Origin of the sequence: Anabaena azotica FACHB-119, from assembly GCF_014697625.1 — a bacterium.
Classification (GTDB): Bacteria; Cyanobacteriota; Cyanobacteriia; order Cyanobacteriales; family Nostocaceae; genus Trichormus; species Trichormus azoticus_A.
On record NZ_JACJSG010000057.1, the window covers coordinates 1 to 46,408 of the forward strand.

The window sequence follows — 46,408 nt, forward strand, 5'->3', positions numbered from 1 at the left end:
AACATGGAGGCATGGCTGCGGGGGTGGTTTCTTTCATGAGCTTTTTTTAACGTGAAACCTATGCTAGTTAAACATTATACCCCTTTTTGCTCTCTAGTTTTGTTTAAGTCCCGGTAATGGAATCCTAAATTTAAGCGATAAAAGTTTTTCTACGCTCAAATTGTCCTGTGTTGTGCCTTGCGAAATTGCCTGAATTTGAATCTTATACGTATCTAAACAATATTTTATAAATCGAACTTCAGCTTTATTTTTATAAGGTATAAATCCGATAATACTATCAGGAAAGCACGCAGGAAATTTTAATATCGCAGTATCAGCTATATTAGCTGCAATTGTTATACATAATGTACCTACTGGCCATAATTTACTTTGTGATAATCCTTTTTCATTATATGTTTGGGAATACTCAGTTATGTAAAGATTGCTATGTTTTACATCTCCAGTCTGAATAAATGGATATTTTCCACCATATAAAAATGGATCATTCCTTGGGCGGTGTTTTGATTTCCCTCTCGCAATAGCTCCCACTTCATCTAATTTCTGAAATTGCTTTAAATAATCACTCATAAATCCTCCGCTATTTCACGCAAATTGTGAGCAATAATACCTTCTAACAAATGTACCTCTTGATTTAATTTTTCCAACTCCTCATTTAAACTTAAAATCTCCTCAATAAACTCCTTTTCCGTCTTCCCATCTTCCTCAATCACTACCCCCACATACCGCCCAGGATTGAGCGAATAGTCTTGTTCTTTCACTTCCTCCAGAGTCGCCAACTTACACAACCCTGTCACATCCTCATATTCTGCATTAGGAAAACGTTCCTGTAACCAGCGAACATGAGTAAAAAATAATTCTGCTGATTTTACTTCTTCATGCAGTGTTTCTAAAGTGCGTTTGAGTTCCTTAATTTGTTTATCAATCTGTCCCCGTTTCTTTTCCCCTGCTTCCTTTGCTTTCTCATTTAACGCCGCTTCATGAGCGCGGACAGTCTTATCAAGCTGCTTTAATTCAATGTGAAAATTATCAAAAAATGGTTTAAATGCTGCACTCAGTTCTTGCTGTGCTTGATTTTGAGTATCAATATTTATTTCTGGAGAATTATATTTATCTAAATAACCTTGATACTGAATTTCTAAATCTGTCACCTCATCCCATAAACTGAGGAAATTAACAGTAGCTTCCCTAGCTTTTATATCATTTTCGCCATCATTCAACACCGCCATTAATTGCTGAGAAACAGGCTTTACCTGTGCTTGATTTTCTTTTAACTTCGTCATTCCTTGCTCAAAATAGTGATTAATCAGCTTAATCAACCGATGTCGTTTACCCTGGCGTAAATGGCTAATAACTGCAATATTACTAACTTGTTCTGCTGAAAATGCTCTATGTGACCTATCAACCTGAACAAAAATATTTCGGGCATCAATAAACAGAAACTTATCATCCGTCTTGCCCTTGTCAAAAAACCACAATGTCGCAGGTAGCGTCACCGTGTAAAACATATTTGATGGTAGGGTCAGCATCCCATAAATCAAATTCTCCTCAATTAGCTTTTGGCGAATTTCCGCTTCCGAGTGACGCGCATCAGAAGCTGAGTTAGCCATTACTAACGCCGCCCTACCATTAGGTTTTAATGATGTTGCAAATAAACTAATCCATAGGTAATTGGCATTTGGTACTGTTTGTTTCCCCTCATCTTGCTTTTTAACTTTTGTTTTATTGCGGGGGATACCATAGGTGTTAAATCGTGGATCACTCTCGACCTGTTTGAGATTCACATCATCCACATTAAAAGGCGGGTTAGCTAGAACATAATCAAACTTCCCAAAGCTATTAAACAGGTTTTCATAATATGTATTTGCTTGCTTTACCTCTCCCCTTAACCCGTTAACTGTAATGTTCATTTTCGCCAGTTTTACAGTTTCCAGGGTCTTTTCTTGCCCATAGACAAACAAATCATCAACAACACCCTGATTTAAGTTTTGGTTTTGTGCTTGCTGTTGTTCCTGAATAAATTGAGCCGTCTGTACAAACATTCCCCCAGAACCACAAGTAGGATCAAATACCGTTCCCTGACGAGGTTCAATAATTTCTACCATCAACCGCACCACAGAACGCGGTGTAAAAAACTCACCGCCTCCTTGCCCTTCTGAGAGAGCAAAGTTACCTAGAAAATACTCATAAATCTGCCCGAATATATCCCCAGTGGCATTTTCAGGAATATTCGAGAAATTTTTTAACAGTTGCTTGGGAATACCTTTATCTGTGCGAGTTAGCCGCAAATACTCATCCTTGGGCAATGTGTCCTTAAGTTCTGGCTTATATGATTCAATGGACACCATCGCCGCTTTGATAGCCTTGGCAATATCTTCCTCTTCCGGTAGATTCAGCAAATAGTCATAACGGGCATGGTCTGGAAGATAAAACCCACACTTCTCAATGGCAATTTCTGCTATGTCTTTCTCTCTGCGAGTCCCTTTAAGTGCTTTATACTCTTGTAAAATCTCAGCCTCATACTGACGATATTTATTATCAGCGAACTTGAGAAAAATTAACCCCATTACGGGCGTAGAATACTCACTAGATTTCAGGTCTGAGTTTGCCCGTAGGGTATCCGCACTCTGCCAAAGGTTATCTTCAAGTCGTTTTAGTTCTTCTGGTGTCAAGGCTTTAGATTCTTCAGATGGCTAAATTATATGTTCTAGGTGAACTTTTGAATTATAAGGGGTAGGGTGTTTCTCTGGCAAAAACTATTACGTTTCTTCGGCTGGCTGTTGAAATAATTCTCAATTTTGGCGATCGCTCTTATCCTAGTGTCCAGCCCGTTGTTATCCAAATCATGATCAGCAACTGCATCAAGGTTATCGAGGGAGCCGTCAAGGTACATTTGGATAAAACGAGTCAACGTGGCTGTAGCAGTAGTTCCCTGAGATTGGCAACGAGCGATAAACTGCTGCCACATCTTTTGGTCGCAGTTAAAGGATGCTAGTTTCCTACCCTTGCCCGTATTGCTCATCTCTAGGTCAACAAAAGCCTACTACTAAAAGCTTTTGGGTCATTTACCTTGCTAGCCACCTTGACAATATCATTTCTGCGGGTCAAACTCCAGAATTATCCCCCCTTACCCAAATTTTGTCGTTGTCATAAAACTCCCCACGCTGTTCTAACGCAAACCCACCAAGCAGCAACCCCAGCCACACCTCCACCATCGGCATCTTCAACTTGCGTTGCAGTTTTACCAGGGAAATCTCATCTTTGACTTGCACTAGATATTGAGCGATCGCACCCCTCCACGCATCAACATCCTCATCCCCCGCCAGACGACAGACATCCTCCACAGTCTGAATGTGACATACTCCCCGCACCGCCCTCTAGGACGGCGGGGGCTTCTCAGCGACTCCTGGCAACCCCTCGGACATTAACTGAGCTTTGAAGAAGGACGGGATGCCCCGCCGCCCTATATTTTATATTTCGCGCTGCATTGTGGTCACGGTCGTAACTAGCACCACATTGACAACTGTGCCATCGGTCAGCAAGCACCTTGGGTACTGTCGCGCCACAATCAGAACATTCTTGACTTGTACCGTTGGGATTAACCGCCACAACCAAATACCCAGCACTTGCAGCCTTGGCGTTTAGTATCTGTAGGAATTGACCCCAACCAGCATCAGTTATGGACTTGGCAAGCATGGATTTAGCCAGTCCTTTGATGTTTAAGTTTTCATGTGCAATGACTTGGGATTGATGTAATAACCATATTGCAGTTTTATAATGAAAATCTTTGCGCTGATTTGCAACTTTTAAATGAGCTTTAGCAACACGTTTAATAGATTTCTTACGACGATTTGATCCCTTTTTCTTACGCGACAATTGACGCTGCAACCGCTTTAAACGCCTTTCTGCTTGACGGTAATACTGAGGGATTTTTACCGTTTGATTGTCACTTGTCACCAAGAATGATTTCAGCCCCATGTCAACGCCGAGAGTGTTATCCGGGGTGGGCGTGACATCGGTTTTTAGGCTGGGGACAGTCTTATCCTCTAGGCTCAGACGGTAGGGTCGAGGTGTGCATTACTGCATCACCCCTCCCATCCGAAACCGTGCGTGCGACTTTCACCGCACACGGCTACTCAGTGTGTTGTCCATTTGTCATCTCGGACTTCCTAACCTTTAACCCGTTGAAAAAAGGGATATCATCTATCCATTCCCAATCAAATTTTTCCCAGAATTGAGAAAGTTTTTCTAGGGATTTAGAGTGGTCTTTCTTCCGAATTTCCTTCAGGTCAATTGCGGTCTTTTTGTCATGGCAGTGTCGATGTAATAGTTGAAGGTTTTTGTATTCATCCTTCCCGCCCATAGCTGTGGGGATAATGTGGTCTTCTTCTAAAACATCCCAGTCAAAAAAGCTTAATCCACACCAAGGACATTTACCCTTTTGCTGTTTTAAGAACTTAGCCTTACGATTAGGCATCTCAGGGTGTGTCCCCAGTCTTGTACTCCAGTATACTAGGTCGCCATCGTATGGGCTTTTATCGCCTTTAACTTTCACATAGTCGGTGCTACTACAACTAATTTCTTTATGTGAAAGTAACCGAAGGGGGTTCGCTTCTCCTTCCCTGGTTGCGAATACCCAGTTATTATCGCCTATGGTTGTCCAGTATTTGATGTGACCATCATTTATGTTTCCACATCGGCGTTTTGCCCATCGTCGAAGTTTCAGGTATGTGAGGTGGTCTTGTTTCGCTAATTCTCCGACCGTTTGAGCGTCGGAGTGGGAATAATATGAAGTCCATCCCCTTATTATAGGGTTAAGGTCTTTAATTAGTGCCGCTTGTGTCGAAGACCTGTGTTTTGTGATGATTCTTCTTACCTCCTCTTGGTGAACCTTACTTGCCTTCGCAGATGGGGTGATAAGGGTATTGAAACCTAATATAGTACCTTGGGCATTTGTATTGCTTCGGTATTTCCCGGCTGGATGTTGCTGGATATGATGTCCTAAAAAGTCGAATCCAGCTTTCCCATCCTCACTTAATTCTGGTTTAAATGTGTGAGTTAGACGGGTTTTTTCAAGTTTCAATTCGAGTCCTATGCCAGCTAACCAATCCGAGATTATTTCTCGACATCTTTGGACAACGGCGGAGTTTTCATGGAGTATCACGAAATCATCTGCATAGCGGATGAGGTTAGGGGTTTTGAATTCGGTTCCCTTTTGGTGAAACCAAGTTTCCCGCATTGTATGAGTCATTTCTGGGAACTCTTGTTTTATCCGTGTTTCCATGCCGTGGAGGGCTATGTTTGCAAGTAGTGGTGAGAGAACCCCACCCTGCGGTGTACCCTCAGATGTAGCTGTAAATGCTCCAGAATCTATAACACCAGATTTTAGCCAAGCCTTAATTTGTTGTCTGGCTTTTCCTTTGATGTTGAGCTTTTGAAGCAGTGCATCATGGTTGATGCGGTCAAACGAAACCATTACTTAATACCCATCTCAATAACCCATCAGCAGACTTAACTGAAATCGAAGTAACTGATGTGATGCACCCACTATTTGGGCGAAGGTTTGCAGTGATATGTATATCAAACCCGCCAAGTGGTGAGGGTCATGTGGTAGTAGCCTATCAAGGTCATATGCACTTACGCATTCCAATATCTGCAACCCAATTAGCTCTCCCAAAGCAGTATTTATGTACTAAGCTCACATTAGAGAGTGTGACTGAGTTGGTCACATTAGTTAAACAATGTGAGGTTTTATGTCAATCCCACCCCGTGAAATCTGGGAACGCCTCACCCCGGCACTCCAAGAAGTAATCACAGGCGAACTGCAAACGGTCTTCCAGGAGGTAATTTATGAGTACCTCAGAACTAGTAACACTTCAACACCTGAACCGCAAAGCGATAATCTACATTCGTCAGTCTACCCCGCATCAATTAATCAGCAACCAGGAGAGCCTGCGTCTGCAATACGCTCTGCGCCAACGAGCTATAGAACTGGGCTGGTCGGATAATAACATTGAAGTAATTGACAGTGATTTAGGAATTACCGCCGCAAGTGCAGAGCAACGACCAGGCTTTAAAGAATTGTTAGCCCAAGTAACCCTGGGATTAGTAGGAATTATCCTCTCTTATGATGTTACTCGCCTGTCACGTAATTGCTCAGACTGGTATCCCCTACTGGACTTATGCGGTTACAGAAGTTGTTTAATTGCCGACAGAGATGGGGTTTATGATCCAAGTAGTGCTAATGGTCGATTGTTGCTGGGACTCAAAGGACAAATTTCCGAAGTAGAGTTGCATACGATTCGTTCCCGCTTAAATGCCGGGATTCTGAGCAAAGCCCAGCGTGGTGAACTGGCACTGACCTTACCCGTGGGTTTGGTTCGCAATGAACTGGGAGTGGTAAGCAAGCACCCAAATCGTGAAGTGATTGACCGAATTAACTTAGTGTTTGAGATTTTTGGACAACGCAAGTCAGCGTCCAAAGTCTTGGAAACGTTCAACGGTGAAGGGTTGCTGCTTCCAAGAAGGAATCGATTCGGCGATATTGTCTGGCGTAAGCCGAGCATGGCTTGTATCATCTCCATCCTGAAAAACCCTGCCTACGCTGGTGCGTTTGTCTATGGACGTACACGTACTCTTAAACGTGGTTTGGTTTCAAATCAACCACAACAAAAGCAGTTGCCAATGGCAGAATGGAAAATCCGAGTCAATGACATATATCCGGCTTACATCAGTTGGCAAACCTACGAGCATAATCAGGCACAGCTTATGGACAACTATGCTGAGTATGACCGTAATAAAACTCGTGGTATCCCTCGCCCTGGTGCAGCATTATTGCATGGGATAGTTTACTGTGGCGAATGTGGCCACAAGATGGTTGTCCAGTACAAAGGCGCAACCCGCTATATTTGTAACTATTTGCGGCAGCAGTATCGCGTATCTGTTTGTCAATATATTCCTGCTGATGTAATTGATGAGTACGTAGTCCATGCTTTTTTTGAAGCTCTGTCATCTGTAGAGCTAGATGCTTATCACAAAGCTATCAAAACCCAACAGCAGTCTCAAGAAACAGTGGAACGGGCGCATTCTCAACAAATACAGCGTTTGCAGTATCAAGTAGCACTAGCCGAAAGACAATTTAATCAAGTTGACCCAGATAACCGATTGGTTGCTGCGGAACTTGAACTTCGTTGGGAAAACGCTTTACGCGAATTAAAGCTCGCTCAAGATTACTATGCTAAACATCAGCAGCCTCAAACGGTAGACCAGATCCCAAAAGAACTCAAAACGGCTTTCATTGCCATTGGGCAAAAGCTCCCTGAACTTTGGCACAGTGGTAGCTTGACACAAGTCCAAAAAAAATCTCTGCTACGCTGTCTTATTGATAAGGTCGTTATTCATCGTGTTGTCCGTGATACAGTTCGGACTCGGATTATTTGGAAAGGTGGTGACTCTACTACTGTTTCACTGACTATTCCAGTTGGTTCATTTGCTGAAATGACGGGAGCGACTGAATTAGAAAATCGCATCATCGCTATGAGCCAACAAGGTATTGACGACCAAACTATTGCTCTGACCCTGACTCAACTTGGTTATCGCTCACCACTGTGCAAAACTCTGTTGCCTAGTACGGTCAAAACTTTGCGGCTCAAACATCACATTTTTCACAATCGTAGCCAGTCTCATCCTCGCCGCATTTCTGGTTATCTGACAATTCCCCAAGTTGCTACAGCTTTGTCAGTTCCACCATACTGGATTTATGATCGCATTCATAAGGGCGCGATCGCTATTAGCAAAGACGAGGCAACAGGGCTTTATCTTTTCCCTGATGTGCCTGGGACGCTTGAGCAATTCCAAAAACTCAAAGCTGGACTTGTCTACAACTTGCGTTTTTGATAGGAGTATCAAGATGTCTAATCAAAACATTTCGCTATGTCCGCATCAAGGACAAATTTTGCCTTGCTGTGGATGCAGTTTTTAATCTGCTTTATCGCATCGTGGCAAGACCTTCCGGGTCTAAAACCATAGGAATTAGGCTCGAAAACCGCTTCCCATTCTGGCTCAAGTGCAGCTTTTACTACAGCTTGTAGTGCGCGGTCGTACATTGTGGGTATTCCTAATGGGCGGTTCTCGTCTCTTCCTGGCTTAGGAATCCACACCCGACGTGTGGGCATGGATTTACCAGTTATCCTAAGTTGCCCTGCAAGTTTAAGACGTGCGTCAGGAGATAGTGATTTAACACCGTCTACACCAGCCGTCTTTTTACCTTGGTTTTCGACTGTAACCCGTCGTACCGCAAGTATCCTATTAGACCACGACCTCATCAGCGTCTTTTGGAGTTGGCGGATTCGCTTGACATCACCACGGCGGGAAGCAGCATAAATGCGTTTTTGTAACTTAAAAACATATCTCTCGGCTTTCGCCCAGTTGATTTGTTTCCATCCCTCAGTCTTTATTTCTAAATCTGAATTAGGCTTTTCCACTACTACTAGCTCCTTTAGCTTTTCCCACACTGCGGTTCACGTCTGCTTATCCCGGTAATTACACCATCCCTTTTCAGGCGTTACCCGTTATATCGGGTTGGGCTTTTGCTTCTTGAACCATCCCACCCCTTTGTTGCTTATGGTTTGACGCTTACCCGTTAAGGTCGGGAGCATACAAAGGGGTTACTTCGTTCCCGCTATCCATTGGTTGAATCTTTAGGGCGTGTCTGTCCACCGAGGTTTTGGGTGGTGCGCTATCACGGTCATCAAATCCTGATAGTCCCTACCTTTGTCGGCTGTTTCCGACCCAAGAGGTAGACAAAAGTCTACAAGCTTATATCCCTTGGCGGATTGGTGACGATGGTTAAGCGACACTTTGCCTTTTCTACCCATAGATTCCTGCTTGCAGTAGATGCTTTCAGCTATTACCATCTATTCCTGCTTTCACCCCCGCTTTACATCGTTGATAGTCAGTCTCGAATGTAGGGGCTACCAGCCGTCTGGTAGTTTGTGTGCTTTTAATCCCGCACCGGGACAGTAGGGCTTGGTGTATTCTGGGTTGGGTTATAATTTAAATTGGAGTTTAAATTCTTTCCCCAATTTCTCTAGCTTTCTTTGCTTGTTAGCTCGGCTAGATGTCCTAACCTACATGGATAGTGAGTTGTCATTGGTTGAGGATTAAAGTGCGAACTCTACCCGGAATTGGGTTACTCAACCAAAGCCAGCCGTCCCCCCTTTCGGGTTTAGACTGAACGAATCGCACCGATATACCAACCGTCAGCTTTATAAGTAATTGTGGCGGTTTTGATTTTGAAGCCGTCAGGAATAGGACGGTGCAAAATCATTTTCACCTTGCCGATTTTGGGCAGTTGAATAAACTTACCCTGTATGTGTTCTGGTTTGATGGGGTCAGGAAATGTTAGAGAACGGTAACGCCCTTTTCCTTTGAACCTGGGACGACCAGATTTTTTCCCGTTACTGTCACCTTTTAACCAACGGTCAAAAGTTTTATCTACTCTAGTAATTACGTGTTGTAATGTATGAGAAACTAATTCCTTATACTCAGGAAATAGCGCTTTAGTGTTTGCTAAATCCTTTTGTTGTGACCAACGATTGGGTCTGTCTTTCAATGGTGCAATACTGCAACAAACTATAGAGCATCGGTCAACGTCACAACGGTTTTCTTCCCACCAGTTAAAGCGTTCTGCTAACCTGTAATTATACTGGCGACGGCACAATTCAATCCAGTGTTCAAATGTGGCTATTTGTTTTTTGGTCAGACGTAAACGGTACTGGTAGGTTAATCTCATTGAGACAATTCCTCTACTTTAAGTTTGAATACTGACTAACCCACCAAATAACTAATAACTTGCGGATCTATCGCAGCAATCCGCTTTCTGATTGACGCAGGTGGATTCTGAAAGAACCGTTTTAGATCCTTACTTCTGACCTGATAACAATGAATAGAGCGCTTTTTAGCTTTAAGCCAACCCTGTCTCACCCATTTAGTAATAGTCGTTGGATGTAAACAAAGGTTTTTAGCAATTTCACGACAACTGTAATTATCAAGGGTGGGTCTTGTTGAGTAACCCAAAGTATAAAGTTTATAAGTAATAGCTAACTCACTACGATAATAGCCCCTTCTTTTGAGCCGGAAAGCTATTTGTTTGACTGTATATGTTTCAGCCATTTGTTCTAAAGTTATTAATTCTGCTTCAGTCCATCTTCTGTACATTGATAAACCTCAAAAACTCATCAAAATCAGAATCAAAATAGGATTAATATTTTGTAGAGGCGACCCAAGGGTGAATCGCCTCTACAGGTCTTTAACTACCGTCTTCTAGTAGGTACAACTGGCTGATTCTGCGGCTGTAACGATGCCCGTGCCTCTGCTTCGGATACTCCCGTTAGTGCAGGTCGAACTTCTGCATTCAATGCCCATCGCTCGTAAGTTTCGTTTGTGACCCAATGCAATGTCGCCCCTGACTCCGCACCGCTACGGATCATCTCTGCTGCTTCCAGTGCATCTTTCTCAAAGTCAGACTGTGGGTTACGGTACGACCACTGAATAAACCAGTACGTACCTAGCGCACCGTCTACTTTCTGAAACTCAGCACAGAAAACGTAGTTTTTGAGTACACTAGCGATCGCCTCATAGCAAAACTCTTTGGGATCTCCGGGCATTCCTTCCTCGCACCATTGCTGAAATGCACGATGGGCGAAGTGGTTGTACAGTCCGGCGAAACTGTCTTTACTGCGGCGGTGCATTAGAAAACTCAACAGCATGGACGCTGGCCCTTTAAACTGGTCTTTGAGTTCGCCTGTAACGGGAATCACCCACAGTTCGGTAAATGCTTCGTTGATGAAGTTCTCGTTAATGGTGAGTAAACGGTCTGGACGAGAGATAGCGATCGCAAAATCCGCTTTGTTACCTTTGAGGTATCCGCCTTGCTGTGCCTCTAAGATTGTTAGCTTCGGTGGACAGTCGAGCAGAAATTGCCCGTACTCCTTGGCACAGTTGGCTTGCAGTTTGGGTTGGCTGGGAGGGATTAAGAAAACGCTGTTGTTGATTTTGATGGTTTCCATGATTGTGAGTTACTTGTTGCGTGAAGTGGTTGTATGGGTGTGAATTAGGGTGATTGGTGTGTTTAGTCTTCAGGGAAGATGTTTGAGGTAATGTCAAATTTTTGGTTCTCTTCTAACCCTGATTGCAGATAATCCAGTGCAGTTTGAGCATCACCTAAAGTTAAATCTGGTTGATAGTCAAGTGCTTGATAATCAGGGTGTTTAGCAATCTCTCTGAGGATTAACTGTGCAGCATCAATAAATGACTGTAGAGTGGGTGGAGAATCCCAAGATTTCTTTTGCGGCTGGGTGGGTGCTTCGTTCTGGACAGTAGATTCAGCCGCCGCTATAGTTACAGTTACAGGGATTGCGCTCAGTTCAGTGTTTAAATGTTCAAGTTGACGTGAGTAGTAATGTATTTCTTCCTGAAGTTGTGTTTTTAATTCCTCTGAGGTGAGTAGTCTGATCTCGTTCTCTACTCGGTGTTCTTCGTCTTCCTGATTCTTGTCTGGGAGCATGACATAACGCCAGCCTGCTCCGTACTCACTGCCAAGATAAGTATCTGGGGCGTAGTATTTCATGCCTATTATTACGCCGTATTCGGTACGCTGACCAAAGGCATAAAGGGGATGTCTCCAGTGTTGGGGAATTGATATCACGGGTTCCATTGTTGTAATTTTTGAATGAAGAGATGTTTGTGAGGAAGGGGGAAGGGGGAAGGGGGAAAGGGTAAAGGGGAAGGGAATGAAGATTTGTACCTTTAACCTTTCCCCTTTAACCTTTACCCTGGTTTACGCTGTCAATAGTTCTGCGCTATCAAGCAGATGCTTCAATTCCACGGGTGGCATTTGTTCAAGTGGGTGGTATTGCAAGTATTCATTGAGAAGGTCTGCACTCTCCGGTAACTCTGCTCTTGAAACCAACCACACGGCATCTGAGGCTGAGTTACAAAAGATTTGCTGTTGGGTAACATCATCTGTGCGGGTAAACCACCAATTACCGTTAGTGCAACCAGCCTCGCCTAGTTTCTCGTCGCCTTGGTAAATCCCATCCTCTAGCAATTCCAGTCCGTGTTGCTCACAAGCATCGAAAATCTGTACCATGATTTCATTACCAGTGGTAGCGGTTGGGGTTTCTTCCCCTTCTACTGGTAATGACCCATCCTTATAATGTATGCAGATGTATCGGTGGCATAACATTGGGGTGGCTGCGCGATGTACTTCTGTGCCGTTCACCATCACTACCCAGCGCTGGGTAACAAAATCGTTGTCATCATGCGTAACAGTGGCGATTAGCTTGCTTCCAACGTAATATTCCTTGTCGTAAAAGGATATATCAACCACTCTGGGTTCTTCTGGTGCTACAGCTTGGGCTTGGGTTTCGAGGTGCTTGTATAGCTCTGCCTGTGCTGCGGCTTGTTCATCTATTGGGGGGTGGTTGAAGCTTTTTGACGGTTGCTGTGCGCTAATTAATTGAGTCATAATATAGATCCTGTAAAGGGAAAGGCGATCGCACAAGTTTCGTAGGCTGGGGCGGTCGTCTTTTTTTCATATATCTATAATAACAACTCAGAGTACAAATATCAACTAGGAGTACAAAGATTTTTTGTAACTTCAACACGCAACTCCGTCATAATCTCAATTAGTTCTACATCAAGCGTTTTGGCGATTGCTGTAATAATCTTTGTGGAAACAGACGCAGCTTCCCCATTTTCGAGTTTTCTGATGTATTCTTGCGAGCATTCAACCTGCGCCTTTAAGAGCGCATCAGCTATTTCCCGCCTAGACTTCTTGCCACGCAATAATCTCAGGTTATTTCCACATTCTTTATTCCACGCCAGCATCACCACCCAGTCCAAGGGAACCATAATTACCTCCTTTGTCTTTTTTAATTTTATATTTGCACTTTCAGTTGTCATGTGGCAAGATAATTTTGTACTGTGAGTTCAACCAACCAGCTTAGTTATACAAGAATTTGTCGGTGGAATGAGTATTCCAGCCGCCAAATTACTATGTCAACTAAAGAGGTGATTTCTGATAGTACAGCAGTTTTCTTTTGCATTCACCAGTTCTTTGCCTTGTAAGCAGCACATACAGGTAATGCCATGCTGACACTAGACCCCGAAACAACATCAGCACCCAGCTACAGCCTTCTCAACGCCAGCATTCAAGAGACTTTCACCTCTCTCGACCGTTTCGAGTGGCAGGCTGTGAGCGAAGTTATGCAAATGCGCGACAAACAACTTTACCTTGAAGCTGGTTATGCTGATTTTAAGGAATATTGTCAGCGTGAGTTATCCGCTTGGGGAGGCTATCGGAGAATCACCCAACTCTTGGGAGCTAAGAAGGTCATCGATACAGTTGGTGAACTAGGTGAACACATCAAAAACGAACGCCAAGCCCGTCCCCTACTCCGGCTTGTCAAGGAACCAGACAAACTAAGGGAAGCTGTAGCGATCGCAATTAGAGAAAACCCCTCACCCAATCAATCGGATTTTGCGGCGGCCGCTCAGAAAGTGGTTCCACGAACTCCACGCCCACGTATAAAAGCCCCAACTCAGGAACCATTGGTTCCCAAAAACTCCGAACCATTGGTTCCCCAACCTGCCAGAGTTACGGTTACGTCAGCAGATCACCCCAGACATGGAGAATCGGGGACAATCGAGGCAGACCCCCCGAACTACTGGCAGCAGATTGTAACTTTTGCTGATGGTAGCAGGGAACTGGTTAATAATGCTGATTTAGATGCCCCAAGTGTTCCATACCCTACTCAAAGAACTTACCCCAAAGAGTATGCCGAAGCGATCGCCGCAATCGAACAACAGTATCAGCAAAAAATTGAGCGACTAGAACAGGAATTGAGGATTGGTCTACAGTCTGAAGCCACAGCCAAAGCTGAACAGCAGATGCAGGAACAACTCTCGTCATGGCAACAACTATACCAACAGCAGAAAGAGCAGATCATACAGATGCAGCAACGCCTGGACGAAATGGAAGCTCTTAGAAAGTTGGGGGACGAGAACGAGCAATTAAAACAACGTAATCAGGAGCTAGAAAACGCGGTACAAGAAAGACCTTCCCAGCAGTGGGGAAATACTCTTACTAAGCAAGCTGCTAAGGCGTTGAACAAGGAAGTCATGCGATCGCTCGACCAGACAATTGACCTGCGATCGCTAGCCCAGGAACCACCTAAAGAGAACGCCCAGGAATGCTTACGCTTGATGGGTATTGCACTCGGTAATCTGGCGACGGCCATGAACAATACCCAAGCCTTGCAAGCTGCGGCCTTAATCCTGGGGACTGAGCCAAACAAAAGCGCGATCGCATACCGTGCCGAACAGCTACAACTCATACCCCAGGCTGTGAGCGATATTCGGGCTGTGCTTGCCAAACCTGGGTGTAGTTGGCCGGACTATTTGGATGTAGCAAGAGAGTACGAGGTTATCGAACAGGATTACTTAGCCCAGTTAACCCCACAAGAGGTAGAGCTAATCACCGCCTTAGAGAAAGACGCACAACCCAAAATTATAGGGGTCGGTTCTATCGTAGCCCATGCTGATATTTACAGTGCTTTATACAACACCAGAGGTGAAGTTATAGAAGACCTGGGTGATGAAGTTTGGGTGGCTTGGGAGCATTGGAAAGACCGCCCGAAAAAGACAGACCGATATTTCAAAAAAGAGTTGCGACTGTTGTAGGGCTAACAACTACTAGATAGTCCGCAGAGCAAATGCAGCATGGCTTAAATGCTGCTGATATTTTCATGCGTCAAATTTACACCATTACCACGGGAATTTTATGACATTAGAATTTACACTCGAACTTGCTCAGAAGTTGCACAACAGCAACCAGATTATAGATTTTGATTGGGCTTGGTCAGTGCTGGGGTATAGCCGAAAGGATAATGCCAAGCGAATGCTCGTTGGTTACTTTGAACGAAATTTCGATTATTTCGTACAACCTGCTGATGAATCGCCAGAACCTTTACCACATGAAGTTTTCCTCACTTCTGAGGAAAATTCAAAAGCAGGTAGACCAGTCGAAAAGATTTATTTGACTATCGAATGCTTTAAAGAAATGGGGATGTTGTCTAAGAGTGAACAAGGCAGACAGATCCGCAAATACTTTCTGCAATGCGAAGCTATTGCTAAAGAATCAGTGAAGCTAATTCCTCAGTTACAGCAACAAATTCAGGATTTACAACAAAATTTCACACAGTTACAAGCCCAAGTACAAACCCTGTTACCCCCGTCATCTGATTTTATGCCCCCAGGTTGGGATGCTGAGGTTTGGCGATCGCTACCTCCACAAGATCAACGTCACTTCAGGTTTATGTTCCGTCGCCGCAATTTCCGCCCCTCCCAGCAGGGTCAAGCTGAACCAGTGGCACTACCCGCCATCAGTACTGAGCAGATGAAGCGGAAGCAGACGGATGAGGTAGCCCAGTTAGTGGGTGAAGTATCCCCCGAACAGAAACGAGAAGTTCAGTTAGCCAAACAAGAGATTTTGAGGCAGTTCTGGTCACAAGCGCCAGATGAAGATGTGCCGTTTTAGATTTACCAATTTCTGCAAACATATATGAAAGGTGAGATATGAGCAGCATTGCATCTACTGAGAAATTCTCTGTCCTGGTCATTCTGCGCCGGGAGTACCTTGACATCACTGGTAATTACTGCGCCGCCAAGCTGATTGAGTATTTTCGGCACTGGACAAAGTGGAAGCTCAAGAACCACCGTACTCCCTGGATTTACCAGCCTCTTAAGCGAATCTACGCTGATTTAATGGGTGAGCATAGCCTTCATGTGATTCGGGCTGCGATCGCTCGGCTTGAAGAAATGGGGATTATCGAGAAGCAGAAAAATCCGGGTAACGGACAGGATAGGACTTGGCAGTATAAATTAAACTTTAATGTACTCAATGGGTTATTAGGATATCGCAAGTGCAAAACTGAACGTTCGGGATTCAATGCAGAACAACACCACAGAAACCAACCAGAAGCTTCAAAACCACAACAACACACTGCTGTTGAGCCTCCTAAAAGTGAGGAAGTGGAAAACGAGAATTTGGAGTGTGACCAGGAAGAGTCGAGCCAAGCCCCAGAACCAGAGTTACCCCAGATTACTCACTACGTTGATGAACCAGAACAAGATGACTCGACTAACGAGATAGACCATCATGAAGGCCATTCTTCCGCCGCCCCGGTTGCGTCCAATTTTTGTAATGAAGACTCTAGTGATGATAATTACACTGACCCACAAGATAAATCAGTACAGCCCAGTCAAGAGGAAGTGCAGGAGTTATTGCAGCAGTTACGGGAGATTCCTTGTACCCCTCAGTTTCGGTTAAATGGGGAGATTCAGCGCACGGTCAAGCGGTATTGGGCGAATGTGCCGGGTGCGATCGCGTATCTCAAGGATGCACTGCGAACTTGGAAAGGTGTTAAGTCACCGGAAGCTGTGTTTGTGGCTGCTTGTAAGGAGGAGAGGAAGCCGGAGACGCAACAGGCTAATTCGGGTGCGATCGCGTGGTTTGAGTGGGCGAGGAAAAACAGGATTGTGATTGCGATGTCGGGTGAGGTTGTGTATGCGCCGGAAGGTGAGGCTGTGGCACTGGCGGAGATGATGCGGAGGTTTCCGATGGGGGAGTAGGTTATAAATCAATACGGTTCAGTTAAGACTCAAAGTTGTGTAAATTATTTACTTCTTCGTTCTGGAAGTAACTCCCTATATTCCCAATTTCCGCGTCTACCCAACTCTTGGATAATATTGTCAGCAATTTGTTTGGCTTTGACACTGCTACTTTTAATCAATTTACTAAGAATAGTCTTAGTTTCATTCTGCCAGCCATACCTACTCCACCCAGGTTTGTCTTTTTTAATCATTAGTTCAAAACATTCGGCTGTTAATTCTGGCATTGAATCAGCAAGTAAAACTAGACGGTCAAGTATCAGGAAATCAGGCTCTACTTTCCCAACTAAATCAATAATCTCCTTGAGTTGTGTCAGTGACCAAAAGTCATCTAGCTTCCCAGATCCAAACCACCAGCCAAAAGCAGTAAGTTCAGTGGCGTAAGAACTAATTCCAGTAGAATTACGAGCTATTTCAAGACGCTTTTCCCAAAGCAATTGCAGTGTACTAAGAATTTGTGGATCGACCTCATTCTGTGTGTTCTTAAGGCTTCTACCTACAAATTCAATACCATAACCACGCAATTGATCAGAAGCTAACTCAAAAAATCTTGTTAGTAATCCTCCTGCATCATCCAAATTCAATTTTCCACGCCAGTAGAAAGTCATCAAGTGTTCAATAAGATTTTCATTAATAACTGTTAGTCGTTGTTCTTCAATCTCGGTGGAATTTAACTGTTCAACTCTATAGCTATATTCCTCATATAGTAAATCAAAAATATTATTATAGGTGTCGCAATAAGTAATGTAACTTTCCCAAGCTACAAGTCGTAAATTACCGTAACTTTCATCTTGTGTAAAAATTTTTGCTACGCTTTGATTTGCCCAAAGCGGATCTAGTAAAACCAGCCAAGGAAACCACTGACCATATACTGAGCGGATTGCCAACGAAGGCTCTTGCTCTAAGTTGAGATGCTCATCAAGTACCTGTCGGACTTCTGGCATTTCATCAAAACCTCGCTGCAACTGCTCTGCACTCTCAGGTAGTTGTTCAAAGTGGCGACGAACCCAAAGAGCATAGCGCACAACTGTGTGCATTGCTTCCCCTCGAACGGTATTAATTGCCAGATTACTATAATCATGATTTGAGCTATGGTAGCCCATTTCTCTTTCTGGGGTTGGGTCTGGATGTTGAGTTAAAAGTCTGAGGATGTCCCAAACCTGATTACGAAAATCAAAGGGAATTGCTATTGCATTAACTCTCAATACAACTCCAATTAAATCTACCACTGTTCGGCAAGGTTCAAGCCAATTGTTGTTAGGTTCATCATAAAATGCTTGGTTTTCGTTCAATTCTTCAGATTTCTCAGCTATCCAGTTGCAAAGACTTAGAACCGATGTCCAATTAAACTCTTCTATTTGTCCCTGTTGTGAGTGATTATTTAAGGCTTGACGCAAACCCCTAAGCAGATGCGACAGATATGTTGGGTGTAGGCCTTGAAATTGAGAAGCTGCTTGTGCATAACGCTGAGGATTTTTTTCAGCTATTCTTGCCAGAGCATCTCCTAGTCCTGAGCGCGAGGGTTCGTCAAATTCCCAATAATTTGTAGAGTTTGGCTGCCAAGTTTTCAGAAAGTCAACTAACTCTTCAATACTCAGAGATTCCAATTCCAAGTCAGATTTTGGACTTACTAAACCTACAGATATAGCAATACCAAGTCTTTTAGGAGAAACATCAGAAATTTCAATATCACCAAACTCATTAACTAACTGGTTATAGCGTTCTTGCCAATGTGTCGAAAGACTATCTTTTATTACTGTCAATTTTTTCAACTGCCAGCGTCTCATCCATTCAGCTTTTTTTCTTGGTCTTCTAGCCAAGAGTAGTCAATTTGTGGGTTTTCTATCCAACCTAGAATCTGCTCTTGTTTCTCTACAGGAAGTTGAGCAAAATTATCTTTGAGTAAGTGTACATACTCATAATCTTCGTAAGTATTACTATTTGTAAAACGGTTATGATCAGCCAACTTTTCAATAAGCAAATTGTAGTCTACATTTTGATACTTACGAATTAAGTAAAGGGCAATGCGATGAAAAACTCGCCAACGGCGTTCTTCTAATAGCGAAACAATATCTCTTATTTTAGTATTATCTTCTTCTAAAATTTGCTCTGCTGTATCCTTTACTGCTGTTATTAAAATTTTCCTAACTTCTAAATGAGAGTAATTTTCATCAGATTCCTCAATATCATACAGCCAGTAATGTGAGCCATCTTCCCAGATAGGTAAGCTGGTTTCTCGTTGTTCGCGTTTTCCATCAGATTGGGAATAATTAATAGCATCAAGTAGCAGAAAATTCAACATTATCAAAACATCAATTTTGTCGTTTTTTGCTACTTTTACTAATTCTGCCACACATTTTTTAATAATTCGTTCATAGTTCCAATTGTCAAAGCGGATTTGTGGTTTAGGTGAGAGAATATAAACTCTATTTTCAGCTTTTTGTTCATTGAAAAAATTAGAATCTGGCATAACTTCAAATAAGCTTCGAGCCAGGTCTAAAGCTTTTTTAAAGTGACCTCCCTTAGCAAGATGTACTATAAGAGCAGCAACTTTCTTTGGAAGTGGAGATGATGAGTATGTTTTTTCTATCCATGTTTTTACTTTCTTAACCAGTTGCACTGCTTCTTGTGAAGGCATCTGAAGTGCAGCATCAACAAAATCTTCATAAACACGAGGATTATCACTTTCTATTTTAAGTGCAATTTTTAGAACTTCTTTTGACTTGTGTTTAGCCATCTGTGCTAGATAGCGAGACTCAGCCCACATTGGGAACGTTATAGTGCCTAGAATCCTATCCTCAACAATTGACGGAGGATTTTGAAAAAAACCTTTGTTTTTTAATGGCTCAATCCACTCTGGATTTTGCAGATGGTTGAAAAAATAATTGCGCTGCTGAGGATGAATGAGCTTTGCTATCGCTTTGTCAATCTGTTGAGGAGTTGGCTTCTTCCAGGATGTCATCGATTTCATCTGTAGTTTTATAAAAACTTTGAGCCAGTGTACTCATAACCTGCTCAAATAATTGAAAGTGATAAAGGAGACTTTGCTCATTATAGTTTGCCTCCACTGTCCCGTTGTCATAGGCTTTTCCCACAAACCATTTTGTCAGATTCTTCCACTGGTTAACTAAAGGAAGTAATGAGTATTGAGATAATTGATTTTCAGGAACACATTTCTTAAAAAAAAGCTCTACTCTGTGATTAATTTCGTCACTGGTTTTTACATGATCCTTAATTAAGTTTGCAATTTCAATAAACACAGGGCGAGTTATGCTTATGTCTGGAGAAGAAGAAGGTAAATCAGCATGAGAATTTATTCCAGATTCTGGAAATACCCCATCTATAGAAAGACCTTGTTCTTTCCATATTTTAGCCAATTGCTCCATTCTCTCTACATAACTAAATCTTCCACCATCTTTTTTTCCCACTTTAACTTCAACTAATTGATTACAAATTTCCCGAACACAGTGACTAATCAGCCTAACTCTACCAGGAATACTGATTTCAAAAATTAAACAGACTGAACTTTCATAGAGTTCTGCTAGAGAGGGAGCTTGTTCGTGTAGCCAGGATTGTATTTCTCTACGGGTAGCTGTCCAGTGTCCTGGGGTAGTTGGAGGTATATTATTTTCTAAGTCAGCTTGAGGCTCTTTACCATTTAATTCCACAACTTATGGACTGATATGCTAATTTTTCACTTAAAAGTTAGTGTAGTAAAATTATACTCTATGCTGATTCACTGTCTTTGAACTGATTCGTAAAGAAAATCTAAAAGACTTCTAGGTGAGTAGGAATGGACTTTAAGCTAGAACCAGTTAGATAACTGTATTAAAAATGACAAGTCTGTCAGAGATAGCCGATCCCCAACGCAAACCTTACCAAGCGCGACCTAAGTGATTCGGAGTGAGAGGTATTGAAACCGCTCATACCCGCGTTAAAGGATTTGTCCATCCCGTGGAAGTAGATTTTCGGCAGATTCTCAAGTGTAAAATTAGCTTTTTAGATGGCTGCTTAAACTAAAGAATACCCGAAGTATTAATTAATGCCAATACTTTGAGTTAGGAATCAAAACATAAACAGTCAAGCGACCCCGAAAGCTCACTTGAGGAATTTACTCTCATCATGGTAAGACTCGCTTCAACTTCAACCCACAGCCAGCCGCCGCGCCTGTGTCTGTATTACCGCCCGTGGTATCCCATGAGCTTGTCCACTTGCTGCACCGCAATCATGGTGATGGTTCTGGGATGTTTCATGCGTGATGCCGGACTGGAGGATGCGGAAAGGGCAACTGGAATCGTGGGAGGCGCGGAGGTGAAAGAGGATTGGGTTGCTCTCGGTTGGAGCGATCGCTGCCTGAGCTACAAGATAAATCAGTACAGCCCAGTCAGCAAGAGGTTTAGGAGGTATTACAGCAGCTACCCGAAATCCCCTGTACCCCTCAGTTCCGGCTAAACGGGGAGATTCAGCGTACAGTTAGGCGGTATTGGGCGAATGTGCCGGGTGCGATCGCCTATCTCAAAGAGGCAGTACGGACTTGGAAGGGGGTCAAATCACCGGAAGCTGTGTTTGTATCTGCTTGCAAAGAAGGGAGGAAGCCGGAGGTGCAGCAGGCTAAGTCGGGTGCGATCGCGTGGTTTGAGTGGGCTAGGAAGGAGAGGATTGTGATTGCGATGTCGGGTGAGGTCGTGTATACGCCGGATGGTGAAGCGGTGGCATTAACGGAAATGATGCGGCGGTATCCGGTGGGGGAGTAGATTTTTGCATCTGTCCAAAATTTTGAAATGGTCGGTTGAGTTATGTGATCGGCTAAAGAGGTAAGGCTAGAGCCTGGCGCTTTTATACATTTTACTGAAAGCTATGTTGAGTGCGTAGGCGTAGCCTGCCGCAGGCATCGCCTGACTTTAGGGTACAGCATTGTCACTTGTTTTTGCCCAACTTCAAAAAATCGCGTTGCTCCCGCGATTGTATCTTCGGTAGGCTGATGGTCATCTGTTGTCAATAGATCGCTAACTCTTTTACTTGGGTACTGACCAACTCTTAACTGATCCAAGTGTCACAGGAATTCGATCTGACACATCGATCGTAAATAGAAAAACCTTATAAGCACGATGGCTGTTTTCTGGATCGAAGAACTTGAGTTTCACATCCCAGCAGTCACTATTTAATCGGCAAAAAACACTTTTCTCAACTTTGAGCGAATCTAATTGCCGCCCGGAGGAGATCGCTTTAGCAAAACTCGAAACGGCTTGAAAAATATTAGTAGCTGCAAAGTTTAAGGCACGATCACGTGAAGTTTGCCCCAAATTATGGAGGTCGTAATAAACCCGATTCAAGAAGTTAGTGAGGGAGCGACGCATATTTTCTTCTATTTCCCCTGTCAGTTCTGTTACTATTGCCAGCGCAGCATTTACTAAGGAATTAACTTTCCAACCATACATACCACGCACGTTAGTGATGGTAATAATCGGTACAACTTGCCCGGAAAATAGTTCGACTGTGCGATTAGTACGTTGGGCGGGAATGCTGACTCGCTCGACAAATTCGTCGCTGTCTAGCGGTTCAATTTGTCCGTTTAGCATCAACAGTAACATTTCATAAATTTCGGCAGCAAAAGGTTCTTTGGGTTCGAGGGCATAAATCGGTCTTTGCTCCATATTCAAAGTCCAAATTAAAGAGCGTCCTTCATTCGGGTTTCGATCTAAGTAATTCACTATTTGACGGATATCGTAGGGATTGGCAGGAACCAGAATACCTCTGCCATCATCCACAGGTGGCATGAGTTGTTTGAAGGAATCACGACGAGCTTCGCTGCCAAAATCGTAACCAAGGCTGCCAAGAGCGTAAACATGATCGGAGTGATCTCTACTAGGAGTAACGCCAGTTAGTGTAAAAGGAGAAGCAGGGATCATTGATGCTGTTGATGGCGTTACTGTGAAGGATTGAGCCATTACTTCTTCAGCACTAAAGTGTTGAGGCTGAAAACTCTCTGAGAACAATCCTACTCTATTACCAACATTTTCAACTTGGGTAATGCAACCGCTTGCTAGGGAAATAGTCTCAGAAGCTTGCCCAAATAGCAAATTTATCACCCCTGGTAGATTCACAAAACCCCTCAGACAGCGTTCCGGTTCTTCTACTTCCTCTGGGTTACAAGGAATCGCTGTATTCAGCAGGGCAGTGCGGATAGCTTCGGCATCAATTGGCTGACCTTGTTGCAGTTGCAAGCTCATCAGCAACGCACAAATACCCGTCATTACCGGAGCTGCACAACTAGTACCTTTGTTGCGTTTGGGTTCTTCGGTACCAGGTTGAGCGCCCAGGATATTTTCACCGGGAGCCATAATGCCTTCTATTTGGTAGTTGCCACCCCAATTACTAAATTTAAATGGTTTCCCTTCATCCTTGATGGCACCTACAGCTAAGGTTCCCGGTAATACTGCTGGAATGCACCAACACTCGCCTTTGTTGTTGCCTGCTGGAGCTACAATTAAAATATTGTTGTCCTGGCATTTTTTAACTGCACGAGCTAGTAAATCCTGGACTTCTCCTGTTTGGGTAGGGCGACAGGCTGCACAATGGATGATGTTTGCGCCTAATTCCAAGGCAAGCTCAAAGGCGCGAGTTAAGTTGAGAATAGAGATAAATTCATCGTTGTCACCTGTGGTGCTGAGAGGGATATTAATGACGCGGCAATTGGGGGCAATACCTGGAGATGGGGTGTTTTCCTGTCCGGCAATGGTACTAGTGATATGGGTGGCGTGGTGGTCGCCAGGAATACGATTGAGAATTGCTTCGGGGAAAGTGGCTTTGAGTTTTTCTTCTTTTTCTTCAGTCTTAAAGTCACTGTTATTAATATTTCGGTAGGTGGCATAAGCTGTTGGGGAAATTGGTTCTGGGGTCTGATGCCAGTAAGGGAAGACCTTGGAAATGTTACCCCCTTGGAAGCAAACCAGTTCGTGGTCGGGATTACCATCAAGAATCACAATCGTGATGCGTGGATCACCCAGGGTTTGATTGCGGAGGTTGGTAAGACCGGGAATGCGTTCGTCCAAGTCGTGGGGATGTAGTGCAGTGGGGGTTTTTTGAGAGCTAGTTACTGCAGCGCTAGAAGACATAGTTGCAGGTCTAACAATCATAGCAGGAGCGAAAACGGTATCCGTAAGCTCCGAAGTGGTAATTGCATTCAGGGCATCTTGGCGAGGGAGTGAACCAAGAATAAACTCCCCAACAGAGGATTCTTCGATGTAGTCAAGACCAGTGACTTGGGCGAAGCGCTCACTGTTCCCTGCTCCCAATCCACAAGGGGCAAGCCTCATATTTGTTGCCACTAAATACAGGTTTTGGTAGAGTACACCGACGTGTTTGAGTACTAGGGCATAGGCTAGAGAGCGGTATTTCCAAAAAAGTCGCCCAAAGCGGGCAGTGATGACCAGTAAAACTTGGGGTATTCCTTGTTCGCCGCTAGCTTGATGGGCATCAGTAATCAAGGCCAATTTGTCGCCACTGTGATCTATAAGTTGCTCTAGCTGGTGATTGAGAGGGTCGTAATGATATAAGCCGATTTCCAACCCTTCACAATGACGTACTATAGGATATATTTCTAATTCATACATCCCACCACCACTGGGATAGGGACGAAGGCTCAGTTCCCCCAGATTAAATTCAACTTCGTCAAATTTCTCGTCTAATGTGTATGTGTCTTTGATGCGGGCGCTGCGATAGAGCAACTCGCTCAGTTGTTCTAAAGTGATGGGATGGGTTTCGTCGTATTCCCGAACGGATTGCCGCATTTCTATTGCTTCCGTTAAGGTGCGATCTCTCTGCATGACAATCTCTAAATTAGGACGGGGAAGGGGTACAATTTTGTCGCTCATTGGTGGTTTCACTACCGGAAATTGGGGCAGCTTGTCAATAAACTGCTCAATGCCATCAGTTGGATAATCGTGACGACCGAGGCGACTGCGACTGTGGAATAGGAGATTGTGAAAATCCCATAGTTGCAGTAAAAGTGATTCGGGTGAGATTGTTAAGAAGTTCGTAGTCCATAATAGATGCACAAACTGCTGAATAATTTCAGGTGATAAATCTGGAAAGATATTCAGTGCTGCTACAGGTTGGGGTTGAGCTAGACAGGCAATCAAAGCACTAGCCTGCCAGTTTAATAGCGTAACTCGGAATTTAGATAGAGGTGACTCTAGTATCATTACGCCTTCGTGTTGGCGTTGGTAAGCAAAGCGAGATAGACTAACGGCTACTTGGTTCCAATCGGGTTCTAGTAAATTTAACTCTGGAGCTTCCACCATCGATGTAGCAATCGCTAATTTCTTTACTTCTAAATTTTCAGAACTTAACATAATACTTTTATTTAAGGTGAAAAGAAAATGCCTTTTATCTAATCTACATTTTTGGGGTGTAAATAATTAAATAGCAAAATACTTGTGATAATATAGCCTAATATTATCAATTCGAGGTTTTTCTAGTTCTTTTTGCTCTACACCAACCCACATATATTGGCGTGTAAATTGTTGCTGGTAGAAATTATTAACTTTGTAAGCCATATCATTAAGTTTAAAATAGTTTTGCAAATCTTTTTTATGCTTGAGACGATAATATAATATTGGATGAGGATTTACTTTAGATAAGCCAATATAGAATATATCTGATACTAGAAGTGGCTGTAAAACAGCAGATGAAAATCGGTTTCTCAGATAGTTTTGTATGTAGTAACTTTTAAGTTCTGCCTCATTAAGTGCTGCATAAATTTCTACTTCAGTCCGACCATCTAAATAATAGTCAAATCCAATTAAAAAGGCTTTTTGGAGTAAAAATGGATCTATGTCTGCCAAGTTACCTTTATCAGCAGCTAAGACCTTCTTAATTTCTTTTTGATAGTCATTTATGCCAATGTGCATCTTCAAGCTAGATTCACAAATATTAGTTCGTAAGTCAATTCCTGCTGTCAATTCTGTCATTTTGCTATAATCAAAATCATTTCCTATAAAATTTCGCAATAAATCATAGTTGAGATTAACTCCCACTTGATTTTCAACTTGATTAAAAAAATTGATAGTTTTTGATAAACATTCTTGCCATTGTTGAACTGGATTTTGAAAAAATAGCAGAAACCGTGAGGCTAGTAATTTATCGACTTCAACTTTGCAAGATGCTTCAATAGTTAAATTACTTTTAACTCCTACAACAAATTCTTCAAAAAGTTTTAAAGGAAAGATGGGTTCTACATCAAAAGCATCTTGATGAGTACGAATGAACTGAAGCGGTTGTTCCGGCGATAAACTGTGTTGAGTAACAGAAGTTCGCGTCATGAGCTAATTCCTTAAAAATATTTGCATATTTCAAACTAATACTAAGTTGCGTTCAAAAATAATACCCCACATACCATTTAACGAAAAATCTGATACAGATGCAAACTTTCAAAGCTTTGTTATATCTAAGTTTTTTAATTGCAAATTACGAATTTTAAATTAGTATCACTCCCCACTCCCAGCTCAGATTACTATATTTAGCCGCAACTCGGTATGACATTTCACGCTTTTAACAGGCAACATCAGAATAATTCTTGAGAATAATTGCAAACTTATTTTTGAAAGCCCCCTACCATCTTAAGGAAGGGCAGGAAGGCTATTGATCAGACGAGTAGTCGCGCTTGTCTCTCTCCCCTACACCTCGGTATTCTTGCTAAGCTCCATAGATTTCCCAAAATGACCAGCAGTATTGGTATGAGAAATGTTAATAAAGAAAAGCTCTGAGGTATAGGTATCGATGAAGGTTTGTCAATTTATCAAGACTAACCTGACTCCTAAAGGAGAGGTAGATAAGGCATGAACTACTTACTAAACGTCTTCTCCATCGTAAGAACAGATGTAAGGAATACCACAATTACTACCTCCATAACGGATTCCAGTGTCTATAGAGGCAGAAGCTCCTGTTGTGTTGCACAGAACTTCTTCAGACAATTCAGCTAATAAATGAGTTTGAGTCCCTGATGTGAGACGCAGTACGGGCTGAGTCTGTTGTGGGATAAGATTTTTCTTGTTCATGAGATTTTTCTCTTTCTTTGTCTTTTGTTCGTTGTTTACTTGAACTAATTCGGGTAGGTTTGGATGACGAATTTACTAGTATTTTTAGTATTCGCTTAAGCTTCCTAACCTATATCTTCTCCATCAAAGGAACACCAGATTCCGCTGAGACATGCTGGTACTGGCCCTACACTTTGTAAGGATGCTTGTACTCCTGAATCATTAGAATTTCCCTGGAGAATTTCTTCGGAGAGTTCAGCTAGTTCATTAAAAAGCTGACCAGTACTGATTCGCTCGATTGGTTGATTTTGATGGGGAATAATGTTTTTCCTATTCATGAGATTTCTCTCCTGTTTTGTTCGATTTGACCACTTCTGGTAAGTCACCATTGGGTGGATCTAACCCCTTCTTCTGTTGGAAGAAGCTTGCTAGCAGCTTTGTTGATTGAAGCGAATACGAAGATGCTGTAAAAACTAAAAAACTAAAATGGCATTGGTGTTGAATTCATTTCCCCTTCGGACAATGGCGAATTTCGCCAGCCCAGTTTCACGGGTATATCATACAACCTTCCTACCCCAAACCGAGACCAAAAGTGGCGCATCCCTGGCACAATTACTTTGACTACATTCAAACCAACGTCTGGTCTTGTTTGATCCAATACCAAGGTTTCCAATCCTGCTTGCTGAGCAATTTCCACGCATGTCATAACATCTGTATAAATATCATCGCTCCAACGCTGGGAGTAATCCCCCGCTACTTTCAATGGCGTAGTTTGATCGGGTGCTAAATAGGGTTTATTCTCCAGTGTTGCACTCAACATCCAGTTTTTGAAATCTCCTTGTAACTCACTTAAGGGTATTTTGTCTAACTCTAGACCAATTTGATTTACCTCAGTAACTGCTCGCAAAATTGCAATAGTAGGGTCGAAGTGAGTACCAAATCCGGCAATGATGCGTTCCGAGTCTCCATTAGTACGACGAGATATACCAGCAAAGGTAGGAATCTCCAAGTCTGCGGTCAAATCTAATACCCATAGTTCTCGATGGTTTTTTTGGTAAAAATTTTGTAGTTCCACAAAATAGGGTTCGTCAAAACTTGCCAAGTCCACAGACGGACGTTTGAGACGGTTGTACCACCACAGGGCTACACTATCTCTTTCCACCAACTCCATAAAACCTTGCAAAATTGCTTCTTCCAGGGTATTGCCTGCTGCATTGCCGTTGGAGTCAGCACGACAAAAATGATGGTCTTTGGAAGAGGGATAGTCGTAATAGCAAAACGCCGTAGGTAAATATTTGTGAGTCTGTTCTGTCAGCGACCATACAGGTGTCCAGTCAATTATTTGACTAGCATCAAATCGCTGGGGAATCCAATCATGAACAACGGTAGATATAGCATTCAAATTTTCCCGATTTGCATATTGATAATCACTAAATAGCAAACAGTTATCAGGATGAATTGCTCTGTCCCCCAGTTCTGCCAAGGTAGACAAAATACGAGGTTCATCCCCCTGGTAAATACCAGAATAACGTTCCACCGCTTCGCAAAAACCGCTAGTTCGGGATTGGCTGTCAGTTTTACCTTTACCTGAACTTTTATGGCGCAGACTATGGCGTAACCCCCTTAAAGAAGTTGCACTACCAAAGCTATGTCCAGCTCGATAAGTATGTACCAATGGATTCGATGGATCGGAAATACGCACTAACTCAGTAACGATTCCCGTTAGGGGACTAATTAAATGTTGGTGGGACTGAAGTGTTTGCTCCGGTGTATAGGTGCGGTGACCTCCGTCCCAGATGAAATGCTTATTTTGTGGTTGCAAAGTTATCGGTTGAAAACCTCGCTCACGTAACAGTTGGGGATTGCCGCAGGTGGGACATTGGGGACGATGCGATAGGATATGAGTTTGTAGTTCTTGGGTCACGAAGTTAAAGGTAACAATTTTTGCCTCCAATGTCGAGAAAGATACAGGATTTTGGGGAGTTCCTTCAGCGCTTGCTGTTTTTATCTGTTGTTTGACCAACCACTTAGCAATTTCTGTAACAGCGAATTGCAATCCCATTTGTAGGGATGAGGGCAGCGTTGCTCGTGCTGTTGGCAAGCACCCAATCACATCACCCCGATTTTCGAGACAGTAAGAATCGTCAGGTAAATTTTGTTTCTGCTTCTGTCGTAATATGGAAGTTTCAATCTCTCGGTTGCCACGCAAGCGCTGTGCCAGACAGTCCCAACAGCCAGTTTCTCCCGGTATAAAAATTGGCCCTACCCAAAACATATTGCCGACAGGTTTTACTAACAACCAAGGTTGCTCAATCTCCAATGCTTGCCGATTAATCTCAGCTAATTGGGGCTGTAAATAATCATCGGTTAGCACTACCTGAAAAGTGGAAGAGGTAGTTGATTGATCATTTTCATTTGGAGATTGGACGTTAAGCCCCATATCCTTCATTACTATTGCCAAGGAGGCTGTTGTCTTTTCTCCTATCCCCTCACCTACCGCCATTAAAGTGACTGCTTTTTCCAACGCCCGAATTACTATACTTGGCACGACACCCAAAGCACTCCAAAAGGCAGCAACTTCCTGTGACAAATCAACCGTTGCTTCAGTTAAGTAGCCTTTTTCATAAAGGCGATCAAGTACATAATCAATATGTTCTCGTTCTACTAAACCATTTAATTTTCGGTAAATGTCGTCCAAGTGATGTTTCCCATCTAAAAGCGGCAGAATCTGGCAATATAGACGACCCGTAAGAGCATGGGCTGATTGCTCATCGAGCAAATATACGTGCTTTGGCTCGACAACTTCGACACGATAGTGGGGTTGGATCTGAGGAATTTTTGCAGATTTCATAATGCTTGCAGGTGAAATGAGATATCGAAATTGGGCTTTCTCCGATAGCAAAGTTTGTTACCTATTGTGCTTCATCTTCATAGGAGCAACGACCAGCTTGCCACAGAAAAAGAGACGAACAGGTTTCTGATGTTAATTGTCCGGGAGAAATTCCTGCCTTCGTGCAAAGTATCTCTTCAGATAATTCAGTCAGTAGATCAGTTTGAGTACCTAAAGTCAGGCGTACTACAGGAGGAGTTTGTTGGGGGTTAATGTTTTTTCTGTTCATGGTAGTATGTCTAGTCTTTACTGTGTGATGGGATTGATTGTGTTACTTAAACCCAAATCCGACCTCTACGGAAGGGTTTTTGAAGGATTTTATTCAGAGGTTTTTTAGTAGCATTAGTGGCATGTTGTCTCATAACAGTGACCCAAGCGTAATAATAGTCTTCTGAGGAACCTTTGGATGGGGTAGAGGGCTGAGCAACTGGAAAATGATTGTACGTTGGTTTTTGATAGGTTGTCATGATGTCTTGTTGCTTGTCGCTATGAGTAGTTTTTTTGCTGGCTTTAGCATGCTCAACTCTGTAACCCTAATTTGTCAATCTGGGGGAAGTCAATTCCTAAAAGCCTTTGACAGTTTTACTTTTCAACTTTTGGTTATAAGTTTTAGTTCTGTCAGAAAAGAAAGGCTCAAAGCTTGATTAAATTAAAGTTTCAGAGTTGCGCTTTGAGATAAGCCATAATTATTCAACGGTTTTGCATTTATGCTTCAGACGATTATGCCCTATCTCCATTTTGATGCCATAGATGATGTCATAATCTGTTTGTAACTGCGATACTGAAATGCTGCTGGGTCGTTATAGTTTGCACCGTGGAGCAAATCCAAAAGAATGCTGATTTTGTCTTCATCGCGGCCCTTTTCCAAGTCTACAGATGAAGCAGGTTGGATAAAATGGGGACGCTTGACCGGAGGGGAAAGAGAAGGGAGTCTCATAGGTTCTCCTAATTAATTTTCCAGATCAATAAGGTGATGACCAAGACCGAGGTTCACCCAAAGTAATCGGCAGTAAGTCGCTCACATCAATTGTGAAACGGTATACTTTCTTAGCACGACGACTGTTTTCGGGGTCGAAGAACTTCAGCTTGACATCCCAGCAGTCACTATCGAGACGGCAGAAAGGACTTTTCTCAACTGTAATGCTGTCAAGCTCCATTTCTTCTGCGATTGCATTCCTAACGATATAAGCAGCTTGGAAGACATTTGTGACTGCAAAGTTGAGCGCTCGATCTTGAGAAGTTGTTCCTAAATTGCGTAAATCGTAGTACACCCGGTTGAGAAAGCTCTCAAGGGTACGACGTACATTGTCTTCATCAGATGCTTCAGTTTCTGCTGTTACCGTCCTAAGTGCCTGTGTAACCAACGTATTGACTTTCCAGCCATACAAACCCCTAGTATTTTGCGGTTCAATGACGGGTACTTCCTGTCCTGAAAAGAGCTTGACAGTGCGTCCAGTTAAAAGACCAGGGACACTGATGCGTTCAACATATTCTTCATTGTCCTCGGCTTGAATTTGTCCTGAGAGTAATTCCTGGAGAACCTGATAGATTTCGCGGGCAAAGGGGCCTTTCGGTTCGATCGCATAAACTGGTGTTAGTTCTATATTTAACGTCCAGATAAGAGAGCGTGCTTCTGAAAGATTGCCCGCTAAATAATCTACCATTTGACGGGCATCGAAAGGATTGGACGGAACCATCGTTCCAGCGAAACTAGCGGGGGGCATTAGTTGCTTGAATGAATCCCGACGAGCTTCGCTGCCGAAGTCATAGCCAAGGACTCCCAAAGCATAAACAAGCTGACCTGCAGTAGCCAGTTCGTTAGGAGCTTGACTGGCGGTTATAAAATTAGACGTTTGATTTGGCATAATTGATGATTGATTTGACATAATAGATGAGCGAATGTAGTTTTGCTGGTTCTGCCCATTCCCAGAACCAGCGATTCTGGGAGAGTTGAAAACAGGGACTGCACTAGAATCTGCTGTCACAGATAAGGTTCTAGACCCATCAACTGTGCTTGGGTTAATACCATCTCCTGCATTAGCATCTTCAGTTGCAGATGGCAATTTATCTTGTCCTGTCTCTGCTTTTGTAGATTTTTCAGGAGTAGCACGACAACCACATCCTGCGGCTTCTACATATCCTGCTAACGCCAATTCTTCAGACATATTTGCTCCTATCAATAAGGTTAATGCTCCAGAAATATTGAGCTTTCCAGCCAAACATCGTTGTGCTATCTCCGGTAAATCTGGTTCGCAAGGTAAGGCACTTTGCAACAATAATTTGCGAATCTTATGTGGGTCTGGGGCTTCTCCTCTTTTTATCTGGAGACTCAGCAATAGAGCTGCAATTCCAGAAACAATAGGGGTGGCAAAGCTAGTACCGGAAAGACTTATCGTGCCTCCTCCCGGTTGTGCGCCTAAAATATTTTCTCCAGGAGCAAGTAACCCTTGTGCTTGATAGGCTTCACCCCAGTTGCTAAAGTCGAGTGGCTTTCCTTTGGTATCCATTGCCCCTACTGCCAGTACTGTCGGCAGAGATGCGGGTACGTGCAAACAGTTGCAACCGTCATTGCCAGCTGCTGCCACGATCAGGACATTGTTGGCTTTACACAGATTTACTGCATTTTCCAACCAAGCTTCAGCTTCACCAAAATCAGTTAGTTGTCCACCGCTAATGTTAATCACATTAGCTCCGGCATTAACTGCTTGCTCGATGGCTCTGGCTAAATCTAGCTGAGATACCTTGAGCCGATCATCCGAAAATATGGGAACGATTAGACCTTTGCATCGTGGAGCAATACCCTCAACTGAAGAACCCGGTTGACCAAAAATCACACTGGTGACATGAGTACCATGTGTAGACATACTGCCCTGGTTGGAAGATTTTCCTTGTACTAAGGTTGAGAGACGAGTTAGATTCGCATCTTGGAAGCAAGAATGACTCATGTCTACCAGTCCATCAAGAATCGCAATACAGATTTCGGGGCAACCCTGGTTATACAACTTTTCTATTGACAATCTGTTGAATATGGATAAATCAGTCATAGGTTATCCATATAAATATGACAGGTAAATAGGTGTTGCATAAAGGCGAGATGAATGAACTAAATTGAGGCATTTGTCTATATTCGGAATAATGAAGTATTAAGAATTTAATCTTGAAGAATATTTATTTATCTAAAACTATCACAGGTCTTATTGCATAACCGTGTGAGATTCAAAAAAGGAAGAATGTACATATAATTTTTCTAAAATGGTAATGATGATTACTATTATGCAATATACAAATATTCTCATTGGTAATACAACTATATTTCGAGCAAAATCAGGTGGAAGTAGTAATAATAGTGAGATATACTGTATAAGGTTTTACAGATATTTCGCGTAAAATTACAAAATTATACCTATCTCAGATTAATCCTATAATCACAGTTGATTTTCTTCCAGATGCACCAATCAAAATGCTAACTCTGTTGTCTGTTAGCAAATGCAAAGGTTTCTAAACAGTATTGATTATCTATGCTATGCACTATCATTCATTTCTCCTTCTGACCTTGGTGCAGTAGATGTTTATAATTGCATATACCTTGCAGCATAGCATCGGCAGAAATATGATATTTCCTTCGTCCTAGAGAGTGAGCTATGATTCTTACAGTCTTTTAAGTCTTTTAAGACAAGAATGCAAAAATTATTCAAATGGAATTTTTTCCATTTTGTTGAAGCTTACTGAAGCCGACACTATAGGAATAGTGATGTATTTAACTGCTAGTCTTTGAATTTTATTTGAAACTATTAGGACTTACGCATGAAAACGAAAAATCAAGGGTTTTGGCAAGGGTACAGGGGTATAGGGGTGTAGGGGTGTAAAAGCGCTAAACCTATACCCCTATACCCTTACACCCTTACACCCTGTCTCGACAGATAACTTCAGTGCGTAAGTCCTGACTATATTAGAACACACTTGAGAATTATATTAGCACTATTATCAATTTTCTGATAAGAATTTACTATAAAAATATCTAATTCAAACATCTTATCTTGCTGTGTCTTTAATTATTGATTATTTAGAAAATTTGTCTATACTTTACTTCATCTGCTTACTACTATTGTTATTGCATACTAGTTGAAGTACATATACATTTTAGCTATCATTCCCATTTGATTACTCTATTATTTAAATCAATGTTTACTCAGTTTAGACAAATTAAGTATAACCTGAGTTCGGGATAAGGAAAGGGACAGGTAGTAAGCTGAAAATAACGTAAAATCAGCAACCTGTCCTATGTACAGTTTAGAAGCTTTGTTTTGTCATGTAGATGATTTCTGCCAAGAATTTGAACAGGTATGGTACAAAAAGCTATTGATTCATGGAGGAATCAAACGTCATAGAGAGAAAAGCTTATGTTTAAGTGAAATCATGACAATTCTGATTGCTTTTCATCAAAATCACTACAGGGATTTTAAGTATTTCTATCTGAACCATGTCAAACAATACTGGAATAGTGCATTTCCAGGTTTGCCAAGTTATCAAAGATTTATTGAATGGCTACCATCTACCTTGATACCCTTATGCGTGTATTTGAAGCATTGTTTTGGTAGGTGTACGGGTATCGGTTTTATTGATTCAACTAGCCTGAAAGTCTGTCATAATCGTCGGATTTCACGGCATCGGGTATTTAAAGACTTAGCCAGTCGTGGCAAGACTTCGGTTGATTGGTTTTTTGGTTTTAAGTTGCATCTTGTCGTTAATGAGTTTGGTCAACTGTTAAATGTGGCTCTGACTCCTGGTAATGTTGATGACCGCCAACCTGTACATGATTTACTTAGTGGTCTGTTTGGTAAAATCTTTGCTGATAGAGGTTATGTCTCTCAAAAACTGGCAACTCAACTTTTAAATGACTTTGGCATTGAATTTTTTGCCAAGCCTCGTCGCAATATGAAGAATAAGTTGATGCGTCTTCATGACAAACTTTTGTCTCGTAAACGCTCCATTATTGAGACTATTAATGACCAACTCAAGAATATTTCTCAAATTGAGCATTCAAGACACCGTAGTCCCGTTAATTTTTGCGTCAACGTTTTGTGCGGATTAATTGCTTATTGTCATCAACCTAAGAAGCCTAGCCTTCATCTGGACTGGGTTTTACCTTCTTATCTTTAACCCGAACTCAGGTTAAGTATAAGTAAACTTGCCTTCTTTATCCTCATAGATGCAAGAGTAATTAACTCATGCACTTGGGAGATAAATTGCTATATAGATAACATAAGTAAATAAGAGAATACTATTGATCTGCGATCGCTAGCCCAGGAACCACCCAAGGAAAACGCCCAAGAATGTCTCAGGCTGATGGGTATTGCACTCGGTAATCTGGCAACGGCGATGAACAAAACCCAAGCCTTGCAAGCTGCGGCTGTGCTGTTGGGGAGTGAGCCTACACCAATTGCGATCGCATATCGTGCTGAACAATTGCAACTGCTACCCCAAGCTGTGAGCGATATTCGGGCTGTGCTTGCCAAGGCTGGGTGTACATGGCAGGAATATTTGGATGTAGCACGAGAATACGAAGTCATCGAACAGTACTACTTAGCCCAGTTGACCCCACAAGAGGTAGAGCTAATCACCGCCTTAGAGAAGGCCGCACAACCCAAAATCATAGGTGTCGGTTCTATCGTAGCCCATGCTGATATCTACAGTGCTTTATACAACACCAGAGGTGAAGTTATAGAAGACCTGGGTGATGAAGTTTGGGTGGCTTGGGATCACTGGAAAGACAGAACTGAAAAATCATTCCGACATTCTAAGGACGAGTTACGCCTGTTGTCTGACTAACGACTAATTAATAGCTCAAGCATTAAATCAATGCGGCCTTACTCAAGTGCTGCCGATATTTTCATGCGTCAAAAATTGGAGTCATTATGAAATTCATCACATCATCTGAATCCACTGATAGTCCATTTGACCAAATCAAAAAATTGATGAACAGGGTAATGAGTATTGGTTGGCAACTGAATTGTTAGCCTTGTTGGGTTACAAAACTTGGAAACGAATTAGGGACACCGTTGAAAGAGCAAAAATCAGTGCCAAAAATTCAGGCTTAGATCCATCTCACCATCTGGTCGATGTCGTCCAAATGGCGCAAATTGGCACATCCCAGGCATTTCGAGAAGTGCTGGAAAATTACAAGCTCTCACGACACGGTTGTTATTTGGTGGCGATGAATGGCGACCCGCGTAAACCAGAGATAGCCGCAGCGCAGAATTACTTCGCTTTTAAAACCCGTGAGGCAGAGTTAGCCCCGCAGTCTCAAGAGTTATTGTCACAACTGTTAGAAAAAATTGAACAGCAGAACAAGGTAATTGAAGCACAAGGTCAGGCGATCGCTCAGTTACAAGCGCAAGTCCAAAGCCTGCTACCCCCATCAGCCGACTTCATACCCCCTGGTTGGGATGCCGAGGTTTGGAAGCAGTTGCCTCCACAAGATAAGCGTCATTTCCGCTTTCTGTTCCGTCGCCACAACTTTCGTCCCTCCCAGCAAGGTCAAACTGAGCCGTTAGCCTTGCCTAGCATCACCGTTGAGCAGATGAAAGAACAGCAACGGGCTGAGGTAGCGCAGTTAGTCGGTGAAGTATCCCCCGAACACAAACGAGAAGTTCAGTTAGCCAAACAAGAGATATTGAGGCAGTTTTGGTCACAAGCGCCAGATGAAGATGTGCCGTTTTAAATTTACCAATTTCTGCAAACATATATAGAAGGTGAGATATGAGCAGTATTGCATCTACTGATAAATTCTCTGTCCTGGTCATTCTGCGCCGGGAATATCTTGATATCACGAATAACTACTGCGCCGCCAAGCTGATTGAGTATTTCCGCCATTGGACAAAGTGGAAGCTCAAAAATCACCGGACACCTTGGATTTACCAGCCACTCAAGCGGATTTACGCTGACCTGATGAGGGAGCATAGTCTTCATGTCATCCGAAGTGCGATCGCTCGGCTTGAAGAAATGGGGATTATCGAGAAGCAGAAAAATCCGGGTAACGGACAGGATAGGACTTGGCAGTATAAATTAAACTTTAATGTACTCAATGGGTTATTAGGATATCGCAAGTGCAAAACTGAACGTTCGGGATTCAATGCAGAACAACACCACAGAAACCAACCAGAAGCTTCAAAACCACAACAACACACTGCTGTTGAGCCTCCTAAAAGTGAGGAAGTGGAAAACGAGAATTTGGAGTGTGACCAGGAAGAGTCGAGCCAAGCCCCAGAACCAGAGTTACCCCAGATTACTCACTACGTTGATGAACCAGAACAAGATGACTCGACTAACGAGATAGACCATCATGAGGGTCATTCTTCCGCCGCCCCGGTTGGGTCAAATTTTTGCGATGAAGACTCTGGTGATAATGATTACGCCGAACCTGTAGAAAAATCAGTACAACCGAGTCAGGAGGAGGTTCAGGAGGTATTGCAGCAGTTACGAGAGATTCCTTGTACGCCACAGTTTCGGTTAAACGGGGAGATTCAGCGCACGGTTAGGCGGTACTGGGGGAATGTGCCGGGTGCGATCGCCTATCTCAAAGAGGCAGTACGGACTTGGAAGGGGGTTAAGTCACCAGAGGCGGTGTTTGTTGCTGCTTGTAAGGAGGGACGGAAGCCGGAGGTGCAGCAGGCTAAGTCTGATGCGATCGCGTGGTTTGAGTGGGCGTACAAGCAGAGGATCGTGATTGCGATGTCGGGGGAGGTTGTGTACACGCCGGATGGTGAAGCTGTAGCGTTGGCGGAGATGATGCGGCGGTATCCAGTGGATAAATTGGATGCTAATGGGTGATATGGATTGCTTAGAGCGATTATTGCTTAAATTTAGTTTTTAAGTTCTGAATTTACCCATAAAAACCTCAGATTAACACCGAGCAGGATCATGTTTCCCAAAAACCGCTTTCTTCTTCCCGCCCAAAATCATGTAAACAAATCAGAAATATTCACTTATAATTGTCAAAAAATGTTGACACGCATCTATCTTTAGGGATAAATTTGGGAGCAAAAATCATATAGCTCTCAGAAAAATAACGCTATGAACAGTATTTTTAAACCTACACCTCCGGCTAAACCTCAGTATAATTACATATCTGCTCCGGCTCACCCAACTACAATAGGCTTTTGTGATCAAGGAACTTATACAGAAATATACCAACCTGAAAATCCTTATACAGACACAAATGGCAACAGAAAAGTAGTTATTTACTTACACGGTTTTTGCCTTGGGCCGTCGCAAGTTTATTGCACTCACATTCAGCACTTAGTACAACAAGGTTATTACGTCATTTATCCTAATTATCAGGTAGGGTTTTGTCAATTTCCATCTGATAAAATTACATCAATTAAGGATCTTATTAGAGCAGCTCTATCGCCCTATCCCCTGAGTTCGCAAACTTGGCTAAAGAATGCCGTAAAAATGACGGCTCAAGCTTACCAAACAGCAAAGTTACCAAAAACCAACGTAGATACTTTCTTGTTTGGGCATTCTTTGGGAGGACTGTTTGCTCTGTCCTGGCAAACATACATTCAAGGTACTGAAGTCCCCAACATTCAACCAAAGCAAATTGTTGTTGCCGATCCTGTGCCAAGTTCCTACTCTAATATTCCTGCTTATATTCAGAACATCATTAGATGTTTAGGAGGTTTGAGGGATGAAATTAAAATTCAAGATACCGGCAAACATATCACTATACCTGTAGCGATTCTGCACGGAAAGGATGATCAGATTGTCCCTTGTGAAGATTGGGTAGAAAATTTTCCATATATACATAGTCAACAAAAAACCATGTACCTTTCTTCTAGTGATAATCATGGTTCACCAGCTATGTATGCTAATCACGAACAAGCAACAATTGATACAAGCTTTATATGTAACTGTGTAGCTAATATATTTTTCAATGGAGTGGGAACAGAAGACAATTTAGACTGGCGCTATATTTGGTATGCTCTTGATAGCGCGATCGCAGGCAAGCCAGTAGATAAATTAACTTTTGACATGGGTAAGTGGTCGGATGGACAAGATGTCAACAAAATAAAAATTTATTTACCGTAAGTTAATGTCATACCTCCTCTTGTACTGCAAAGGTTTCTTCTGACAATTGTGTTGGGAGCAGTTCTAATTACTGTGCGTCGCCTGATAGCACTTTAGTTGCATTCCTGCTACCAGCGCTCACGCGACCCCAACAGTTTCATTGAAAGACGGCACTACTGAAATAATCCCGTCAGCATCATCAGCACCAAAAACCCCATCCCATCACTGATTGTGATTGCGATGTCAGGTGAGGTTGTGTATACGCGCTTGGGGTGAGGCGGTGGCGTTGGCCGAGATGATGCGGCGGTTTCCAGTGGGGGAGTAGGGTTGTATATCTGTTCAAAATTTTGCTAAATGGTCGGGTGAAGCATTGTTTACCGCCTTTGGCATCGCCAAATGCAGAAGGTAATGCTAAGGCGGATGCAAAAACTTAAAGTAGCTAGCTGATGAAACTAGCTTAAATTCAAAAAAGCATTTACTTATTCTCTGTCAAAATCGGTAAAATCTATAACAGACGATTCACCTGCCAAGACAGAGGTATCTCGTAGTACCCCCCTATTTGGTGTACATACATGATATAGTTTTCTCTGTGGATCAAAGAGAATTGCTATCACTGGTTCGTTATTAAATGATGTGAACTCACCTACTTCAGCTTCATATTGCTTACCATCATGTCGCCATTTCAGCATTCTGATACGACGCTCAGAGAACTCTACACCTCGCCCTTTGCCAAGGTTTAACTTGATAGACTCATAAACATTTTGTTCGGATTCGAGTGAATTAGCACCGGGAATAAAAAATTTCATATTTACTAAATATTTTGTAGTCAAAATCTTCTATATTGTAATTGATTATAATAGTCTAGCTAGATACTGTATAGTGACAGATACTCTGAAATTACCTTTTAAAAGACGACTCAATCCATCCACAAGCTCACCGAACAGCAAAGATATCGTTGAGGGTAAAACCGAGACTTGACAAACTTTTGTGAAGTAGCTATTTGTTAAATACAATAACTTTAGTAGATACCTTTACTATTTTTCTCACGTTAAAACGATAGTGGAATTGAGGCAATAGTATTACCTAATTCCTTTGGTTCTAGCTTATATAATCAACCCCCATACACGCGACCCTCACCTATCAGCATTTCATCGGAAATTTGATTCAAATCCTACCATACTAACTTTAGTAATTACGAATTTTGTGCCAGTGCTTTAGTCAAAATAGATTTGGAATACAAGATTAAATAAACGTTTGCGCTGGTTTACATCCATAAATTCGTTAATGAGTAAATCTATTTTTTCACCTTGTTGCCATTTCACCTAGACAGCTATGAAAGATTGTCCACTTGCTGTACTGCAATCATGGTGATAGGTTCTGGGCGGCGCTGTCATACGCCATGCCGGACTGGAGAATGCGGAAGGCTCAACTGGACTGGAATCGTGGGAGGCGCGGGGGTGAGTGGGGATAGAGTCAGTGGAGCGACAGCGATCGCATCTTCCGTTAATACTAGCTATTAATCAGTCGCATATCTTAACAGCCGTTCCCATTCCCAACGCCACGCAGTATCTACCGTGATTTCTTTCCCATTGGTAAATTTGATAAACTCTGTGCCATTGTCATAAGACACATCAGCAACAAGCTGATTACGTACATCATACCCCCACATAGATGCTGCTGCATTCCACCACTTTTGTCCAGGTGACTCTAGATTTGGCAATTCCAGGTATTCATCACGCCATGCCGTTGGCTTCCATTGTTCCTGTAAAGCACGAATCAAAATTGCATTGGGGTAAACTTGTTTTTCATTTTTCTGCAACCACAGGGCATAGTCGATTGTGCTTCTAAACGCATCTTCTAGCCCACAAGTGCAACCTTCTAGGGCTTCAGATACTTGCTCAAGAGAAAAGTTTACGCCAATAGTAACTAATGCCCGTTCGTATTTTTTGAAAAGTTCGTATTCTACTGAATCTTGTTCCCAAAACCAAAACCTTGTCATATCTGCTAAAAGAATAGTTGGCAAAGTCAACTGATTAGATTGTAGCAAGTGCAGGGTTTGCGTAGGTGAACTACTGCGTAGGCGCAAGCCAAGTCATCGACATCGCGCTTCGTCATCGTCACAGTATTTGAATTAGCTTGATGAATGCGGTAAGCTCTTGTAATTAACCAGCCATTTACCAGTTTCATCAGTATTATGGGTCAGGGTCGATATTCAGATAACTGGAAACAAATAGCCACAGCATTGAAAGCGGCTTCCAACTGGCGCTGTACTAAGTGCGGTAGAGCCTGCTTACGCCCTGGTGAAAAACCTACTGAATTAACTTTTTCTGAGCGCAAAGCCTACACATTGCAAGTACATCATTGGAACAGAGATCCGTCTGATAATCGCGTAGAGAACTTGGTTTGTCTGTGTAGTGGTTGTCATCTATCTTATCACCGCTTTGGTAGAGGTAATGTGTCTCCTGGGCAGTTGTCACTGTTTGAAGAGCAGAAAGTTGGCTAATTAACTAACTTGATTGGTTTTGATGGAACCTCAGCCAGCATCAGCCTTCGATTCCGTGGTAGCACATGAGATTGCCCACTGACAGCACCGCAATCATGGTGATGGTTCTGGGCGGCGGTGTCATGCGTGATGCTTCTCCTACACTTTGGACTTGTAGAGAGGCAATGAAAAGGAGTCAGAAGTCAGAATACATCCGTCAGAATACCCCATGTCTGTTCGCGCAGCGTCTCCCCTTCTCCCTTTGGGAGAGGCTGCGCCAAGGGAGAAGTCAGGGGTTTCAATTCCCGGAATACTTTTGTTCTCCTCCACGACTGAAGTCGGGGGCTTTAGACCATGATTCATCCACCAGTCGCACAGAATTCAGAATTGAATTCTGGCGAAGTAGCGCATGTATTCTTCTTCGGTAAATTAGTATTTTGCAATTTCTATAGTTTTTACAGTTTGATAACGAGCAGAGCGAGAAGACCAATCGTAGTTACCACGTATCCAAGAGTGCAACCCCGATATGTATTGTGCCAATATACTGTCTACCTCTTCACCAAAAGATGGGATTGACTTTTCTAAGTCCAACATTTTTTCTACCTCCTGATTGTGCATTTGGGCTACAATTTGCATTGCTTCTGCAAAGGACAAATCTTGATGATGATGCAAAGCAATAACTAAATTGTGGACATCCCCACTCTGTAACTCTTTGGGCGCTGAAAAAATATCATTGCTCCAGCAGATAATTTTATTGGTCATCATTTTTAATTCATCGATAATTTGATTATTCCTAACAAATTCAGGAAGATATAAGTGATTGCAAATTTCGATTAAATCTAAAACTGTTTCAACTGCTCCACTGAGCATATGTATATGAGAACAGGTATCGAGATGAGGCACAATTTCATTGAGACGATTTTTCGCTTCTAATAAAGAGCCTGTAAAATATCTTTCTACAGTACGAATGAAGGTATCAAACAATTCGTGACTCTCAATTTCAAGAATACGCCGTCTAAAATCGACTAAAACATGACTTAGAGCTATATCTTTACTGGTTATTTCTGCACCCTGAAGAATGTGCAAAAATCTGTTTTGAAAAGCTTCTAATACTTTAGGTTGTTTGCTAATTTCGGACATATCACACTGGTCATCCCACAGTAACAACCAGCAAATCCAATCATTGGCAATTTTGAGTTCCTCAAACTGACAAGAGGGATAAGCACTTGCAGCCAAAAAAGAAAATTCTGCTTGACGAAATCGTTTATAATCTGCTTCAGTTTCTAGAACCTTGAAGCGAATAGCCCATTCTATTGAATAATCTTTTAAACTTTCAGAATACTGATTAATCTGTGAAGGAAATGGGCAATACATATCAGGAAGAATTGCCGGAAGCTTTTTTTTATCCATAAATTAAGCCCTACAGGACTTATAGTTAATTTTTGCCATACAAGTAGGGTGAGCATTGCCACCGTATAATAACTTTGCTGGGTCTTATCCACCCAAAAATACTAACTTAAAGATAAAAAACGTATAAAAGTATTGAAAAATTTGTAGTATATTCTTCTTTTATAAAACGAAGTATTAAAAATTTGCTCTAAGAGAATACCTAACTTGGTATGAAGATTTAGCAAAGTTAACTAATTAAAATGGAACAATTGCTTTTTTTGGTGCGGTATTAGCAGCGATTACCTATGGTGGGCGCTTGCGCCATCACTTACATCATCGTAATAGTATTTGAATTACCTTGATGAATGCGGTAAGCTCTTGTAATTAACTAGCCATTTACCAGCTTCATCAGTATTATGAGTCAGGGTCTATACTCAGATAACTGGAAACAAATAGCCACAGCATTGAAAGCGGCTTCCAACTGGCGCTGTACTAAGTGCGGTAGAGCCTGCTTACGCCCTGGTGAAAAACCTACTGAATTAACTTTTTCTGAGCGCAAAGCCTACACATTGCAAGTACATCATTGGAACAGAGATCCGTCTGATAATCGCGTAGAGAACTTGGTTTGTCTGTGTAGCGGCTGCCACTTATCCTATCACCGCTTTGGTAGAGGTAATGTCTCACCTGGGCAATTGTCACTGTTTGAGGAGCAGAAAGTTAGCTAAGTGAGTAATTTGATTGGCTTTGATAGAGTGACCCTCACCCAAACGCAAAAGCCCATACCAGAAATTTACTAGAGTATCGCTGTATGTGTTCCTTTGATATTGTGATTGACCAAGCTAATGAAGCAGATTTAAGGAGGCAGGAGGACGAAGGCAGTCCGGCTTGAGGTAATCCCCATAAATAAATGCGCGGGGATTTGACAAGGACGCAATATTTCTTGTGCTTCGCCGGAGCGAAAAATATATTTTTATCCTGGGCATAAATAAATGCGCGGGGCTTCAAACCCTTTTGGCAGAGGGCAAAAATTATATTTTCTGACTCAAGCCGGACTGCCTCCTGCCCTCTGCCTTTCTTCGGTGAGAGGAATTGTGGAGTTAGCCCAAGCCAATGATCCAGAGCATGGTGGGATCTTGCTAGGTCGTCTTGAAACTGAAGCAGTCAGCACAACAATCTCGCAGATGCCCAGCATAGTTGCCCGCAAAGATCATCAAGTCGTCGGATTTTTACTCACTTGGCCAAAAGCATCAGTACAGATACCAATTATCGCCACAATGTTACAAGTCTACCCTGGCAATAAAGACGCTTATTTGTATGCTCCCATCTGCGTTGAGGAAACGATGCGAGGTCAAGGTATCGCTGCGGCAATGTTTGCTCTCGTTGAAAAACTTGTTGCCGCAGCGTCAAGGGATACTATTTATCAACTATGCTTTTAATAAGTTTTTTGATTTGTTATGCAATCATTATACTAAGCGACCTGCTCTATCTCTGTTGTAGGATAAAACATCATCTTCCTACAAATGACAGCTTTCAGTTCTGGGCAAACTCCCTCACCGAAACACTTCCTGCTTCACAATTTCACGCCCAACTCCCGACACTTCCCCAAAGAATTGGTGAACACATACTGCTTTTCTCCAGTCCGATGAGAAAACCGCAACTACTCGCCGCTTCACTCGTTTGACTGACCAATAAGGGGAAAGGGAAAGTAAAAAGGGGAAGCATTTTATACCTGTCCCCCTTTCCCTCCCTTAAATACCTCATAATCCGGGCAACTATCCCCCTTCACCCCTTCTGGATGAATCCCACAAACCAACATCACACCCCCATACTCCTTGCCGTGATAATTGCAGCATCCCTGGCAAGGCTTAGGAATATCAGGCGATCGCTGAAAAAGCCGCTCAAATTCCTCTGAGGCGTAAATTGTGTGCAGTTCGGTTAACCCCCAGATTTTTAGCCTCAAACCGCCCAACACCAGAGTTATCCCCAGCGCAGTGCTTTTTAGTCCGCTTGCAGTTTTTAATCCGCCTGTAGACGCGGATCTTAACCCGACCGTTATTCCTAACATCACTAGTACAATGCCAGAGGCGACAACGGCACAATACTTGACCTTGGACACAGTATTACTCACCGTACCTCCTAAAATCCGGGCAAATATCCCCCTCCACCCCATGAGGATGAATCCCGCACACCAGCATCACACCTCCGTAACGACCGCCGTGGAAATTTTGGCATCCCCGGCAAGGTTTGGGTATTTCTTTGAGTGGCTGCTGAGATATGCGGCGTACCTCTTGTTCCATGCCAGCGTAGCCAAAATCTAACAGGTTTAAGCCTATGATCAAAAGAGCGAACCCATTAACCAAGCCACTTAGACCTTCTCTCTGAAATCCTAGTAACAGCACTACCGTACCGGTGATGGCACAAATAGCTCCCCCTACCAGCATTACCGCACCCAACATTGCTGTTGTTACGTACAAGAAATATCGAAACTTCCTCACTCGTCCACCCCTCCCAAAATCCCACCAACCAAAGCGCTCCCCAAACACCCCGATAATCCCACCAACATAGCCCCCAAGCAAATGTTCTTACGCGATCGCCAATGGTAACTGCTACTGGTCATTGGACTAGCGTTGGCAGCGATAATCTCGAAACCCCAACAACCCAGTGCGCCAACACCAGAAAAGCAAATACTCAGTGCGAAAGCTAGTGTCACCGGGTACATCATATCTTGCAGTAGTGCGCGTGTTCTGCGGCGTGGCGTTGGGCGCTTACGGAGAATGATTTTGTGATGATCGTACTCAGTTTGATACTCGCGGATGGTTCTTTTTTGTTGCATATATATTCCTAGAAGAAAAAAAGACAGCGTGAACTTTCTGGCAAAGAGCGTGAGGTGCGATCGCTCTTGTTAAATATTTAGGCCATCACCTCATCTGATACTGGAATGTAGTCAGGAATATCACCCGGAAACACCAGAGCATCAAAGCCAAGTTTCCTAAGTTCTCGCGCTTTGTCTATGCAAGTTTGCACCATGTAGTTGCGATATAAGTTGCACTTGCTATCGGCAAATACAACATATAACGATGCACTACCACCTGAAAAGTAATTACAGTTGCTGCTGTTATTCATGATGCGATGCCTCCGGCAACCCCTTTGGGGAACGCTCCAGTGACCTAATCAGTTCCCGAATTACATCAGTCGCTGGCCTACCAGTTGCGCTGCAATAGTCCTTTAATGCCTTTACTTCCGAAGAAGTCAGATTGACTGTGATGCGTTTAGCCGACCATTTTCTGTTCACTATAGTATGTCCTGTGGAAAAGAATTTGATGTTTATTTTTGTGAAAAAAATAGATTCCAGCAGAAGCGTAAACCTCTGCTGAAATCCGAGTTTATATGTTAGTAAGGAGGTTCTTCCCAATAACCCACTTCATCATCAACTTCTGGCAACATGGACTTTAATTTCTCAATAAAATCATGAAATTCATATTCTGTTAGTGACTGCCGACCTTTCTTTCCGTACTGCTGCATGAGAAACTGTTGACCTTGTTGTGAAGTCCAACCCAATTGTTCCACCAATCGTTGTGATTCCATCATCAAAGAGTTGTTGCCACCTCTACTCGTCGCAACATCCCTTTTGTTCTTAAACTGCGCTAACCCTTTCTTCCACCAGTCAGCGATAGAGCCATGCAACACAGAGATATCTTGTGCGATCGCTTTTCTACCAATACAATAATCCTCCCAATTTGAAACTGTGGGCTTTTCAAATCCTTGGCAGACACAAGCATCTGAGGATTGCCCATCCTTTTCACGCTGTTC

Annotated in this window: 46 protein-coding genes and 2 pseudogenes; 14 read left to right on the forward strand and 34 right to left on the reverse strand. The window is 42.7% G+C overall.

What is annotated here, in order from left to right:
* Window positions 1-93: 93 nt before the first annotated feature.
* The 6 genes from H6G83_RS29330 to H6G83_RS29355 all read right to left on the reverse strand — a co-directional run bounded on the left by H6G83_RS29330 (window position 94) and on the right by H6G83_RS29355 (window position 5,473).
* Window positions 94-567: a restriction endonuclease subunit S gene (locus H6G83_RS29330; protein WP_190478677.1), complete on the reverse strand. Its 474-nt coding sequence runs from the start codon at window positions 565-567 to the stop codon at window positions 94-96.
* Window positions 564-2,669, reverse strand: a complete 2,106-nt coding sequence (locus tag H6G83_RS29335) for a type I restriction-modification system subunit M (protein ID WP_190478679.1) — start codon at window positions 2,667-2,669, stop codon at window positions 564-566. The genes H6G83_RS29330 and H6G83_RS29335 overlap by 4 nt, the downstream gene beginning before the upstream one ends.
* Window positions 2,670-2,704: 35 nt before the next feature.
* Window positions 2,705-3,019, reverse strand: coding sequence for a hypothetical protein (locus tag H6G83_RS29340; protein ID WP_242044919.1), 315 nt, complete (start codon window positions 3,017-3,019; stop codon window positions 2,705-2,707).
* Between the two features lie 82 nt (window positions 3,020-3,101).
* Window positions 3,102-3,368, reverse strand: a complete 267-nt coding sequence (locus tag H6G83_RS29345) for a hypothetical protein (protein ID WP_190478681.1) — start codon at window positions 3,366-3,368, stop codon at window positions 3,102-3,104.
* 25 nt (window positions 3,369-3,393) lie between these two features.
* Entirely contained in the window at window positions 3,394-4,053 is a 660-nt protein-coding gene (locus tag H6G83_RS29350; RefSeq protein ID WP_242044925.1) for an RNA-guided endonuclease InsQ/TnpB family protein, read from the reverse strand.
* Window positions 4,054-4,129: 76 nt separating this feature from the next.
* The gene (locus H6G83_RS29355; protein WP_190478684.1) at window positions 4,130-5,473 is read right to left on the reverse strand and encodes a group II intron reverse transcriptase; all 1,344 of its coding nucleotides are present in this window, start codon (window positions 5,471-5,473) and stop codon (window positions 4,130-4,132) included.
* A gap of 374 nt (window positions 5,474-5,847) precedes the next feature.
* Between H6G83_RS29355 and H6G83_RS29360 the strand changes: the two genes are divergently transcribed.
* Entirely contained in the window at window positions 5,848-7,893 is a 2,046-nt protein-coding gene (locus H6G83_RS29360; RefSeq protein WP_190478686.1) for a recombinase family protein, read from the forward strand.
* A gap of 17 nt (window positions 7,894-7,910) precedes the next feature.
* On the opposite strand, the gene H6G83_RS29365 is transcribed toward H6G83_RS29360, so the two are convergent.
* The 7 genes from H6G83_RS29365 to H6G83_RS29395 all read right to left on the reverse strand — a co-directional run bounded on the left by H6G83_RS29365 (window position 7,911) and on the right by H6G83_RS29395 (window position 12,912).
* Window positions 7,911-8,480 (reverse strand): reverse transcriptase N-terminal domain-containing protein, encoded by a 570-nt coding sequence (locus H6G83_RS29365; RefSeq protein ID WP_313937346.1) that lies wholly within the window; start codon window positions 8,478-8,480, stop codon window positions 7,911-7,913.
* 743 nt (window positions 8,481-9,223) lie between these two features.
* Window positions 9,224-9,790 (reverse strand): RNA-guided endonuclease InsQ/TnpB family protein, encoded by a 567-nt coding sequence (locus tag H6G83_RS29370; RefSeq protein WP_242044920.1) that lies wholly within the window; start codon window positions 9,788-9,790, stop codon window positions 9,224-9,226.
* 35 nt (window positions 9,791-9,825) lie between these two features.
* The gene (locus H6G83_RS29375; protein ID WP_190478688.1) at window positions 9,826-10,215 is read right to left on the reverse strand and encodes a MerR family transcriptional regulator; all 390 of its coding nucleotides are present in this window, start codon (window positions 10,213-10,215) and stop codon (window positions 9,826-9,828) included.
* A gap of 95 nt (window positions 10,216-10,310) precedes the next feature.
* Complete coding sequence (locus H6G83_RS29380) at window positions 10,311-11,066, reverse strand: hypothetical protein (protein ID WP_190478690.1); 756 nt, start codon at window positions 11,064-11,066, stop codon at window positions 10,311-10,313.
* A 62-nt stretch (window positions 11,067-11,128) separates the two neighbouring features.
* Window positions 11,129-11,713 carry a hypothetical protein gene (locus H6G83_RS29385; protein WP_190478693.1) on the reverse strand — a complete coding sequence of 195 codons (585 nt, stop codon included), beginning with the start codon at window positions 11,711-11,713 and terminating at the stop codon, window positions 11,129-11,131.
* Window positions 11,714-11,836: 123 nt separating this feature from the next.
* Complete coding sequence (locus H6G83_RS29390) at window positions 11,837-12,526, reverse strand: hypothetical protein (protein ID WP_190478695.1); 690 nt, start codon at window positions 12,524-12,526, stop codon at window positions 11,837-11,839.
* 101 nt (window positions 12,527-12,627) lie between these two features.
* On the reverse strand, window positions 12,628-12,912 hold the full coding sequence (locus H6G83_RS29395) for a helix-turn-helix domain-containing protein (protein ID WP_190478697.1): 285 nt from the start codon (window positions 12,910-12,912) through the stop codon (window positions 12,628-12,630).
* Between the two features lie 237 nt (window positions 12,913-13,149).
* Between H6G83_RS29395 and H6G83_RS29400 the strand changes: the two genes are divergently transcribed.
* From H6G83_RS29400 to H6G83_RS29410, 3 genes are all read left to right on the forward strand, one after another.
* Complete coding sequence (locus H6G83_RS29400; RefSeq protein WP_190478699.1) at window positions 13,150-14,742, forward strand: OmpH family outer membrane protein; 1,593 nt, start codon at window positions 13,150-13,152, stop codon at window positions 14,740-14,742.
* A 100-nt stretch (window positions 14,743-14,842) separates the two neighbouring features.
* Complete coding sequence (locus tag H6G83_RS29405; RefSeq protein ID WP_190478701.1) at window positions 14,843-15,598, forward strand: hypothetical protein; 756 nt, start codon at window positions 14,843-14,845, stop codon at window positions 15,596-15,598.
* 38 nt (window positions 15,599-15,636) lie between these two features.
* Complete coding sequence (locus H6G83_RS29410; RefSeq protein WP_190478755.1) at window positions 15,637-16,692, forward strand: hypothetical protein; 1,056 nt, start codon at window positions 15,637-15,639, stop codon at window positions 16,690-16,692.
* 44 nt (window positions 16,693-16,736) lie between these two features.
* Here H6G83_RS29410 and H6G83_RS29415 read toward each other — a convergent pair whose 3' ends face one another.
* Genes H6G83_RS29415 through H6G83_RS29425 form a run of 3 tightly spaced genes read right to left on the reverse strand, consistent with a single transcriptional unit; the run spans window position 16,737 to window position 20,399 of the window.
* Window positions 16,737-18,551 (reverse strand): hypothetical protein, encoded by a 1,815-nt coding sequence (locus H6G83_RS29415; protein WP_190478702.1) that lies wholly within the window; start codon window positions 18,549-18,551, stop codon window positions 16,737-16,739.
* Window positions 18,515-19,693 (reverse strand): hypothetical protein, encoded by a 1,179-nt coding sequence (locus H6G83_RS29420; protein WP_190478704.1) that lies wholly within the window; start codon window positions 19,691-19,693, stop codon window positions 18,515-18,517. The genes H6G83_RS29415 and H6G83_RS29420 overlap by 37 nt, the downstream gene beginning before the upstream one ends.
* Window positions 19,656-20,399: a hypothetical protein gene (locus H6G83_RS29425; protein WP_190478707.1), complete on the reverse strand. Its 744-nt coding sequence runs from the start codon at window positions 20,397-20,399 to the stop codon at window positions 19,656-19,658. Before H6G83_RS29425 ends, H6G83_RS29420 begins: the two co-directional genes overlap by 38 nt.
* Before the next feature lie 441 nt (window positions 20,400-20,840).
* Between H6G83_RS29425 and H6G83_RS36465 the strand changes: the two genes are divergently transcribed.
* A complete protein-coding gene (locus H6G83_RS36465) occupies window positions 20,841-20,990 on the forward strand; it encodes a YgjP-like metallopeptidase domain-containing protein (RefSeq protein WP_190478751.1) in 150 nt (49 codons plus the stop codon).
* Between the two features lie 756 nt (window positions 20,991-21,746).
* Here H6G83_RS36465 and H6G83_RS29435 read toward each other — a convergent pair.
* From H6G83_RS29435 to H6G83_RS29470, 8 genes are all read right to left on the reverse strand, one after another.
* Entirely contained in the window at window positions 21,747-25,085 is a 3,339-nt protein-coding gene (locus tag H6G83_RS29435) for a PatA/PatG family cyanobactin maturation protease (protein ID WP_190478709.1), read from the reverse strand.
* A 66-nt stretch (window positions 25,086-25,151) separates the two neighbouring features.
* Window positions 25,152-26,054, reverse strand: coding sequence for a LynF/TruF/PatF family peptide O-prenyltransferase (locus H6G83_RS29440; protein WP_190478711.1), 903 nt, complete (start codon window positions 26,052-26,054; stop codon window positions 25,152-25,154).
* 528 nt (window positions 26,055-26,582) lie between these two features.
* Window positions 26,583-26,789, reverse strand: coding sequence for a DUF5837 family cyanobactin class RiPP (locus H6G83_RS29445; protein WP_190478713.1), 207 nt, complete (start codon window positions 26,787-26,789; stop codon window positions 26,583-26,585).
* 104 nt (window positions 26,790-26,893) lie between these two features.
* A complete protein-coding gene (locus H6G83_RS29450; protein ID WP_190478715.1) occupies window positions 26,894-27,106 on the reverse strand; it encodes a DUF5837 family cyanobactin class RiPP in 213 nt (70 codons plus the stop codon).
* A gap of 143 nt (window positions 27,107-27,249) precedes the next feature.
* The gene (locus H6G83_RS29455) at window positions 27,250-29,619 is read right to left on the reverse strand and encodes a TOMM precursor leader peptide-binding protein (protein ID WP_190478717.1); all 2,370 of its coding nucleotides are present in this window, start codon (window positions 29,617-29,619) and stop codon (window positions 27,250-27,252) included.
* A 61-nt stretch (window positions 29,620-29,680) separates the two neighbouring features.
* Window positions 29,681-29,887, reverse strand: coding sequence for a DUF5837 family cyanobactin class RiPP (locus tag H6G83_RS29460; RefSeq protein ID WP_190478719.1), 207 nt, complete (start codon window positions 29,885-29,887; stop codon window positions 29,681-29,683).
* Window positions 29,888-30,385: 498 nt separating this feature from the next.
* A complete protein-coding gene (locus H6G83_RS29465; protein WP_190478721.1) occupies window positions 30,386-30,595 on the reverse strand; it encodes a cyanobactin biosynthesis system PatB/AcyB/McaB family protein in 210 nt (69 codons plus the stop codon).
* A 25-nt stretch (window positions 30,596-30,620) separates the two neighbouring features.
* On the reverse strand, window positions 30,621-32,702 hold the full coding sequence (locus H6G83_RS29470; RefSeq protein ID WP_190478724.1) for a S8 family peptidase: 2,082 nt from the start codon (window positions 32,700-32,702) through the stop codon (window positions 30,621-30,623).
* Between the two features lie 1,237 nt (window positions 32,703-33,939).
* Between H6G83_RS29470 and H6G83_RS29475 the strand changes: the two genes are divergently transcribed.
* From H6G83_RS29475 to H6G83_RS35635, 5 genes and pseudogenes are all read left to right on the forward strand, one after another.
* The gene (locus H6G83_RS29475; protein ID WP_190478726.1) at window positions 33,940-34,818 is read left to right on the forward strand and encodes an IS982 family transposase; all 879 of its coding nucleotides are present in this window, start codon (window positions 33,940-33,942) and stop codon (window positions 34,816-34,818) included.
* Window positions 34,819-34,932: 114 nt separating this feature from the next.
* Window positions 34,933-35,487: pseudogene (locus H6G83_RS29480) on the forward strand (hypothetical protein); the annotation flags it as partial.
* Between the two features lie 169 nt (window positions 35,488-35,656).
* Complete coding sequence (locus H6G83_RS29485) at window positions 35,657-36,379, forward strand: BRO family protein (RefSeq protein ID WP_190478728.1); 723 nt, start codon at window positions 35,657-35,659, stop codon at window positions 36,377-36,379.
* 38 nt (window positions 36,380-36,417) lie between these two features.
* Window positions 36,418-37,488 carry a hypothetical protein gene (locus tag H6G83_RS29490; protein WP_190478757.1) on the forward strand — a complete coding sequence of 357 codons (1,071 nt, stop codon included), beginning with the start codon at window positions 36,418-36,420 and terminating at the stop codon, window positions 37,486-37,488.
* Between the two features lie 243 nt (window positions 37,489-37,731).
* The gene (locus H6G83_RS35635) at window positions 37,732-38,748 is read left to right on the forward strand and encodes an alpha/beta hydrolase (RefSeq protein ID WP_242044921.1); all 1,017 of its coding nucleotides are present in this window, start codon (window positions 37,732-37,734) and stop codon (window positions 38,746-38,748) included.
* A gap of 458 nt (window positions 38,749-39,206) precedes the next feature.
* On the opposite strand, the gene H6G83_RS29500 is transcribed toward H6G83_RS35635, so the two are convergent.
* Window positions 39,207-39,533 carry a hypothetical protein gene (locus H6G83_RS29500; RefSeq protein ID WP_190478730.1) on the reverse strand — a complete coding sequence of 109 codons (327 nt, stop codon included), beginning with the start codon at window positions 39,531-39,533 and terminating at the stop codon, window positions 39,207-39,209.
* Between the two features lie 542 nt (window positions 39,534-40,075).
* Here H6G83_RS29500 and H6G83_RS29505 point away from each other — a divergent pair.
* Window positions 40,076-40,198 (forward strand): M48 family metalloprotease, encoded by a 123-nt coding sequence (locus tag H6G83_RS29505; RefSeq protein ID WP_190478732.1) that lies wholly within the window; start codon window positions 40,076-40,078, stop codon window positions 40,196-40,198.
* Between the two features lie 45 nt (window positions 40,199-40,243).
* Here H6G83_RS29505 and H6G83_RS29510 read toward each other — a convergent pair whose 3' ends face one another.
* Both H6G83_RS29510 and H6G83_RS29515 read right to left on the reverse strand, forming a co-directional pair.
* A complete protein-coding gene (locus tag H6G83_RS29510; protein WP_190478734.1) occupies window positions 40,244-40,726 on the reverse strand; it encodes a hypothetical protein in 483 nt (160 codons plus the stop codon).
* Between the two features lie 26 nt (window positions 40,727-40,752).
* Complete coding sequence (locus H6G83_RS29515) at window positions 40,753-40,914, reverse strand: hypothetical protein (protein ID WP_190478736.1); 162 nt, start codon at window positions 40,912-40,914, stop codon at window positions 40,753-40,755.
* Window positions 40,915-40,921: 7 nt separating this feature from the next.
* Here H6G83_RS29515 and H6G83_RS29520 point away from each other — a divergent pair, with 7 nt between their 5' ends.
* Complete coding sequence (locus tag H6G83_RS29520) at window positions 40,922-41,230, forward strand: HNH endonuclease (RefSeq protein WP_190478738.1); 309 nt, start codon at window positions 40,922-40,924, stop codon at window positions 41,228-41,230.
* Window positions 41,231-41,638: 408 nt separating this feature from the next.
* On the opposite strand, the gene H6G83_RS29525 is transcribed toward H6G83_RS29520, so the two are convergent.
* Window positions 41,639-42,619 (reverse strand): terpene synthase family protein, encoded by a 981-nt coding sequence (locus H6G83_RS29525; protein WP_190478740.1) that lies wholly within the window; start codon window positions 42,617-42,619, stop codon window positions 41,639-41,641.
* Between the two features lie 395 nt (window positions 42,620-43,014).
* Here H6G83_RS29525 and H6G83_RS29530 point away from each other — a divergent pair, with 395 nt between their 5' ends.
* Together H6G83_RS29530 and H6G83_RS29535 are read left to right on the forward strand one after the other, a co-directional pair.
* Window positions 43,015-43,323, forward strand: coding sequence for an HNH endonuclease (locus H6G83_RS29530; protein WP_190478742.1), 309 nt, complete (start codon window positions 43,015-43,017; stop codon window positions 43,321-43,323).
* Window positions 43,324-43,587: 264 nt separating this feature from the next.
* Window positions 43,588-44,034 (forward strand): GNAT family N-acetyltransferase, encoded by a 447-nt coding sequence (locus tag H6G83_RS29535; RefSeq protein WP_190478744.1) that lies wholly within the window; start codon window positions 43,588-43,590, stop codon window positions 44,032-44,034.
* A 287-nt stretch (window positions 44,035-44,321) separates the two neighbouring features.
* Here the strand turns inward: H6G83_RS29535 and H6G83_RS29540 are convergent, their stop codons facing one another.
* From H6G83_RS29540 to H6G83_RS29560, 6 genes and pseudogenes are all read right to left on the reverse strand, one after another.
* The gene (locus H6G83_RS29540; protein WP_190478759.1) at window positions 44,322-44,714 is read right to left on the reverse strand and encodes a hypothetical protein; all 393 of its coding nucleotides are present in this window, start codon (window positions 44,712-44,714) and stop codon (window positions 44,322-44,324) included.
* Window positions 44,715-44,718: 4 nt separating this feature from the next.
* On the reverse strand, window positions 44,719-45,093 hold the full coding sequence (locus tag H6G83_RS29545; protein WP_190478745.1) for a hypothetical protein: 375 nt from the start codon (window positions 45,091-45,093) through the stop codon (window positions 44,719-44,721).
* The gene (locus H6G83_RS29550; RefSeq protein ID WP_190478747.1) at window positions 45,090-45,431 is read right to left on the reverse strand and encodes a hypothetical protein; all 342 of its coding nucleotides are present in this window, start codon (window positions 45,429-45,431) and stop codon (window positions 45,090-45,092) included. Before H6G83_RS29550 ends, H6G83_RS29545 begins: the two co-directional genes overlap by 4 nt.
* 77 nt (window positions 45,432-45,508) lie before the next feature.
* Window positions 45,509-45,721 carry a metallophosphoesterase gene (locus H6G83_RS29555; RefSeq protein ID WP_190478749.1) on the reverse strand — a complete coding sequence of 71 codons (213 nt, stop codon included), beginning with the start codon at window positions 45,719-45,721 and terminating at the stop codon, window positions 45,509-45,511.
* Complete coding sequence (locus tag H6G83_RS36300; RefSeq protein ID WP_390823107.1) at window positions 45,714-45,893, reverse strand: CopG family transcriptional regulator; 180 nt, start codon at window positions 45,891-45,893, stop codon at window positions 45,714-45,716. The genes H6G83_RS29555 and H6G83_RS36300 overlap by 8 nt, the downstream gene beginning before the upstream one ends.
* Window positions 45,894-45,988: 95 nt before the next feature.
* Window positions 45,989-46,408: pseudogene (locus H6G83_RS29560) on the reverse strand (hypothetical protein); the annotation flags it as partial.

Bases quoted from the DNA above. Each gene is read 5' to 3' on its own strand.
- H6G83_RS29400 (WP_190478699.1), top strand. From the start codon at position 13,150: ATGCTGACACTAGACCCCGAAACAACATCAGCACCCAGCTACAGCCTT.
- H6G83_RS29355 (WP_190478684.1), bottom strand. From the start codon at position 5,473: ATGGTTTCGTTTGACCGCATCAACCATGATGCACTGCTTCAAAAGCTC.
- H6G83_RS29385 (WP_190478693.1), bottom strand. From the start codon at position 11,713: ATGGAACCCGTGATATCAATTCCCCAACACTGGAGACATCCCCTTTAT.
- H6G83_RS29500 (WP_190478730.1), bottom strand. From the start codon at position 39,533: ATGAAATTTTTTATTCCCGGTGCTAATTCACTCGAATCCGAACAAAAT.
- H6G83_RS29510 (WP_190478734.1), bottom strand. From the start codon at position 40,726: ATGACAAGGTTTTGGTTTTGGGAACAAGATTCAGTAGAATACGAACTT.
- H6G83_RS29380 (WP_190478690.1), bottom strand. From the start codon at position 11,066: ATGGAAACCATCAAAATCAACAACAGCGTTTTCTTAATCCCTCCCAGC.
- H6G83_RS29515 (WP_190478736.1), bottom strand. From the start codon at position 40,914: ATGAAACTGGTAAATGGCTGGTTAATTACAAGAGCTTACCGCATTCAT.
- H6G83_RS29435 (WP_190478709.1), bottom strand. From the start codon at position 25,085: ATGTTAAGTTCTGAAAATTTAGAAGTAAAGAAATTAGCGATTGCTACA.
- H6G83_RS29470 (WP_190478724.1), bottom strand. From the start codon at position 32,702: ATGACTGATTTATCCATATTCAACAGATTGTCAATAGAAAAGTTGTAT.
- H6G83_RS29450 (WP_190478715.1), bottom strand. From the start codon at position 27,106: ATGAATAGGAAAAACATTATTCCCCATCAAAATCAACCAATCGAGCGA.
- H6G83_RS35635 (WP_242044921.1), top strand. From the start codon at position 37,732: ATGAACAGTATTTTTAAACCTACACCTCCGGCTAAACCTCAGTATAAT.
- H6G83_RS29440 (WP_190478711.1), bottom strand. From the start codon at position 26,054: ATGACGCGAACTTCTGTTACTCAACACAGTTTATCGCCGGAACAACCG.
- H6G83_RS29445 (WP_190478713.1), bottom strand. From the start codon at position 26,789: ATGAACAAGAAAAATCTTATCCCACAACAGACTCAGCCCGTACTGCGT.
- H6G83_RS29525 (WP_190478740.1), bottom strand. From the start codon at position 42,619: ATGGATAAAAAAAAGCTTCCGGCAATTCTTCCTGATATGTATTGCCCA.
- H6G83_RS29455 (WP_190478717.1), bottom strand. From the start codon at position 29,619: ATGAAATCTGCAAAAATTCCTCAGATCCAACCCCACTATCGTGTCGAA.
- H6G83_RS29390 (WP_190478695.1), bottom strand. From the start codon at position 12,526: ATGACTCAATTAATTAGCGCACAGCAACCGTCAAAAAGCTTCAACCAC.
- H6G83_RS29370 (WP_242044920.1), bottom strand. From the start codon at position 9,790: ATGAGATTAACCTACCAGTACCGTTTACGTCTGACCAAAAAACAAATA.
- H6G83_RS29340 (WP_242044919.1), bottom strand. From the start codon at position 3,019: ATGAGCAATACGGGCAAGGGTAGGAAACTAGCATCCTTTAACTGCGAC.
- H6G83_RS29535 (WP_190478744.1), top strand. From the start codon at position 43,588: ATGCGCGGGGCTTCAAACCCTTTTGGCAGAGGGCAAAAATTATATTTT.
- H6G83_RS29550 (WP_190478747.1), bottom strand. From the start codon at position 45,431: ATGCAACAAAAAAGAACCATCCGCGAGTATCAAACTGAGTACGATCAT.
- H6G83_RS29360 (WP_190478686.1), top strand. From the start codon at position 5,848: ATGAGTACCTCAGAACTAGTAACACTTCAACACCTGAACCGCAAAGCG.
- H6G83_RS29530 (WP_190478742.1), top strand. From the start codon at position 43,015: ATGAGTCAGGGTCTATACTCAGATAACTGGAAACAAATAGCCACAGCA.
- H6G83_RS29490 (WP_190478757.1), top strand. From the start codon at position 36,418: ATGAGCAGTATTGCATCTACTGATAAATTCTCTGTCCTGGTCATTCTG.
- H6G83_RS29405 (WP_190478701.1), top strand. From the start codon at position 14,843: ATGACATTAGAATTTACACTCGAACTTGCTCAGAAGTTGCACAACAGC.
- H6G83_RS29465 (WP_190478721.1), bottom strand. From the start codon at position 30,595: ATGAGACTCCCTTCTCTTTCCCCTCCGGTCAAGCGTCCCCATTTTATC.
- H6G83_RS29375 (WP_190478688.1), bottom strand. From the start codon at position 10,215: ATGTACAGAAGATGGACTGAAGCAGAATTAATAACTTTAGAACAAATG.
- H6G83_RS29520 (WP_190478738.1), top strand. From the start codon at position 40,922: ATGGGTCAGGGTCGATATTCAGATAACTGGAAACAAATAGCCACAGCA.
- H6G83_RS29330 (WP_190478677.1), bottom strand. From the start codon at position 567: ATGAGTGATTATTTAAAGCAATTTCAGAAATTAGATGAAGTGGGAGCT.
- H6G83_RS29410 (WP_190478755.1), top strand. From the start codon at position 15,637: ATGAGCAGCATTGCATCTACTGAGAAATTCTCTGTCCTGGTCATTCTG.
- H6G83_RS29555 (WP_190478749.1), bottom strand. From the start codon at position 45,721: ATGAATAACAGCAGCAACTGTAATTACTTTTCAGGTGGTAGTGCATCG.
- H6G83_RS29420 (WP_190478704.1), bottom strand. From the start codon at position 19,693: ATGACATCCTGGAAGAAGCCAACTCCTCAACAGATTGACAAAGCGATA.
- H6G83_RS29460 (WP_190478719.1), bottom strand. From the start codon at position 29,887: ATGAACAGAAAAAACATTAACCCCCAACAAACTCCTCCTGTAGTACGC.
- H6G83_RS29395 (WP_190478697.1), bottom strand. From the start codon at position 12,912: ATGGTTCCCTTGGACTGGGTGGTGATGCTGGCGTGGAATAAAGAATGT.
- H6G83_RS29475 (WP_190478726.1), top strand. From the start codon at position 33,940: ATGTACAGTTTAGAAGCTTTGTTTTGTCATGTAGATGATTTCTGCCAA.